Genomic DNA, 56,479 nt, shown 5'->3' on the forward strand with positions numbered 1-56,479 from the left:
AGGTCGTCCAGGACGGTCACCTGGTGTCCCGCCTCCAGCAGGTGGGCGGCGACCACGCTGCCGACATAGCCGGCGCCACCCGTGACCAGGTACTTACTCATGATGAGACCTCCAGCGGGCGATGGTCCGCCGGTGGGCGGCCATCGGTGACGTACGTACGACTGGGGCCTATTGTCCCTGGCCGCGGGAGTGCTCCGGACCGCCGGCCGGACCGCCCGCTCAGTCCCGCGCCATCCGCTCCAGCAGTCCCGTCCGGGCGGCCACCGCCGCCGCCTCCAGCCGGGTCCGCGCGCCGAGCTTCATCAGCACCCGCTGGACGTGCGTCCGGGCGGTGCTCGCCGCGATCCGCATCCCGGCGGCGATCGCCGCGGTGTCCTCGCCGTCCGCGATCCGGGCCAGCACCTGCACCTCACGGCGGGTCAGCAGCCGCAGCAGGCGGAGCGCTTCGTCGTCCGGCTCCGCGGCCGGGCGCAGCAACTGGTCGAAGGCGCCCCGGAGCACGTCCACCGCGACCGCCGCCTCCCCGGCCCGGGCCCGCCCGATGGCCCGCTCGACCACTTCGATCCGCTCGTCGCTGGGCACGTAGCCCGCCGCGCCCGCCGCGAACGCACCGGCCACGCCCCGCAGTTCACCGACCGGGCCGAGCACGATGACGGCCACCTCGGGCCGCTCCCGGCGGATCCGGCGCAGCCCGTCGAAAGCACCGGGATCGGCCGGACCGGCCACCCCGAGCAGGCACACCTCGGGCCGGCGCCCGGCCACCAGGTCGGCGGCGGACCCGGCCGGCGAGCCGACCGCGAGCACCCGGTGACCGCGCAGCTGGAGCGCGGTGGCCAGCGCCTCGGCCAGCAGCCGGTGGTCGTCGACCACCACGAGTCGAACGCCCATGACACCCTCCCCGTCGGGGTCCGGCCCGCGCCCGCACCCGGTGGGGCGGGCGGCCGATGACGCACCATCACAGCGCATTCGGCACCCGGCCCGCTAGCCCGCCTCCGGCCCGGCGACGGCGGGCGGACACGAAAAAGACCCTCGCCGTTGGGCGAGGGTCTTTCACTTGGAGCCCCCATGCGGAATCGAACCGCAGACCTTCTCCTTACCATGGAGACGCTCTACCGACTGAGCTATAGGGGCGAACCGGTCGAACAAGGAAGACATTACACGGCCGACGGCCCGGAAGGGAAATCGGCTCCGACCACCCGATCGAGGACATCCGACCCCCTCGCCGACCCCCCGCCCGAGGGCGCCGCGACGGCGTCGTACAGCCGGTCAGGCGTCGGCGTGAGCCCCGTCGAACACCTCGCGCGCGGCGAGCATCTCCGCGGTCCGCTCCTCCGTCCAGCGACCGACCGGCGCCAGCAGCGCGGACAGCTCCCGGCCGAGCGGCAGCAGGTCGTAGACCACCCGCGGCGGCGTCTCGGGGTACACCGTGCGCCGCACCAGGCCGTTGCGCTCCAGGGTGCGCAACGACTGGGTGAGCATCTTGCGGCTGACCCCGTCCACCGCGCGCTGCAGCTCGGAGAACCGCTGCGGACCGAACTCGCCGAGGCTCATCAGGATCAGCATCGTCCACTTGTCCGCCAGGTCCGCGAGCATGGCGCGGCTCGGACAGAGCTGGGCGAAGACATCGAGGTCCTGGGCCTGCTCCGGCCCGGCCGGGGACCGCTCCTGCGTCGTCATGCCCTCCAGGGTAGCCCTTCGGTCTCCAATCCATTCTTGGTAACTTCTAGAGACCTGGTCTACATTAGAGACCATTGGACGGGGCGGCGCCGAGCCGCCGTCCCCGGCCTCCCCTGCCGTTCCCTTTCACGCGTCCCACCGAGGAGCACCCAGCCATGACCGCCATCCGCCCCACCGTCGCCATCGCCTACCACTCCGGCTACGGCCACACCGCCGTCATCGCCGAGGCCGTGGCCCGCGGCGCCGCCGCGAGCGGTGCCGAGGTCGTCACCGTCGCCGTCGACACCATCACCGAGGAGCAGTGGGCCCGGCTGGACGCCGCGGACGCGATCGTCTTCGGCTCGCCCACCTACATGGGCACCGCCTCCGGCGCCTTCCACGTCTTCGCCGAGGCCAGCAGCAAGCGCTGGTTCGGCGACGCCTGGCTGGACAAGGTCGCCGCCGGCTTCACCAACTCCGCCTCCAAGAGCGGCGACAAGTCCGGCACCCTCGGCTTCTTCCAGACCCTCGCCGCCCAGCACGGCATGAACTGGGTCAACCTGGGCCTCAAGCCGGGCTGGAACTCCTCGACCGGCACCGAGCACGACCTCAACCGCCTCGGCTTCTTCGCCGGCGCCGCCGCCTCCACCCCGTCCGACGGCGGCACCGACGCCGTCCACCTGGCCGACATCGCCACCGCCGAGCACCTCGGTGACCGCGTCGCCAAGCACACCGCGATCCTGCTGGCCGGCCGCGCCGCCCTGACCCCCGTCGCCGCCTGACAGTGACCCACCCGGGGTGCCGAGCCGCCCGCCGGGCACCAGGCGCGGCACCACCACCGCGCGCTACGCCGCCGGGTCCGCCCCCAGGGCGGGCGCCCGGCGGCGTCCGCCGTCGGCCCCGGCCGGCGCGAGGTCCGTCCCGCTGGTCTCCGGCAGCAGCCGCAGGCAGCAGAGCGACACCAGCCCCAGCGCCGCCAGGTACCAGCCGACCGGCTCCGCCGTCCCGTAGACGTCGGTCAGCCTGGTCGCGATCAGCGGCGTCGTCGCACCGCCCACCACCCCGCCCAGGTTGTACGTCAGCGCGGCGCCGGTGTACCGCACCCGGGTCGGGAACAGCTCCGGCAGGTACGCCGCCAGCGGCCCGAGCAGGCACCCCAGCACCACCATCGACCCGGCCAGGGCCAGGAACATCAGCGGCCGGCTCACCGTCTCCAGCAGCGGGAACAGCAGCAGCGACCAGAACACCGCGAGCCCCGTCGCCCCCTGCAGCATCCGCCGGCGCCCCCACCGGTCACTGCGCCGGGCACTCACCCAGACCGTCACGGCCTGACCCGCGACGCCCGTCAGCAGCATCGACAGCACCACCGTGCCGGGCACCCCGAGCCCGGTCGTCGCGTACGCCAGGGCGTACGTGGTGGTCAGGTAGAACAGCGCGTACCCGACGGTGATCGCCCCGCAGCCGATCAGCACCGTCCGCCAGTGCCCGCGCAGGACCTCCAGCACCGGCGGCCGCGTCCGCACCTCACCGGCCCGGAACAGTGGCGTCTCCTCGATCCGCAGCCGCACGAACATCCCCATCGCCACCAGCGCCAGCGACGCCAGGAACGGCACCCGCCAGCCCCAGCCGTGGAACGACCGCTCGCTCAGCGCCAGTTGGAGCACCAGGAAGATGCCGTTGGCCAGCGCGAAGCCGATGGTCGGCCCCAGTTGCAGGAACGCCCCGTACCGCCCGCGCCGCCCGGCCGGCGCGTTCTCCGCGATCAGCAACGCGGCCCCGCCCCACTCCCCGCCGAGCCCGACGCCCTGGCAGACCCGCAGCAGCACCAGCGCGGCCGGCGCCCACCACCCCCACGCCCCGTACCCCGGCAGCACACCGACCAGCGCCGTCGACAGGCCCATCAGCAGCAGCGACACCACCAGGGTGGCCCGCCGCCCCAGCCGGTCCCCGAAGTGCCCGAACACCACCGCCCCCAGCGGCCGGGCCAGGAACGCCACCGCGTACACCGAGAACGCCGCCAGCAGCGCACCCACCGTGCCCAGGCCCGGGAAGAACACCCCGCCGAAGACCAGCGCGGCCGCCGTCCCGTAGATGAAGAAGTCGTAGAACTCGATCGCCGTACCGATCAGCGCCGCCGCCGCGGCCCTGCGCAACTGCGCCGACCGGCGGGCTTCCTGCGTATCCATACCGCCACCCTGGCGACCCCCGCACCCCCGCGACAGCGCCCACCCGGGTGACGACGGCGCACAACCGGCACCTCACGCCCGCCCCGCACCACGGCCACCACCGACGACGACTGCCCGGCCACCGGGGCTCACCCCAGCGGCCGGGCAGTCGGACCGTCTCCCCTAGCGGGCGTACGGATTGTCGCTCGGCGGAGCCGGCGGCCCGTACGACGGCGGCCCCGGCGGCACCCCGGGCCCGGCCTGCGGCGGAGCCTGCGGGTACCCCACCGGAGCGGGCGGCGCCTCGACGGCCGGCGCGGCGGTGGCCGCCCCGCGCCGGCGCAGCACCAGGAACACCACGCCCGCCACGAGCACCAGCCCGACCACCACGGCGACGACGATCGGCAGCGCACTGCCGGAGTCGGACGCCTCGGCGGCGGGCGGCTGCGCGGCCGGCGGGGCCGCCACGGGGGCACTGTTCGCGGTCTGCGGCGCGCTCGCCGCCGCCGAAGCACCGGTGGACGCGCTCGCCGAGGGCGACGGGGCGGCCGACGGCGAAGCCGGGGGGGCCTCGACGGCCTTCTCGGGGATCGGGGACACGTCCGCCGGCCCCGGGTCCCCCGGCGTGGTCAGCGCGATCCGGGGCCGGACCGCGCCGTAGCCGACGTTGTCGGCCCGGGCGGCGCCGTCACTCGGCTTCCCCGCGGTGTTGATGAGCACCCGCAGCACCTGGTTGGCGGTCCAGTCGGGGTGCACCGCCCAGACCAGCGCCGCCGACGCGGAGACCAGCGCGGTCGCGTCGGAGGTGCCGTGGCTCTTGCAGTACCCGGTCTGGCCCGTGCAGGCGTCGACCATATCCATACCGGGCGCGACAAGATCGACCTGCGGCCCTTGCTCCGACTCCGACGTCACCACACCGTTCCGGTCGACCGCACCCACCCCCACGACACCGGGCAGACCGCCGGGGTACTCGACCAAGTTCCCGCTCTGAGCGGAGTTCCCGACGCTGGCGACCACCAGCGAGCCCTTCGCGTTCGCACCGGCGATCACCCGGTTCAGTTTGGCCACGTCGTCCGGAGAGGTACTGGGGGCGGCCATGCCCTGCGAGATGTTGATGACCTTGGCGCCCTGCTCGACGGCGAAGGTGATGGCCTGACCGATCTGGTCGAGGAAGTCCGCCGAGGTGACGGCACCCTCGTTGCCGTTCCGGATCTTCAGCGGAAGGATCTTGGCCCCGGGCGCCAGACCGTAGGCCCCGTTGCCCCCCATGCCCTTCCCGGATCCCGCGATGAGACTGGCCATCTGCGTGCCGTGGCCGGTGGCCGAGGCACCCACTCCGCCCGGAAGGCCGCTGAAGTCCTTACCCGGTAGCAACTGCCCCACCAGGTCCGGGTGATCCAGCTTGAACCCGCCCTCGATCACCGCGACCGTGACGCCCTGCCCCTTCGAGGTCTGCCACATCTCCGGCGCACGCATGGCATCCAGGTGCCACTGGTCGTTCCGGATCGAACCCTCCGCAGCGGCCGGAACCACGGCTGGGCCCACTACAACGCCTGAGGCCAGCAGCGCCACAGCGAACATTCGCCCACCGACCCGTACATCCGTTCGCCGCATCACGACTCCTCGTTGTCTCCCCGTCACCGAGGACCATGCCCCGGACAGGTCTGCCCGGCCACCGGGGGAGCCCAGTGGCCGGGCAGTCGTCACAGTCCTACTCAATCACGCCCGGATTGCTCTGCGGCGTACCGTTCGTCCAGGTCTCCTCGTCCTCGTGCAGGTAGTCCGCACGCTTGCGGCGGTCGCGCTCGCTCTTGCCCGCGTGACCCGACATGCCGGGACCGCCCGCCATGCCGTTCTGGCCCGAGCGCGGCCCGTTCTCCGCGCCCGCTCCGCCCGTGGCACCCGCCCGGCTCCGCAGGCCCGTGCCACCGGGAGTGAACGCACCCCCCGCGGCCGGACCCTTGGTCCCGCCGACCGTGCCACCAGTGGTCGAGGTCAGGCCCCGACCGCGCGAGCTGCCACCGGAGGCTCCGCCACCGTGGCCGCCGCCCATGCCCGGGTGCGTGCCGCCGCCCGAACCGCCCATGCCGTTGCCGGCCGCGGACCGACCGCTGCCGCCCTGGGCCTCACGCGATCCGAAGGGCTGTCCGCCGCCGGGCAGCCCGGACGGGGTTCCCTTCGGGGGGACCGATCCGCCACCGCCACCGAACGGGTTCGTCCGGCCCGAGGTCGGAATGGTCGGGCTGCTCCCCTTCGGGGGGAGCGAGCCGCCACCGGGGCCGAAGGGGTTGAACGGCAGGGGCCCGCCGGGCTGACCGCCGGGGCCGACCGGAAGCCCGTGCGTACCTCCCGGGCCGTTCGGCGGGAAACCGCCGGGCCCGGTCGGCGCCACCGGACCGGTGGGAGAGGTCGGCAGGGTGGGCACGCTGTCGATGCCGGTCCCCGGTCGGTGGATCACCGGAGACGACGGGTCGGGCGTCGGCCCCGGGATGCCCGGGTCACCCGGCAGCGGCACCGGCGTCGGACCGGGGCGCGGCGGGACCGGGTCGATGTGCCCGGGCCCGGTCGGGACCGGCGCGGGCGGACGGGGGGTCACCGAGCCGCCGCCTCCGCCCCCGGGCGGCGGGCTGTAGCTCCCGCCACCGCCGCCGCCCCCGTTGGGGTTGGGGGCGTAGTGGCTGGAGCCCGTTCCGCCGCCACCACCACCGGGCACATAGTCCGACGAACTGTCCCGGTCACCCCCCTGGCCCGGAGTCCCCGGCAGGGGTGGCAGCTCCAGCGAGTTCAGCTTCGTGGTCGCCGCCTCGTAGGCCTGCCCCAGCTTCACCATCTGGTTGATGGCTTCCTGGTGCTCCTGGTCGACCTTCTTCTTCGCCGCCGCGGCCTCGGTCGCGGTGACCCAGTTGGAGTCGACCTTCTTCATGATCTGGTCGGCGGAACTGCCCACCCCGCCGTACTTGATCTCCAGCAGCGGGGTGATGGTGGGGCACGGCTGGCTGTTGTGCTTGTTGACCGTCTCGACCTCGGCCTTGGGGACGTCGGGCACCGCGGTCTTGGCCGTGCTGAGCGCCTCGCCCGCCTGGTGCATGGCATCGCCCGCGCCGGTGGAGTAGTCCCCGATCAGCGCCGCCGACTTGTGGAAGTTCCCGGCCCAGGTCTTGAAGCTCTCGGCGGCCGGCCCCTCCCAGGAGATCTGGTCGACATGCGCCTTGAGTGCCTGGCTGAGCTCCTTCAGGACCTTGCCGGCCGCCTGCAGCTGGGTACCCCGGCTGAGGACCTTGCCGGGGTCGGTGCCGGCGACCATGGCCTTGAGCTCTTCGTGCTTCTTGCCTTCGAAGTCTGTTCCGCCTGCCATTACTTACTCCCCGTCCTACCGAAACTCCTGCCCCTGACCGGCATCAGAAGGCCACCTTCGGGCCCGGCCCGCTCGGCCCCGCCGCCGGGTTGACCACACCGGCGTTCTTCGCGACCGCCTGCTGGGCGGCCGTGGTGTTCTCCTCGTTGCCGGCGTAGTTGCCCGCCGTCTGCGCGACCGCCGTCTTCATCGCCTCGATCTGGGAGACGAAGTCCTTGTGCAGCTTGACCAGGGCGTCGTGGGTCTTCCCGTACGCGGCCGTCAGGTCGGTGGACTGCGTGAAGCCCTTGCCGAAGTTGTCCGCGTGCAGCCGCTGTTCCTGGAGCTTGTAGGGCGCGGCCTCCGAGCCCTCCATCGCCTGGAGCAGCGCCTCGATCTTCTTCGCGAAGGCGGTCAGCGTGTCCAGCTCGATCTTGACGTTCTTGCTTCCGAAGGCGGACACCAGCGCCGAGGCGCTGACGTTCGTCTCCACGGCCCGGACGACGTTGTCGACCACGCCGAACATGCCGCCGAACCAGCCGCCGCCATGGGTCCCGAGCGTGAACGGCTTGTCGTCCGGAGGCGCCGTCACGCCGTTCGTCCCGGCTTCTCCGCCTACAGGTGCGTCAGCCACCGCAAATCCACCTCTCCCCCGCGTGCGGGGCGGCCCGTGGGCCGCCGCACCGCAACACACCGTCAACTTCTCGGTCTTACAGTCGTACTCGGCGTACCGCCCGCCGTCCGGACAGCAGTCGCCTGAGCCATCGTAGCCACCCGCTCCGTCAGGTCGGCAGGGCCGGTGCCCCAGGGGCGTGCGATCGGTACGAACTTGACACGTACAGGCCCCGGCGGCCCCGCCCGGCCGACCGCTAGACTGGCCGGGTCCGGTTCGGCCGGGTACGACCTCATCTGCCGCGCAATGTCGCACAGCAGCGACCCTCCGCCCCGCCCACCCGCGTGCGAGGCGGCCCGCAGCGGAATGGATGTGATCACGTGCCGTCCCGGTCGTCCGGTCCCGTACGGCGGAGCACCCCCTGGTGGGCGCGGGCCGCCCGTCCGGCCCGGCCCCCGCTGCCGCTCGCGCCGACGGTGCGCGCGGCGGTCGGCATGGCGGTGCCGCTCGCGCTCGGGCTGCTCTCCCACCACCTGGACCTCGGCGTCTTCGCGGGTCTCGGCGCGATGCACGCCACCATGAACGACCGCGTCGAGCCCACCCGGCTGCGCGCCCCGCGGATCGCCTCGGCGGTGTCCGCCTCCGCGCTCGGCATGCTGATCGGCACCGCCCTGCAGGAGTTCCACCCCCGGGGGCTCCTGTCGACCGCCCTGGCCATCGGTGCGGCGCTCACCGCCACGGCGTTCGTGTCCGGGGCGCTGAGCGCCACCGGGCCGCGCGGGTCCGCGGCGGGGATGCTGCTGCTGGTCTCCGCCGCGCTGGGGAGCGGGATGCCGCTCGCCCGGCCGTGGTGGGCGGCCGCGCCGATGATGCTGGCCGGGGCCGCCTTCGTGGTCCTGCTCGGCCTGCCGGGCCGCAGCCACCGCCGCCCGCGCGCCGACCCGCGGACCCGGGCGCTCGCCGCCGCGTACGACGCGCTCGGCGCCACCCTGGCCGACCTGGGCACCCCGCGGGGCGCCGCGTCCCGCCAGGTCCTGACGGCCCGTCTGAACCAGCTCCAGGACCTCCTCCCGCCGCCTCGCCCCGGGGTGCCCGAGGCCCCCCGCACCGTCCGGCTCCGCCGGATGTACGAGGCGGCGCTGGCGGCCACCGAGGCGGCGAGCGGACTGCTCTGGGCCTGGCGGCCCGTCCCGCCGGAGGCCGCCGCCGTTCCCGGGCTCCTCGCCCGGGCCGTGGAGCGCGGCGGCGGCGAGGTGGCGGTGCCCGACTGGCAGCCCGACACGCCGTCCCGGCAGGCGCTGGACGCGGCCCTGCGGGCGGCCGCCGAGACCGTCGCCGGGCGCGAGGCCGCCCTGGGGACGGCGCCACCGCCGCCCCCGGACCCGTGGCGGCTGCGCGTGCGGCTGCTCTCCCGGGAGTCGGTCCGGTACGGCCTGCGGGTGGCGCTCTGCATCGCGGTCGGCTCGGCCGCCACCGCCTCGTTGCCGCTCAGCAAGAGCTACTGGGTGCCGATGACGATCGCCTTCGTGCTCAAGCCGGACCTCGGCTCGGTGTTCCTGCGCGCGGTCAGCCGCTCGGTCGGCACCGTACTGGGGGTGGCGGTGACGGCGGGGGTGCTCCTGCTCACCACCGACGCGTGGGCGCTGACCGTGATCGCCGCGCTCTGCGTGGCCCTGCTGCCGTACGCGACGGCGGCGCACTACGGCCTGAACACCGTCGCCATCACCCCGATGGCGCTGATCCTGCTCCAGCTCGGCGGGCAGAGCGGCGCGGCCGAGTTCTGGCCCCGGGTCCTGGACACCGCGCTCGCGAGTGCGATCGTGCTGCTGTTCGGCTACCTGCTCTGGCCGGAACGCCCGCGCCACCGGATCGAGCCCCGTCTGGTCGACGCGACGGCCGCGCTCCACGCCTACCTCGCCTCGGTCACCGGAGAGACCCGGCCGATCCCGGCCGCCGCCACCCAGACCCTCGCCACCACGCACGCCCCCGCCACCACGCACGCCCCCGCCACCGCACAAGCCCCCGCCACCCCGGTCGCCGAGGTCTGGCTCCGCCGCACCGCCTACCGCGCCCTCGCCGACGCCCGCCGGGAGGTGCAGCAGGGTCTCACCGAGCCGCCGCCCACCGGCCGGCTCGCCGAACGGTGGCTGCCCGCGACCGCCGCGCTGGAGCGCCTCAGCGGCGCCGTGGCGGCGTACGCGGCACAGATCCGGTACGGCGGCCGGGTCCCCGACCCGGGCGAGGTGGAGCGGGTCCGGCGGGCCCTGGACGACCTCACCGCGGCCGCTCGCGCGCACCGGCCGCCGACCCGGCCGGCGGCCCGTCCGACCCGGCCGCACGACCCGGCGCGCAGCGCGCTGGGCCGTGCGGCGGACGAACTCGAAACGCTCCTCGGCGACCGAGGCCGACCGGGCTGACCGGGCCGACCGGGCTGACCGGGCCGACCGGCCACCCGCCCCCGACCGGCTGGGCCGGCCCGGCCCGCCAGGCCGGCCCTCAGACCTGCTCGGCCAGCTCCATCCAGCTCATCTCCAGCTCCTCCTTCTCCTCCCGAACACCGCGCAGCTCGGTGTCCAGCTCCGCGACCTTGGAGAAGTCGGCGGCGTGCTCGGCCAGTTGGGCGTGCAGCTTGGCCTCCTTCTGGTCCAGCTTGGCGATCTGCCGCTCCAGCTTCTGCATCTCCTTCTTCGCCGCCCGCACGTCCCCGGCGGACGGGCCGGCCGACGCCGCCGCCACGACGCCGGCCGCGGCCGCCGGCACCGCGGCGGCCGCCATCCGGGCGCGCCGCTCCAGGTACTCGTCGACGCCGTTGGGCAGCATCCGCAGCTTCTTGTCACCGAGCAGCGCGTGCACCACGTCCGTGGTGCGCTCGATGAAGAACCGGTCGTGGCTGATCACGACCATCGAGCCGGGCCAGCCGTCGAGCAGGTCCTCCAGCTGGTTCAGCGTCTCGATGTCGAGGTCGTTGGTGGGCTCGTCGAGGAACAGCACGTTGGGCTCGTCCATCAGCAGCCGGAGCAGCTGCAGCCGCCGCCGCTCGCCGCCGGAGAGGTCGCCGACCGGCGTCCACTGCTTGTCCTTGCCGAAGCCGAACTGCTCGCAGAGCTGACCGGCGCTCATCTCCCGGCCCTTGCCGAGGTCCACCCGGGAGCGCACCTGCTCGACCGCCTGCAGCACCCGGGTCTCCGGCTCCAGCTCGGCGACCTCCTGCGAGAGGTAGGCCAGCCGGACCGTCTTGCCGACCTTGATCACACCGGAGGCGGGCTGCACGTCGCCCTCCGAGGCGTACGCGTCGCGCATCGCCCGCAGCAGCGAGGTCTTGCCGGCGCCGTTGACGCCGAGCAGGCCGATCCGGTCGCCGGGGCCGAGCTGCCAGGTCAGGTTCTCCAGGAGCAGCTTCGGGCCGGCCGTGACGGTCACGCCCTCCAGCTCGAAGACGGTGCGGCCGAGCCGCGCGTTGGCGAACTTCATCAGCTCGCTCTTGTCCCGCGGGTCCGGCACGTCGGCGATCAGGGCGTTGGCGGCCTCGATCCGGTAGCGCGGCTTGGAGGTCCGGGCGGGGGCGCCGCGGCGCAGCCAGGCCAGCTCCTTGCGGGCGAGGTTCTGGCGCTTCTGCTCCTCGGTGGCCTCGATCCGGGTGCGCTCGGCGCGGGCGAAGACGTAGTCGGAGTAGCCGCCCTCGTACTCGTGCACCGCGCCGTGCTGGACGTCCCACATCCGGGTGCAGACCTGGTCCAGGAACCAGCGGTCGTGGGTGACGCAGACGAGCGCGGAACGGCGGTTCTGGAGGTGCTTGGCGAGCCAGGCGATGCCCTCGACGTCGAGGTGGTTGGTGGGCTCGTCCAGGACGATCAGGTCCGGCGAGCCGAGCAGCAGCCTGGCGAGGGCGATCCGGCGGCGCTCGCCACCGGAGAGCGGGCCGATCACGGTGTCCAGGCCCTCGGCGAAGCCGGGCAGGTCGAGGCCGCCGAAGAGGCCCTCGATGATGTCGCGGATCCGCGCGTCGCCGAGCCACTCGTGGTCGGCCCGGCCGGCGATCACCTCGTGCCGGATGGTGGCCTTCGGGTCGAGCGAGTCGTGCTGGGTGAGGACGGCCATCTCCACCCCGCCGGCGTGGGTGATCCGCCCGCCGTCCGGCTCCTCCAGCTTGGCGAGCATCCGGATCAGGGTGGTCTTGCCGTCCCCGTTGCGGCCGACGACGCCGATCCGGTCCCCTTCACTGACGCCGAGGCTGACCCCGTCCAGAAGGGCCCGGGTGCCGTAGACCTTCGTGACGGACTCGATGGTGGCGAGGTTGACGGCCACGTGTGCTGCGCTCCTGGATTCGGCGGTCGGGGCCGCGCCGATCTCCCGGTACGCACCCCATTCGGGGTCGCCCCGATCTCCCCAGCCTAACGGGGATGCCGGCGGGGCCCGCTACGGCAGTACGCCAGCCCCCGGGACCGGGCCGTACGTCGCGTGCGCGGTGCGGCAGGTGCCGGACGCGCGCAGGGCCTCGGCGACGGCGGCCGCCGCCTCGGCGTCCTTGGCCAGGAAGGCGCAGGTGGGGCCGGAGCCGGAGACCAGGGCGCCGAGGGCGCCGGCCTCGGTGCCGGCCCGCAGGGTCGCGGCGAGCGACGGGCGCAGCGAGAGGGCGGCCGGCTGGAGGTCGTTGGCGAGCGCACCGGCCAGCGCGACGGGGTCACCGTCGGCGAGGGCGGCGAGCAGGGCGGGGTCGGCGTCGGGGGTGGGCACCTCGGTGTCGCCGGAGCCGGTGCCGGCCTCCTCCCGGAGGCGGTCGCACTCGCGGAAGACGGCGGGGGTGGAGAGTCCGCCGTCGGCGACGGCGAAGACCCAGTGGAAGGTCCCGGTGACGGGCAGCGGGTCCAGGATCTCGCCGCGTCCCCGGCCCAGGGCGACGCCGCCGAGGAGGGCGAACGGCACGTCGGAGCCGAGTTCGGCGGCCAGTTCCAGCAGCGTCCCGGCGGGGGTGCCGAGCTCCCACAGCGCGTCGCAGGCCACCAGGGCGGCGGCGCCGTCGGCGCTGCCGCCGGCCATCCCGCCGGCCACCGGGATGGCCTTGGCGATGTGCAGCCGCACGTCCGGCTCGCCGAGGCCGTGCCGGGCGGCGAGCAGCCGGGCCGCGCGGGCGGCGAGGTTGCTGTCGTCGAGCGGGACGGCGGCCGCGTCGGGGCCGGAGCAGGTGAGGGTGACGCCCTCGCCCGGCCCGGCGGCGCTCGCCGTCACCTCGTCGCCGAGGGCGACCGCGAAGAAGACGTTGGCCAGGTCGTGGAAGCCGTCGGCGCGCAGCCCGCCGACTCCCAGCTGGACGTTGACCTTGGCGGGGACGCGTACCGTGATCACTCGGACTCCGGCTTCACGGGCTTGTGCTCGGCGATGGCGGCGAACTGCTCCACCGTCAGCATCTCGCCGCGCAGCTTGTGGTCGATGCCGGCGCCGGCGAGCGCCTGCTCGGCCGCGGCCGGGGAGCCGGCCCAGCCGGCGAGGGCGGCGCGCAGGGTCTTGCGGCGCTGGGCGAACGCGGCGTCGACGACGGCGAACACCTCGGTGCGGCTCGCGGTGGTCCGCGGCGGATCGCGGCGGATCAGCGAGACGAGCCCGGAGTCGACGTTCGGCGCGGGCCAGAACACGTTGCGCCCGATGGCGCCGGCCCGCTTCACCTCGGCGTACCAGTTGGCCTTGACCGAGGGGACGCCGTACACCTTGTTGCCGGGCTTGGCGGCGAGCCGGTCGGCGACCTCGCTCTGCACCATCACCAGGGTGCGCTCGATGCTGGGGAAGGTCGCCAGCATGTGCAGCAGCACGGGGACGGCCACGTTGTAGGGCAGGTTGGCGACCAGCGCGGTGGGCGGCGGGCCGGGCAGCTCGGTGACCTCCATGGCGTCGCTGAGTACCAGGTCGAAGGCGTCCGCCTTGCCGGGCAGCCGGGCGGCGACGGTGTCCGGCAGGTGCCGCGCCAGCACCGGGTCGATCTCGACCGCGGTGACGTGCCGCGCGACCTCCAGCAGCGCCAGCGTCAGCGACCCGAGCCCGGGGCCGACCTCCACCACGGAGTCCTCGGCCGTCACCCCGCCCGCCCGGACGATCCGCCGGACGGTGTTGCCGTCGATGACGAAGTTCTGCCCGCGCTGCTTGGTCGGCTTCACACCGAACGCGGCGGCCAGCTCCCGCACGTCGGCGGCGCCCAGCAGGTGGATGTCAGAGGTGGGATCGGTGGTGCTCACGCGCCAAGGATACGGGCGCGGGGAGCCCCCGGGGTTCGGCCACCGCGGCGGGGGCGCTCACCACCGGGTGCGGCGGCGCGCATGGCCCGGCGGAACGCCCGGTCCGGTCGGCTCAGTACCCGAAAACCCTGGCCGTGTTCGCCGCGATGGCGGTGGCCAGCTCGTCCTCGTGCAGCCCCAGCGTCGCGGCCATCGAGCGGACGGTGACCGGGATCAGGTACGGCGCGTTGGGGCGGCCCCGGTACGGGTGCGGGGTGAGGAAGGGCGCGTCGGTCTCGACCAGCACGCGGTCCGGCGGGGTGGCGGCGAGGGCGTCCCGCAGCGGCTGGTTGGCCTTGAAGGTGACCGGTCCGGCGAAGGACAGGTACCAGCCGTGCTCGGCGCAGGTCCTGGCCATCGCGGCGTCGCCGGAGTAGCAGTGGAAGACGGTCCGCTCGGGGGCGCCCTCCGCCAGCAGCACCGCGATGACGTCCTCGTGGGCGTCCCGGTCGTGGATCACCAGGGCCTTGTCGTGCCGCTTGGCCATCTCGATGTGCCGGCGGAACGACTCCTTCTGGATCTCCACGCCCTCGGGACCGGTCCGGAAGTAGTCCAGGCCGGTCTCGCCCACGGCGCGGACCTGCGGCAGCGCGGCGAGCGCGTCGATCTCGGCGAGGGCGGCGTCGAGCGCGGCGGCGCCGCCGGCCGGGCGCTGCTGCCCGGACCAGCCGTCCGGGTCGCCGAGGAAGATCCGCGGCGCCTCGTTGGGGTGCAGGGCGACGGCCGCGTGCACCTGCTCGAACTCGGCCGCCAGATCGGCGGCCCAGCGCGAGCCGGGCACGTCGCAGCCCACCTGGACGACGGTGGTGACGCCGACGGAGGCGGCGCGCGCCAGGCCCTCGGCGGGGGTGCCGGACTGCATGTCCAGGTGGGTGTGCGAGTCGGCGACCGCCACCGCCAGCGGGGCGGGCAGCGGCGGTGGCGTCGACCGGTCGTCGTCCTTCTTCGCCATCAGGCGGCGGGCTTCTCTTCGAGGCGCGGGAACAGGATCTCGCCCTTGGTGACGGTGGCGCCGGCGGGCAGCCGGCCCCAGTCCGCCGCGGTGGCGACGGTCTGCGCGGACAGCGCGCCGAGACCGGCGGCCTCGGCCCCGAGCGAGACCCAGAGCTTCTCGGCGGTGGCCGGCATCACCGGGTTGAGCAGCACGGCGGTGGCCCGCAGCGCCTCGGCGGCGGTGTAGAGGATGGTCGCGAGGCGCGCCCGGCCCTCCTCGGACTCGTCCTTGGCGACCTTCCAGGGCGCCTGCTCGGTGAGGTAGCCGTTGACCTGCTTGACGAACTCGAAGACCGCCGCGAGGCCGCCGGCGAAGTCCAGCTCCTCGCCGATCTTCCGGTCGGCGGTCGCGACCGCCGCCGTCAGGCCGTCCGCGACGGCCTGCTCGGCCGGGCCGTGGGCCGGCGAGGCCGGCAGCGCCCCGTCGAAGTACTTGCCGACCATGGCCGCCACCCGGGAGGCCAGGTTGCCGAAGTCGTTGGCCAGCTCGGAGGTGTACCGGGCGGTGAAGTCCTCCCAGGAGAACGAGCCGTCGGTGCCGAACGGGATGGCCCGCAGGAAGTAGTAGCGGTAGGCGTCCACGCCGAAGTGCGAGGTGAGGTCCTGCGGGGCGATGCCGGTCAGGTTGGACTTGGACATCTTCTCGCCGCCGACCATCAGCCAGCCGTTGGCGACGACCCGCTTGGGCAGCGGCAGTCCGGCGGCCATCAGCATGGCCGGCCAGATCACCGCGTGGAACCGCAGGATGTCCTTGCCGACCAGGTGCACGGAGGCCGGCCAGAGCTCGGCGAAGCGCTCCGGGTCGGTGCCGTAGCCGGCCGCGGTGATGTAGTTCTGCAGCGCGTCGACCCAGACGTAGAGGACGTGCTTCTCGTCCCAGGGCAGCGGCACGCCCCAGTTGAAGGTCGAGCGGGAGATCGAGAGGTCCTTGAGGTCCTGCTCGACGAAGCGCAGCACCTCGTTGCGGGCCGTGGCGGGCTGGATGAAGTCCGGGTTCGCGGCGTAGAACTCCAGCAGCTTCGGGCCGTAGGCGGAGAGCCGGAAGAAGTAGTTCTCCTCCTCAAGCCACTCGACCGGCCGCTTGTGCACGGCGCAGAGCTTCTCGCCCTCGGTGGCGCCGTCCAGCAGCTCGGCGGGGAGCTTGTACTCCTCGCAGCCGACGCAGTACGGGCCGGAGTAGCCGCCCTTGTAGATCTCGCCCTTGTCGTAGAGGTCCTGGACGAACTCCTGCACCCGGTCGGTGTGCCGCTCCTGGGTGGTGCGGATGAAGTCGTCGTTGGCGATCTCCAGGTGCTGCCAGAGCGGCTTCCACGCCTCCTCGACCAGCTTGTCGCACCACTCCTGCGGGGTGACGCCGTTGGCCTCGGCGGTACGCAGGATCTTCTGACCGTGCTCGTCGGTGCCGGTCAGGTACCAGACCTTCTCGCCGCGCTGGCGGTGCCAGCGGGTCAGCACGTCGCCCGCCACGGTGGTGTAGGCGTGGCCCAGGTGCGGGCGATCGTTGACGTAGTAGATCGGGGTGGTGACGTAGTACGCCGGGGTCGCGTCCCCGGTGGTGCTGTGTTCTGCAGTGGCCGCCATGGTCGGCAAGCTTAATCGGGTACGGGGGCGGCCCTCGACCCGTGCCCACCGGGGCCGGCGCCGCCCGCCCGTCGGCGCCTCGCGCCGGTCCCCGGTCGGCTCCCGCTCCGCCGGGTCGTCCGGCCGTCGGTCCGCCGACCGGCCGCCGAACCGTCCTCCCGGGGTCAGCCCGTCACGCGCGCCCAGAGCCGGGCCAGGCGTCCGCGCGGCGCGGCGGGCGCGGCCACCGGCAGGGCACCGGCCGGCTCGGCGTGCGCCGAGTAGCCCGGGGCGTGCTGCCAGGACTTGTCCGCGCTGGCCACCCGGCCCTCGCGCATGATCCGGACGGTGTGGCCGCCGCAGCCCGGGCAGGTCGGCTTGAGCAGCGGCGACGGCACCCGGACACCGTTGGCGTGGTACTCGAACACGACGTGCCCGTCCCGGGCCATGTGGTGCTCGATGTCGTACGCCTGCTCCCAGCCGTATCCGCAGCTCAGGCAGGCGAAGGAGTAGGCCTCCCGGACGGTCTCGACAGGGGTCTGCGGCCGGCCGGTCAGGCCGGGGTCGCTCAGCGCATTGCCACCGCGGGGGCTACCGATCGTCTCGCTCATAGCAGTCTCCCAGCGCCCGCCGGGCGCTCGCCCGGCTGGGTCTTTCCATCCCAGGAAATGCCCGGACCGCCCCGGCCGATGCCCCTCTTGTGAAGACTTGGACGCGGATTGGGAATCCCTATACGAAAGGGTGGATCCTGACCGAAAACCACGGCCAAAGCTTCAGCTCGGCGGGCGTTTACCGGGGCCTTCACTCCAAGGTACGCGCCCCCGTCACCCCCGGCACCTGCGGCTTTCAGGCCGGCCCGGCCGGCGTGTTCTTGGCCGCCACCACCGCGTCGAACACCTCCCGCTTGGGCAGCGCCAGCTCCGCCGCGACCGCCGCGATGGCCTCCTTGCGGCGCTCCCCGGCCTCCTCCCGGACAGCCACCCGGCGGGCCAGCTCGGCCGGGGTCAGCTCGGCCGGGGCGGCCGGCGGGGCGCCCGCGACCACCACGGTGATCTCGCCCCGGACCCCGTCGGCGGCCCACTGCGCCAGCTCGCCGAGCGGGCCCCGCTTGATCTCCTCGTAGGTCTTGGTCAGCTCGCGGCAGACCGCGGCGGGGCGGTCGGCGCCGAACGCGAGGGCCATCGCGGCCAGCGTCTCGGCGATCCGGTGCGGGGCCTCGAAGAAGACCATGGTGCGCGGCTCGGCGGCGACCGTGGCCAGCTGGCGCGCCCGGTCCCCGGTCTTGCGCGGCAGGAAGCCCTCGAAGGTGAAGCGGTCCACCGGCAGGCCGGACAGCGCCAGCGCGGTGAGCACCGCGGACGGACCGGGCACCGCGGTGACCTTGACGTCGGCGGCCACCGCGGCGGCCACCAGCCGGTAGCCGGGGTCGGAGACGGACGGCATCCCGGCGTCGGTCACCAGCAGCACCCGGGCGCCGCCCAGCAGCGCCTCGACCAGCTCGGGGGTGCGGCCGACCTCGTTGCCCTCGAAGTAGGAGAGCACCCGCCCGGCCGGGGTCACCCCGAGCGCCTGGGTGAGCCGGCGCAGCCGCCGGGTGTCCTCGGCCGCGATCACGTCCGCCGTGGCCAGCTCGGTGAGCAGCCGGGGCGGGGCGTCCGAGACGTCGCCGATGGGGGTGCCTGCGAGAACGAGTACTCCTGTCACGGGCCCCATCCTTGCAGTAACCGGGCCCCGGGTGTTTTTGGTGACGATTCGGGCAGCTTCGGAGGGAGCCGTCCTCCCCGAAGGAAGCGCCCCTACGATGTGGCGGATGAACGGCGACACGGCGGCGCAGACGCCCACTGGTACAGACCACACCGCGCAGGGTGGCGTCGGCGTGCCGGTCCTGACGGACCAGGCGTCCCCCGCCGTCCCCGCCCCGCGCGCGTCCGGGGAGGAGGAGCGCCCGGATCCGTCCTGGCTGCGGCGCCTGGCCCGGCACGGCTACACGCCGCCGCCGAAGGCCACGCTCGCCGAGCGGCTGGTGCCGCCGATGCCGGACGGCCCGGGCGTGACGCCGGCCCGGGTCGCCCCCTCGCCGGTCCTGCTGCGGCTCGGCGCAGCCGTGCCGGCGCCGCTCTGGTCCTGGCTCTGCCGCTGGGCCGGCTGGCTCGGCCCGCTCCTGGTGGCCCTGTTCGGCGGACTGCTCCGGTTCAGCGGCCTCGGCGAGCCGAACGCGATCATCTTCGACGAGACGTACTACGCCAAGGACGCGTACGCGCTCTGGCACGGCGGCTACGAGATCAGCTGGCCGGACGGCGCCAACGAGCAGATCATGGCGGGGTCGGCGGTGCCGTACCGGCCGGACCCGAGCTACGTGGTCCATCCGCCGGTCGGCAAGTGGATCATCGGCGCGGGCGAGCAGCTGTTCGGGATGAACCCCTTCGGCTGGCGGTTCGCGGTGGCGCTGCTCGGCACGCTGTCGATCCTGATGGTGGCCCGGATCGCCCGCCGGCTGTTCCGCTCGACCCTGCTGGGCTGCGTCGCCGGTCTGCTGCTCGCCGTGGACGGCCTGCACTTCGTGCTCAGCCGGGCGGCGCTGCTGGACCTGGTGGTGATGTTCTGGATCCTCGCCGCGTTCGGCTTCCTGCTGCTGGACCGCGACCGCACCCGGGCGAGGATCGTCGCGCGCCTGGGCGGTGTGGCGGACTCCGCCCTGGCCCAGCGGCTGAACCTCGGCTGGCGCCCGTACCGGATCGCGGCCGGCGTCTGCGTCGGCCTGACCTGCGCGACCAAGTGGAGCGGCCTGTACGTGGCCGCCGCCTTCGGTGTGCTGACCGTGCTCTGGGACGCCGGTTCGCGCCGGCTGGCGGGCGCCGGCCGCCCGTACCTGTGGACGCTGGTCCGGGACGTGGTGCCGGCCTTCGTCTCGGTCGTGGTGGTCTCCGCGGTGGTCTACGTGACCTCCTGGTGGGGCTGGTTCGCCAGCAGCACCGTGCCCGGCCGGGGCGGCTACGGCCGGGACTGGGCGGTCGGCCGGGACACCGCGTTCCCGTGGATCCCGGAGGGCCTGCGGGCGCTCTGGCACTACCACTCCACGGTGTACGACTTCCACACCCACCTGAGCGATCCGCACACCTACCAGTCCAACCCGTGGAGCTGGCTGGTGCTCGGCCGACCGGTCTCCTTCTTCTACGAGTCCCCGAAGCAGGGCCAGGCCGGCTGCACCGCGAGCGACTGCGCCCGCGAGGTGCTGGGCATCGGGACCCCGCTGCTCTGGTGGGCCGGCGTGGTGGCGCTGGTGTACTGCCTGTGGCGCTGGGCCGCCCGGCGCGACTGGCGGGCCGGCGCGGTGCTCTGCGGCCTGGCCGCCGGCTACCTCCCCTGGTTCGCCTACCAGCAGCGGACCATCTTCCTGTTCTACGCGGTGGCCTTCGTGCCATTCCTGGTGCTCGCCGTGACCATGCTGGTCGGCGCCCTGATCGGGCCGGCCGGGGCGTCCCGCGACCGGCGGATCATCGGTTCCGCGGCGGCCGGGCTGCTGGTGCTGCTGATCGTCTGGAACTTCCTCTTCTTCTACCCGCTGTACACCGGGCAGACGATCCCGATGGACGACTGGCGCAAGCGGATGTGGTTCAACACCTGGATCTGACGGCCCCGGGGCGGGAACCGTGCCGACGTGGTGCGCGACACGTACCAGATCCGTCACAAGACCCGGGCGTTTCGTCGGCGCACCGAGTTCGGCTGCCTAGGCTGGTCACCGAACGCGTATCCGGCCACCTCCGGCTGCGGCCAGTCGCCAGACCCTTGGGGGAACAGCACCATGCGCAGAGGCGCCAAGATCGGCATCATCACCGGCGTTTCCGTCGCCGTGCTCGCGGGCGGCGGGTACGGGGCCTACAGCCTCGTCGGGTCGGGCGGCTCCGACACCGCCGAGGCCAAGAAGGCCCGCACGGTGGTCGCCGAGCCTCCCAGCGCCGAGCAGGCCGCGGCCGGGGCCAAGGACTTCCTGGAGGCCTGGGCCGCCGGTGACATCGCCAAGGCGGCCGGGCTGACCGACGACCCGGCGGCCGCGACCGCCGCGCTGACCGCGTTCAAGGACCAGGTCAAGCCCAGCGCGCTGACCCTCGCGCCGTCCGGCCCGGCCACCCCCGCCGCCTTCGCCTCCGCGACCGGCACGCCCTCGCCGGGCGCCAAGCCCGCGGCCGCCACCGGCTCCGCGGCGCCGACCGCGGCGGGCACCGAGTCGCCGTCGGCCTCCGCCTCCGCCGCCCCCTCCGGCGTGCTGATGGGCTTCAAGGCCCGCGCCGAGTTCGAGGGCACCAACCGGGTCTGGGACTACAACGGCTTCCTGGGCGTCGTGAAGATGAGCGACAACACCCCGGCCGTGCACTGGGCCCCGTCGGTGATCCACCCGCACCTGACCGCGGGCGAGGTGATCGCCACCCAGCCGGTCTTCGCCCCCGCGGGCAACGTGGTCGACCGCAACGGCAAGGCGCTGCAGGGCGCCTCGATCACCCCGGCGCTGATCTCGACCCTCCAGGACAACGCCCGCAAGCTCCTCCAGGCCGACCCGACCAAGGACCAGAGCGACGCCGGAAGCGGCGTGGTGATCACCGACGCGGCCGGCAAGGGCGTCACCGACAAGCTGTTCACCATCGTCGAGCCGAAGCCGGCCAAGCCGTTCAAGGTCACCATCGACAACGCCGTGCAGGCCGCCGCCGAGAAGGCGATGGCGGACCTCGGCGGCAAGCAGGGCTCGATCGTGGCCATCGAGCCGAGCACCGGCCAGGTGCTGGCCTTCGCCAACGCGCCGGCCACCGGCCAGAACCGGGCCTTCGTCGGCCTGCTGGCCCCGGGCTCGACGATGAAGATCGTCACCTCGGCGGCCCTGCTGGAGGCCGGCGTCAACCCGGACACCCCGGTCGCCTGTCCGGTGAAGAGCAGTAACCCGAAGGCGATCCCGAACTCGTTCCCGGACGCCTACCCGAACAACACGCTCCAGCAGGACTTCATGATCTCCTGCAACACCGCCTTCATCGACCAGGGCCTGGCCAGCCTCAAGCCGGCCACCCTCGGTGCCACCGCGAAGGACGTCTTCGGCATCGGCCTGGAGTGGAAGACCGGTCTGCCCAACGTCGACGGCCGGGTGCCGGACCCGGGCGCCAACAAGGACGAGCAGGCCATGCAGTCGATCGGCCAGGGCAAGGTCCAGATGAACCCGCTGGCCATCGCCTCGATCACCGCCACGGTGCAGAGCGGTGAGTTCAAGCAGCCGATCCTGGTCGCCGACCTGCCGCAGCAGAAGGCCGCCCGCAACCTCTCCGCGGACGCCGACGCCAAGCTGAAGGCGATGATGGCCGCCACCGCCAAGGACGGCACGGCCAAGGCCGCGATGGCCGGCATCTCGGACAACGCCGGTGCCAAGACCGGCTCGGCCGAGGTCGCCGGGATGGACACCACCAACAGCTGGTTCACCGCCTACCGGGGCAACATCGCCGTCGCCGCCGAGGTCCAGGCCGGTGGCCACGGCGCCGACGCGGCGGGCCCGGCCGTCGCCGCCGTCATCAAGGCGGCCGGCAACCGCTGACGCCCGGCCGGCGCCGCCCCGCGGTCAGCCCCGGGGCAGCGCCGGCTCCGGCCGGGTCAGCAGGCAGCCGGCCGGCACCGGCGGGCTCCCGGTCCACCGCCGGGCGGCCAGCCGGGGCCAGATCACCAGGACGGCCGGCAGCGCCAGGTAGCCGAAGCGCCCGGCCGGCGCCAGCATGAACGCGATCGCCAGCCCCGCCGCCAGCAGGTCGGCGGCGGCGATCGCGGAGACCGGCGGCCGGGCCAGCAGCCAGATCGCCACCCCCAGCCCGCCCACCGTCATCAGCGCCAGCGACACGGTGTGCCCGGTCGGGCCGAACCCGGCCAGCACCTTGCCGGGCAGCGGGCTGCCGGCCGGCGTCTGGATCGCGGTCAGCCCCAGGGGGAACCGCACCACCTGTTCGCGCAGCTCGTCGGCCCGGACCAGCACCGAGGGCAGGATCACCAGCAGGCCGGTGCCGAGCGCGGTCAGTCCGGCCCGGGCCGCCGGGCGCCGCCCGTAGAGCCGCCACAGCAGCAGGACGGCCACCGGCAGCGCCGGCCAGGCCGTCCACTTCAGGGTGCAGGCCAGCGCGAGCACCAGCCCGGCGCCGATGGTGCGGTCCCGTTCGGCGAGGGCCATGGCCAGGCAGCAGACCCCGATCAGCGGCAGGTCCACCCCGCCGACCGCCAGGGCCAGCGCGATCAGCGGCGAGGCGGTGAGCACCGCGAGCGGCAGCAACGGGGCCCGGTCCCGGGACGGCCGCAGCAGCCGCCAGCTGGCCAGCAGGCAGGCCAGGAAGGTCAGCGCGAACCAGATCCGGGCGTCCCCCACCACCTGCGCCACCGGATTGCCGCTGCCCACCAGGGCGCGCGGCATCCCGAACAGCGTCATCGCCGGCAGGTAGGGGTTGTAGTCGGTGACCACCACCGGGTGCGGCAGGTACGGGCTGCCGGTGGTGAGCAGCAGGTGCGCCGAGCGCTCGACCACCATCACCTCGGACTGGTGGCGACCCTGCAGCGCCAGCAGCGCCAGCGGCACCAGGACGGCGCCCAGGAGGGCGACCCCGGCGGCCGCACGGGCCGCCCACCGGCGCGGCAGGGTCAGGCAGAACAGCCCGGCGAGGGCGTACGCGGGGGCCGCGACGGTCCCCCAGAGCCGCTGGTTGGGCAGGTCCGACACGAGCGGGAAGGCCGCCGCCCAGCCGGCCGCCACCAGGCAGCCGAACAGTTGGACGCGCCGCAGCGCGGCGAGCCGGGTCGGGTTCAGCCGATCGGGCGGGGTGCCGGTGGACCGGTCACCACGCTGACGGGGGAACGGCCGGGGCGCCGCCGTACCGCGCGGACGGTCTCGTCGGGTCGGCGGCCCGGCCTCTGCGGGCGGGGCCGGCGCGGCCCCACGGCCGGTGAAGCGGCCGCGCGGGCGGGAGTAGCCGGGCGTGCGGGTGCTCACCATGGTGGAAGGTTATGGGCGGGGGCCACGCCGTGTCGCCATCTCCGGGCCGGGAGTCTGCGGTGGCACGGACGGGGCCGCCGAGTGGCATTCGCCCTTCGACGGCCCCGTCCGCGGGTGCTCGGTACGCGAATCTCAGCCGGCCGGGTTGCCGGCCGTGGCGTCGGTCGCCCGCGCCGCCTTCTCCAGCTTGGAGTGCTTCATGCTGTAGCCGAAGTAGACGACCACGGCGAGCGTCAGGGCGATCGCTCCGGCCCGGAAGGTGTCGGCGTGCAGGCCGGTGATCAGGTAGATGCAGAAGCCGACGCTGACCAGCGGGACGACCGGGTAGCCGGGCACCTTGAAGCCGCGCGGCAGGTCGGGCTGGGTGCGGCGCAGGATGATCACGCCGACCGAGACCACCGAGAAGGCGATCAGGGTGCCCAGGCTGGTGATGTCGGCCAGGACGTTCAACGGGATGAAGGCGGCCAGCGCGCCGACGCCGAGGCCCACCACGATGGTGTTCCAGACCGGGGTGCCGGTGCGCGGCGAGAGCTCGGCGAAGCGCTTGGGCAGCATGCCGTCGCGGCCCATCGAGTACAGGATGCGGGTCTGGCCGTAGATCACCACGAGGGTGATGCTGAAGATCGAGATGATCGCGCCGATCGCGAAGACGATGGCGGGCCAGCTCTGGCCGGTGATGTCCTGGAGGATCTGGGCGAGGCCCGCCTCCTGGCCGTCGAACTTCTCCCAGGGCTGTGCGCCGATGCCGGCCAGCGCCACCAGGATGTACAGCAGGGTGACCACGACCAGCGAGATGATGATCGCCATCGGCAGGGTGCGGCGCGGGTTCTTGACCTCCTCACCGGCGGTGGACACGGCGTCCAGGCCGATGAACGAGAAGAAGATGCTGGAGGCCGCCACCTGGACGCCGCCGATGCCCAGCGGCATGAACGGGGTCAGGTTGCCGGAGTGGAAGCCGGTCAGGCCGACCCCGATGAAGAGCAGCAGAATGAGGATCTTGATGCCCACCATGGCCGCGTTGACCTTCACCGACTCGCTGACGCCGCGGATCAGCAGGGTGCAGACCATCGCGACCAGCAGCAGGGCCGGCAGGTTGAACCAGTGGGTGCTGTCGGGCGCCCCGGAGACCGCCTCGGGGATCTTGAACCCGAAGGCCAGGTCGAAGAACTTGTTGAGGTACTCGGCCCAGCTCACCGCGATCGCGGAGGCCGAGACGCCGTACTCCATCAGCAGGCAGATGCCGACCGCGAACGCGACGCCCTCGCCGAGGGTGGCGTAGGCGTACGAGTACGAGGAGCCCGAGACCGGGATCGCGGAGGCCATCTCGGCGTAGCAGAGCGCGGTGAGGCCGGCGGTGACCGCGGCGATCACGAAGGACAGGATCACGGCCGGACCGGCCGACGGCACGGCGGTGCTGAGCACGAAGAAGATGCCGGTGCCGATGGTGGCGCCGATCCCGATCGAGGACAGCTGCCAGAGGCCGATGGTGCGGCGCAGGTGGATACCGGAGCGTCCGCCCTCCTCGGGCGCACCGGCGGGAAGGCCGTCGCGGCCCTCGCTCTCGGCGATCAGGGTCGAGACGGGCTTGCGCCGCAACAGGCGCGCGCCGAGGGCGTTGCTGGCCAAAACGAGGATCCTTGCTGGGCGAGGGAGGGTGTCCTAGCGGCCGGTCACTCGACGCGCCGTGGGGTGCCATCGGGGACCAACCGAACAAAGATGGGACAGTACCCCGCGAATGCACCAGTGTCGCAAACGAACAGTCGCGCGGTGCGCATTGTACGAATCGTCGCACTGGCATGCACAAACCGGACACTTCGCAAACGGCGGATCTTGGGCCAAGCCGCTAAGCCGCAGGTCAGCGACGTGCTCCCGGCGCACGGGCCGTTCCGCCCCTCACCGCCCGAGGACGGCCTGCATCACCGACCGGGCGATCGGCGCCGCCAGCGCGCCGCCGGTGACATCGGTCGCGTCGCTGTCCGCGACCACGACCGCGACCGCCACCGGCGCCACCGCGCCGGAGCCGGCCGGCTTGGCCCAGGCGATGAACCAGGCGTAGGGCGTCCCGGAGTTGTCCACCCCGTGCTGGGCGGTGCCGGTCTTCCCCCCGACCACCGCCCCGCCGATCCGCGCGTTGCGCCCGGTGCCGTTCTCCACCACGTCGGTCATCAGCCGCTGCACCTGCCCGGCCACCGCCGGGCTCATCGCCTGCCGGTAGGCGGCCGGGCGCATCAGCTGCACGGTGGTGCCGTCCTGCTTGGTCAGCTTGTCCACAAGCTGTGGACGCATCACGGCGCCGTTGTTGGCGACCCCGGCCGCGACCATCGCCATCACCAGCGGGGTGGCCGCCGTGTCGAACTGGCCGATCGAGGAGAGCGCCAGCTGGGACTCGTTCATCCGGGTGTCGAAGTTGGAGCGGGCCGGCCGGACCGGGACGTCCAGCCTCGGGTCGTTGAAGCCGAAGTCCGCGGCCGTCTCCACCATCCGGTCCAGCCCGACCTGCACCCCGAGGTAGCCCAGCACGCTGTTGCAGCTGTGGACCATCGCGGTGTCCAGCGACTGCCCCGGCTCGTCGCACGCCGGGGTGTCGTTGACCAGCGGCGTGGTGGTCCCCGGCAGGACGTACGGGTAGGGCGCGCCGGTCGGCGCGTCCGGGTCCGTGACGACGCCGTGCTGCAGCGCGGCCGCCGCGGTGACCACCTTGAAGGTCGAGCCGGGCGGGTAGGTCTGGCGCAGCGCCCGGTTGAGCATCGGCTGGTCGGCGTCGGCCTGCAGCCGGTTCCAGGCCTCCTGGTCGGCCGCGGACGAGCCCGCGAAGCTGCCCGGGTCGTACGAGGGGGTGCTGGCCAGCGCCAGGATCCGGCCGGTGGCGGGCTCGATCGCGGCGACCGCGCCCTGCTGCCCGCCGAGTCCGCGCATCGCGGCCTGCTGGGCGGCCCGGTCGATGGTCGTGTAGACGTCCCCGCCGGGGTTCTGCTTGCGGGCGACGGCGTCCCAGACCGCCCAGCTCGCCAGCCGGCTGTCCGTCCCGGAGAGCAGGTCGTCCTCCGTCCCCTCCAGCTGGGTGTTCCCGTAGGCCTGCGAGGAGTACCCGGTGACGGCGGCGTACAGCGGGCCGTCGGTGTAGGTGCGCTTGTAGTCGTACCGTCCGCCGGTGGGCTCGGAGCCGGTGACGCTGTCGGCGCCGACCAGCAGGTTGCCGCGCGGCTGGGAGTACCGCTCGATGGTGAGCCGCTGGTTGGCCGGGTTGTGGTCCAGTTCGTCGGCCCGGAACACCTGGACCCGGGTGGCCTGGACGCACAGCGCCACGGTCAGCAGCAGGCAGAAGGTGCCCGCCCGGCGGCCGGTGACGGAGATCCCCGGCCGGCCCTGCGGCCCGCCGCCCCGGGAGCGGCCGAGCGCCATCAGACCTCCCCGGCGGACGGGCGGCGGGCGATGTCGCTCATCCGCACCAGCAGCGCGACGATGATCCAGTTGGTGACCACCGAGGAGCCTCCCTGGGCGACGAACGGGAGCGTCATCCCGGTCAGCGGGATGAGGTCGAGCACCCCGCCGGCCACCACGAACACCTGGAGGCCGACGATCGACGCCAGCCCGATCGCGAGCAGCCGGCCGAACGGGTCCCGCAGCGCGATGCCGGTGCGAAAGCCCCGGGCGACCAGCAGCGCGTACAGCAGGAACAGCGCGATCAGCCCGGTCAGCCCCAGCTCCTCGCCGATGGTCGCGAGGATGAAGTCGGACTTGGCCGCGAACCCGATCAGCACGGAGTGCCCGTTGCCGAGGCCGCTGCCCAGCTCCCCGCCCCAGGCGAAGGCGAACAGCGACTGGGCGATCTGGTTGGCGCCCTGGCCCTCGGCGATCGAGCCGAGCGGGTTCAGCCAGTCGTTGACCCGGCTGTGCACGTGCGGCGAGAGCCAGCCGACCCCGACCGCGGCCACCGCGGCCAGGAACAGCCCGATGGCGATCCACCCGCTGCGCGCGGTCGCCACGTAGAGCATGACCACGAAGAGGCCGAAGAAGAGCAGCGAGGTGCCGAGGTCGGTCTCCAGGACGAGGACGCCCACGAAGGCCGCCCAGATCAGCAGGACCGGCCCGAGCACCCGCCCGCGCGGCAGCTGGAACCCGAGCACCCGGCGGCCGGTCAGCGCCAGCGCGTCCCGGTGGACCGCCAGGTAGGCGGCGAAGAAGACCGCCAGCAGGATCTTGGCGAACTCGCCCGGCTGGAACGAGAGCGGTCCGACGGTGATCCAGATCCGCGAGCCGTACACCGGCGGGAAGAAGATCGGCAGCACCAGCAGCACCAGCGCCACCAGGGCGCCGATGTACGCGTAGCGCCGCAGCCGCTTGTGGTCGCGCAGCAGCACCACCACCGCGATGAACAGCGCCACCCCGAGCGTGGACCAGAGCAGCTGGGTGGGGGCCGCGCCGCCGCCGGGAGTGGCCCGGTCCAGCCGGTAGATGACGACCAGTCCGACCCCGTTCAGCAGCACGCCGATCGGCAGCGGCAGCGGATCGGCGTACCGCGCCCGCCAGCGCACCACGGCGTGCGCCAGCAGCGCGAGCACGCCGAGCGCGGCGCCGTACTCGGCCGCGTCGGCGGGGACCGTGCCGTCGATGTTGACCCCGACCTCGGCGTAGCCGAGGACGGCGATCAGCACGGCGGCCAGGACCAGCGCGAGCTCGGTGTTGCGCCGGGTCCGCACCGTCCGGCGGGGCCGGCCGGCGGTTCTCGTCACGGCGGAGGGTGTCGCCACGGACCGTCCTGGGTGTCCTGCTGCGCGGGTGTGCTGCTGACGGAACGACGGCGGGTGGGGCTCAGGCGGAGGCCGGGGCGGAGGCCGGGGCGGGCTGCACCCGGGACGCCTCGACGGTGGCCCTGAGTTCGGCCTCGGCCCCGGCGGAGAGCGAGGTCTGGATGATCCGGCCGCCGTAGCGGGCCAGCGCCGGCACGACCTTGTCGGCCGTGGCCCGGCGGACCAGCAGGAACACCGCGGCGGTGCCCGGCTGGAGGTGCTCGGCGACCTCGCGCATGAAGTCGTCGTCCACCCCGATGTCGGTGGAGGCGCCGACCGCCGCGCCGGCGGCGCCGCCCACCGCCGCGCCGAGCAGCGGCATGAAGAACAGCAGACCGATGACGCCGCCCCAGAGCGCTCCCGAGGCGGCGCCCGCACCCGTGGTGCTGACCTGCTGGTGCAGCTTGATCCTGCCGTCCTCGCGGCGTTCCACGACGACCGCGTCCTCCAGGTCGATCAGCTTCTGGGTCTGCAGTCCGACCGCCTCGTTGCGCACCGCTTGGGCGGTGGCCAGATCCGGGTAGGCGATCGCGAAGAGATTGCTCATGTGCTGGTCCTTCCAATCCGTCGGACGTACCGGCCGGGCGCGGGCGCCGGTGCCCCGGTTCGTCACCCTAACGAGCGCTATCCGCAGATATGGGCTCTTGCGGCCGGTGTGTCCCGCCTCGTCGAACCGGCCCGCCACCACCCGCACCGCCGCCCGGCCCCGCCACCGCACCCGCCGCCGGCCGTCCGACCGGCGCCCGCCCCGACCCGGGCGGCGCACGCCTGGGCATCCGGCGGCCGATGTCCCACCGGCGTCCGGGAGTTCGCGCCGGAGTCCGGTGGCCCGTGCACCGGACCGCGTTGGCCATGGCGAACTGATGATCCCTAGGATCGGGCGGGTGACTACCGGACGACGCCCGAAGGCCAGGCTCGGCAGCCTGCTGGCCGCCCTGGCGATAACAGGCGGCGCGCTGCTCAGCGGCCTGCCCGCCCATGCCGACGAACCATCAGCCGGCAACGCCGGCAAGGAAGCCCCCCGGGTCGACCTCGTCCTGGACGTCAGCGGCTCGATGCGAGCCACCGACATCCAGGGCAAGAGCCGCATCGCGGTGGCCCAGCAATCCCTGAACGAGGTGATCGACGCCCTGCCCCCGGAGACCGACTTCGGCATCCGCACGCTGGGCGCCAACGTCCCCGGCGAGGCCGACAAGGCCCAGGGCTGCCTGGACACCAAGCAGCTCTTCCCGGTCGGCAAGACCAACAAGGTCGAGGCCAAGACCGCGGTCGCCACCCTGCGCCCGACCGGCTGGACCCCGATCGGCCTGGCCCTGCGCGGTGCCGCGCAGGACCTCGGCAAGGGCGAGACCACCCGCCGGGTGGTGCTGATCACCGACGGCGAGGACTCCTGCGCCCCGCCGGACCCGTGCGACGTGGCCCGTGAACTCGCCGCCCAGGGCATCCACCTGGTGATCGACACCCTCGGCCTGGCGCACGACGACAAGACCCGCCAGCAGTTGCTCTGCATCGCCAACGCGACCGGCGGCACCTACACCGACGTCCGCACCCAGGAGCAGCTCACCGACAAGGTGAAGCAGCTGGTGGACCGCTCCAACGACACCTACACCGTGGCACCGGTCAAGACGGCGGGCACCGACAAGTGCGAGAGCGCGCCCGTCCTCACCCCCGGTGTCTACAGCGACCGGGAGAAGTTCTCCGAGCACCGGGTCTACCGCGTCCCGGTCAAGGCCGGGCAGGAGCTGCGCGCCTCGGTCAGCGTCGCGCTGGACCGCGGTGTCGCCCGTGACTACGGCGTCCTGCTCCAGGCCACCAGCGCCACCGGCCAGGAGCTGGTCCGCGGCACCGACGCCGGCAGCGGCCGGACCGACGTGATCTCCACCGGTCTGCGCTGGTCCACCGACGACTCCAAGGGCTACGCCTCCGCGACGCCGTCCGCCTCGCCGAGCGGCAAGCCGGAGACCACCGTCTGCCTGGTCGTCAGCAACTCGCTGGCCGCCCTGCCCGGCGTCCAGGCCGACCCCGGCCTGCCGCTGGAGCTGACGGTCGACCTGTCCGCCGCCTCGCCCGCCCCGGACGGCCCGGCGATGGGTCTCGGCCGCGGCTGGATCCTGCTGCTGGTGCTCACCCTGGCCGGCCTGCTGACCGGCCTGCTGTTCGGCTGGATCGCACGCTGGCGGATCGCTGTCTGGCGGGAGAACTGACCATGCGTACCTCGACGACCCGCGCCGCGCTCGCCGCGCTCGCCCTGCTCCCCGCCCTGGTGCTGGCGGCCCCCGCGGCCTCCGCCGCCTCGCCGTCCCCCTCCGCCGGCGCGAGCGGGACGCCCGCCCCGGCCACCAAGGCCGGAACGTCCTTCCTGACCGCCATCAACCTGGCCCCCGGCCAGGACGCCAACGTCGCCGCCTCCACCGGCGACTACCTGTACTGGGCGTTCGGCGCCTCCGAGGGCCAGACCGCGACGGTCGGCCTGACCGTCGGCCTGGCCCCCTCCGCCGACCGGCACGGCCCGCAGACGTGGAGCGTCGAGGTGTTCGACGGGCTGCGCCGCCGCCAGTCCTGCACCGCCGGCACCCAGAACGCCACCGCCGACCCGGCCGCCGCCTCGCTCGCGCTCAGCTGCACGCTGCGCGAGGTCCGCTCCTGGGCCGAGCCCTGGTCCGGGGACCCGCTGCCCGGCACCTACTACGTACGGCTCTCGCTCGCCGACGCCCCGCAGCCGGACCTCGGCCTCGCCGCCTCCGTCCAGCTGCACGTCAGCGCCAAGGGCGACGGCGACAACGCCCAGCCGGAGGGCGGGGAGCTGAAGGCCCCGCTGGTCCCGCCGGTCGGCGGCGGCGCCGCGACCGCCAAGGCGGCCGCCCCCGAGGAGGCCGAGGAGCACTGGTACACCGGCTGGTTCTCCGGCTGGAACAGCCGGTGGTTCTGGACCCTGGCCGGCGGCGTGCTGGCGGCCCTCGCCGGGGTCGCCGGCTACACCCTCACCCGCCACCCGCACGGCCGCCGGCCGGCCCGCTACGGCTCCGTGCCGCCGCAGGCCGGTGCCCCGCAGCCGGGCCCGTACGCGGGCTCGGGCCAGCCCTGACGGCACCCGACACCCTCCCGAGGGCCGGCCGGAGTCTCTCCGGCCGGCCCTCGGCCGTCTCGCCGGTCCGGCGGCACCGCTCTACGCTCGAAAGATGACCCGGCAGCCGGACGGCAGGATCGTGGTCGGTGTGGACGGCTCCCCGCTCTCCCTCGCCGCCGTCCGCTGGGCCGCCCGGCTCGCCGCCGTCACCGGCGGCCCGCTGGAGGCGGTGACCGTCTGGGAGTTCCCCCGCCTGCTGGGCGAGCACGGCCTCGTCCCGCCCGCCCTGGACGGCTTCGGCCCCGAAAGGCACGCCGCGCGGATCCTCGACGAGACCCTGGCCGCCGCACTGTCCTGCGCCGGATCCTCGGCCGGGCCCTCCGCCGTCCGGCGCCACCTCAAGGCCGGCGCGCCCGGTCCGGCACTGACCGGCGCCGCCGAGGGCGCCGCCGTGCTCGTCCTCGGCAGCCGTGGCCGCGCCGCGCCGCCCGGCGCCGCCCTCGGCACCGTCACCCAGTACTGCGTGCACCACGCCCCGTGCACCGTCGTGGTGGTCAGGTGATCATCGTCACAGGCCCAACTCCCGGCCCGTGACGACCCGCTGACCGCCCGTCCGCCGCACCTTCCGGCACAACGCAGAAGTCCCGCCCGATCTCTCGATCGGGCGGGACTTCCTGTTGGGTGGAGCTGAGGGGATTCGAACCCCTGACCCCCTCGATGCGAACGAGGTGCGCTACCGGACTGCGCCACAGCCCCAACGAGAAGAAACTTTAGCACCTTTCGGAGGCGGCTCGTGACCACCCCCGGAGGACCGGACGGCCGGGGGTGCCGGAGCACCCCCGGGCGGTCACTCGTTGGCGGCGCGCCGGCGGGGTTCGGTGGCGGCGGGCTCGGCGTACTGGTCGAAGAGCGGGGTGTTGCGCGCCTCGGTCGCCCGGACCTCCCCGGTACGGACCTCTCCGGTACGGGCCTCCGCCGGACGGCCGGCCGTCCAGGTGCCGGGGGCCGACAGGTCGAGGCCCCGGCTGACCCGGGGCGCCACCGGGGCCGTGACGTAGGTCGGCAGCGGGACGGGCACGGGCTCCCAGGAGTCCGGACCGGCCGCGCCGCGCTCGCGCATGCCGTCGACCCACTCCTCGTGCTCGGTCGCCTCCGCCAGTGCCGAGGCGGACGCCGGACCCGCCGGCTCCGGGGCCCGGTCGCGGTCGGTGGCGAGCCGCAGGTGCGAGCGGCCGCGCCCGGCCGGCTCCGCGGCCTCGGGGGCCCGCTCCGGCGCCTCCTCGGCCGGACCGGCCTCGGCACGCTGCCGTTCGCGCTTGCGCAGCCGCTCGGCGGCCTGGGCGGCCCGGACCCGGTCGATCTTCACCTCGTACCGCAGCCGCTCCAGCTTGCGCAGGTGGCCGATGTAGAGGGTCAGCAGGGTCGCCGGCACGGCCGGGACCCAGAGGAAGGCGAGGCCGGACACCGCCGCGACGACCGCGCCGAGGGCGAAGGCCAGGAAGAGGACGGTGACCATCCGGCGGCGCCGGGCCAGCAGCCGAGCCCGGGGCTCGATCCCGCCGCGCGCACCGGTTGGGCGCTCGGGGGCGCGGAGCACGGGCCGCTCCGGCTCCGCCTCCGGCAGCCGCTCCGGCTCCGGCGCGGTCCCGCCGGCGCGGTCGGCATCCGGATCACCGTCGCGGTCGGCACCGGGATCGCCGTCGGGACCGGCGCCGGGGTCGCCCGGGGCGGCCTCGTCCCGTACGGGAGGGCCGTCGTCGCTCTGCTCGTCGTCACGCGGTTCGTCGCCCAGGGCCCGGGCCGCCCGCCGCTCCAGCGCCGAACGCCCGGCCAGCAGGCGGATGGCGGTGCTGAAGCGTTCCGTCGGGCGCGCCTCGTTGAGCTCGTCCTGCCTGCGGAGCCACATCGGCACCAGATAGGCGGCCCAGGCCCCTACGATGACGGCGTAGATAAGGCCGCTACTGCTCACGTTTCACACCGTACGGGCGCCGGGGAAGGCACGGCAGCAATTTGGCACGGCGTGTCGTGTGATCAAGCTGATTCTCCGACTATTTTGCCGGTATTTGTGCCCGTCCGTCGCCACGCCGATGCCATATCGATATTTGGTTCGAACATATATTCAATTACGTGGGCGCCGCGCCGAACTGAGCGTCCGCCAGCGTTCCAGCATCCCCTCGGGAACCTCCTCGGCGGTCAGCGCGTACACCAGGTGGTCGCGCCAGTCGCCGTCGATGTGCAGATAGCGCGGCCGCATTCCCTCCGAGCGGAACCCGAGCTTTTCCACCACCCGGCGGCTCGGTCCGTTCTCCGGCCGGATGCAGACCTCGATCCGGTGCAGGCCCAGGGTGGTGAAACAGTGGTCCACCGAAAGCGCCACGGCCGCCGGCATGATGCCCCGGCCGGCCACCGCCTCGTCGATCCAGTAGCCGACGTTGGCCGAGCACATCGAGCCCCAGGTGATCCCGCCGACGGTCAGCTGGCCGACCAGCCGGCCCTGGTGGAGCACCACGAAGGGCAGCATCCGCCCGGCCGAGGCCTCACCGCGCAGGAACCGGACCATCTGCCGGTAGGTCGGGCGCGGGCCGGTGCCCCGGCCGGCCGGGCCGGGCGGCACGGTGGCCTCCCAGCGCCGCAGCCAGTCCCGGTTGCGGCGGCTGACCTCCTGCCACTCCCGCTGGTCCCGGCCCCGGATCGGGCGCAGCGCGACGTCCCCCTCGTGGAGTTCTACCGGCCAGCCGGCGTTCAGTGCGCTCTCCCGGAAGCAGGTGCGTCGGGCCGGGGGTGGTCCCCGCCGCCGAGCTGGTCGACGGCGTGCGCGAGCAGCGGCTCCAGGACGGCCAGGCCGTCCCTGACGCCACCGGTCGAGCCCGGCAGGTTGACGATCAGGGTACGTCCGGCGAGGCCCGCGAGCCCGCGGGAGAGCGCGGAGGTCGGGACCTTCTCGCGGCCGTACGCCCTGATGGCCTCGGGGATGCCGGGGATCTGCCGGTCGATCACCCGCGCGGTCATCTCGGGGGTGAGGTCCATCGGGGAGATGCCGGTGCCGCCGGTGGTGAGCACCACGTCGTACCCGGCCGCGACGGCCTCCCGCAGGGCCGCCTCGACCGGCTCGCCGTCCGGCACCACCCGGGGGCCGTCGGCGGCGAAGCCCATCGCGGCCAGGCCGGCCACCAGCAGCGGGCCGCCGCGGTCCGCGTAGACGCCGGCCGAGGCTCGGTTGGAGACGGTGACGGCCAGCGCCCTCATCGCCGGCGCCCCCGTGACCGGCGTCGCCGCGTCCGGCGCGGTCATTCCGGGCTCCCGGCGGCGAACCAGTCGCCGCTCTTGCCGCCGGTCTTGCTGAGCACCCGGACGGACTCGATGGCGGCGCCCTTGTCGACGGCCTTGACCATGTCGATCACGGTGAGCCCGGCCACCGCGACGGCGGTGAGCGCCTCCATCTCGACGCCGGTCCGGTCGGCGGTCTTCACGGTGGCCGTGATCTCGACCGCGTCGTCGGTGACGGAGAGCTCGACCTTCACCCCGGAGACCGCGATCGGGTGGCAGAGCGGGATCAGCTCCGGTGTCTTCTTGGCGCCCATGATCCCGGCGATCCGGGCGACCGCGAGGGCGTCGCCCTTGGGCACGCCCTCGCCGCGCAGCAGCTCGACCACGCGGGGGGCGACCCTGACCCGGCCGGCCGCGACCGCGGTGCGTGCGGTGGTGGCCTTCTCGGAGACGTCGACCATCCGGGCCGCGCCCTGGTCGTCGACATGGGTGAGGCGGTCGCCGGGGGGTGAGGCGGTCACGGGTGGCTCCAGGGGGCGCGCAGATCGAATACCGCGCTACCGTACTCCTCGCTCCGGCCGGGGCGTGGGACGGGCCGTGCCGGCGGACGGGACGGCCCGGTCGCCGGGACCGCTCAGCCGCCGAGCAGGACGACGTCCACCTCGCTGCCGGCGGCGAGCTCGGTGACCTCCTCGGGCACCGTGATCAGGCAGTCCGCCCTGGCCAGCGCGCCGACCAGGTGCGAGCCCGCGCCGCCGACCGGCTCCACCACGCCGTCGCCCGCCGCGTACCGGCCGCGCAGGAACTGCCGCCGCCCGGCGGGCGAGCGCAGCGCGACCGGGCAGACCGCCCGGACCACCGGGCGGTGGACGTCGGCGGCGCCGAGCATGGTGCGGATCACCGGGCGGACGAAGAGCTCGAAGGAGATGTAGGCGCTGACCGGGTTGCCGGGCAGGGCCAGCAGCGGGACGCCGGCGCCGGCGCCGATCCGGCCGAAGCCCTGCGGCTTGCCGGGCTGCATCCGCAGCCGGCGGAAGTCGACCCCGCCGTAGGACTCGAAGACCTCCTTGACCACGTCGTACGCGCCGACGCTGACGCCACCGCTGGTGACGATCAGGTCGGCCCGGCCGAGCTGGTCCTCCAGGACGGCGCGCAGCCGTGCCGCGTCGTCCGGCACCCCGCCGACGCGGTAGGCGATGGCGCCGGCGTCCAGGGCGGCGGCGGTGAGGGTGAAGCTGTTGGAGTCGGTGATCTGCCCGGGGCCGACCGACTCGCCGGGCTGGACCAGCTCGCTGCCGGTGGAGAGCACCACCACGCGCGGGCGGGGGCGGACCCGGACGGTGCCCCGGCCGATCGCGGCGAGCAGGCCGATCTGGGTGGGGCCGAGCCGGGTACCGGCTTCCAGGACCCGGTCGCCGGCGGTGACGTCGCTGCCGCGGCGGCGGATGTGGGCGCCCTCGGAGACCGGGCGCAGCACCCGGACCTCCTCGTCCTCGACCGGGGCGCCCATCGCGTCGGCGGCCCGGCCGGTGCCGCTGCCGCCGTCGGTCCACTCGACCGGGGCGACCGCCTGGGCACCGGGCGGGACGGGGGCGCCGGTCATGATCCGGGCGGCCTGGCCGGGGCCGACCCTGGGCAGTTCGGCGGCGCCGGCGGCGATGTCGCCGACCACCGAGAGCACCGAGGGGTACTCGGCGGTGGCTCCGGCGGTGTCGGCGGTGCGCAGGGCGTAGCCGTCCATCGAGCTGTTGTCGAAGGGCGGCAGGTCACCGCCGGCGAGCACGTCCTCGTCGAGCCGGCAGCCCTGGGCGTCGAGCAGCTGGAGCTCGATCGCGGGCAGCGGGCCGACCGCGGCCAGCACGTCGGCGAGGTGCTCGTCGACGGTCCAGAGCCGAGCCGGCCGGGCGGCCGGTGCCGGGTCCGCGGATCCGTCGCAGCAGGCTGCGGCGGGGGTGGGACTGTTCTCCGTGGACCCGGTCATCGGCGCTCTCGCTCTCTGTCGGCGTGTCAGTCCTGCAGCTCGGAGGCGACGAACTCACGGAGCCAGGAGCGGAACTCCGGGCCCAGGTCCTCGCGCTCGGAGGCCAGACGGACGATAGCGCGCAGGTAGTCCGCGCGGTCACCGGTGTCGTAGCGGCGGCCCTTGAAGAGGACGCCGTGCACCTGGCCGCCGCTCTCGGCGTCGCGGGTGGTCAGCTCGCGCAGGGCGTCGGTGAGCTGGATCTCGCCGCCGCGGCCGGGCGGGGTCTCGCGCAGCACGTCGAAGACCGAGGGGTCGAGCACGTAGCGGCCGATGACGGCGTAGTTCGACGGCGCGTCGGCGGTCTCGGGCTTCTCGACCAGGTCGGTCACCTGGAAGACGTCCTCGCCGAAGCCGTTGGCCTTGACGGCCGCGCAGCCGTACAGGTGGATCTGCGAGGGGTCGACCTCCATGAGGGCGACGACCGAGCCGCCGAGCTCCTGCTGGACCTCGATCATGCGGGCGAGCAGCGGGTCGCGCGGGTCGATCAGGTCGTCGCCGAGCAGAACGGCGAAGGGCTGGCCGGCGACGTGCTGCTCGGCGACCGAGACGGCGTGGCCGAGACCCTTCGGGTCGCCCTGGCGGACGTAGTGCATGTTGGCCAGGTCGACGGACTCGCGCACCCGGCGCAGCCGGTCCTGGTCGCCCTTGCGGGCGAGCAGCTCCTCCAGCTCGTAGGCGCGGTCGAAGTGGTCCTCCAGCGCCCGCTTGTTACGGCCGGTGACCATCAGTATGTCGGACAGCCCGGCGGAGGCCGCCTCCTCGACGACGTACTGGATCGCCGGCTTGTCGACGACAGGCAGCATCTCCTTCGGAGTGGCCTTGGTGGCCGGGAGGAAGCGCGTGCCCAGTCCGGCCGCGGGGACCACGGCCTTGGTTACCGGAATTCGGGAGCTGATCGTCGTCATGCGTTTACCTTACTAAGGCATGTTTACGCCCGGCCGAGCGCGGTTGACCGGCTATGACAGCACGTCGCTGGGCCCGGCCAAGGTGGCAGGCAAAGGGGAAGCGCCGGGTGGGGTGAGGGGGTCCTCTCCGGCACAGGGCGACAGACTACCCGGGTTTTCCGAACGGTCACGCTCGGCAGCGGAGCCGCTGAGTGGCCGGGAGGAGGCGGCTTCGCGCCAGCAGTCCCCGCCGGCGTCGCGAGCCTCGGCCAGGGCCCGGTCGGCGGCCCGGAGCAGGACGGCGGCATGCGTACCGTCCTCGGGCAGCACGGCCACGCCGACCGCGGCGGTGAGCCCGTTGCCCTGCTGGCGGCGACCTTCGCGCGGGCCGGAGGACCAGTCCAGCAGCAGGTGGCGGCGGACCGACCAGACCAGCCGTTCGGCGACGTGTGCCGCGCCCGCGGCGCCGGTGTCCGGCAGCACGATCAGGAAGACCTCGCCGCTGTACCGGCCGAGGGTGTCGGAGCGGCGGATCTCCATGCCGAGCCGCTGGGCGAGGTCGCGCAGTATCGCGTCGGCCCGGGCCCGGCCGTGTTCGGCGATCACCCGGTCGAAGCCCGCGATGTCCAGCAGCAGGACGGCCAGCGGGTGCGGGCCGTCCTGCTGGTCGGCCTGCTCGGCCCGGCGGGCGCGCTCGATCTCCCGGTCCAGGGTGAGCTGCAGGTGGCGGTAGTTCCAGACCCCGGTGAGCGGGTCGCAGGAGGCGGTGCGCTCCAGCTCGGCGCAGCGGGCCTCCAGCTCGGCGACCCGCTCGCGCAGCCGGGCCTCGCGGTCGGCGGCGGCGCCGTCGGCCCGGCGCAGCCGCAGGCCGAACACGGCGGCGCCGGCCAGCGCCGGGGCGCTCAGCGCGGCCAGGGCCTGGAGCAGCAGCGGGGTCGACATCGGGGCGCCTTCCGCGTGTCAGGCTCTGGACGTCACGGGCACAGAGCTGTGGAGGATCCCATGCACAACGAGAAGAGCGCGCTGAGGACACGGCTGCTGGCCGAACGGCGGGCGCTGGTGGCGGTGGAGCGGGAGCGGGCGGCGCTCGCCCTGGCCGGGCACGCCGGCGCGCTGGCCGAGCCGGGCGCCACGGTGGCCGCGTACGTGTCGGTCGGCAGCGAGCCGGGCACCCGGCCGCTGCTGGACGCGCTGCTGGCGCGCGGGGTCCGGGTGCTGCTGCCGGTGCTGCTGGCCGACAACGACCTGGACTGGGCCGAGTACGAGGGGCCGCAGGCGCTGGCGCCGGCCGGGCGCGGGCTGCTGGAGCCGGTCGGCGGCCGGCTCGGGCCGGAGGCCGTGACCACGGCGTCGCTGGTGCTGCTGCCCGGCCTGGCGGTGGACCGGCGGGGGCTGCGGCTGGGCCGCGGCGGCGGCTCGTACGACCGGGTGCTGGCCCGGCTCGGGCGGGCCGGGGCGCGACCGCTGCTGGCGGTGCTGCTCTACGAGCACGAGCTGCTGGCGAGCGTGCCGGCCGAGCCGCACGACCTGCCGGTGGACCTCGCCCTCACCCCGTCCGGGCCGCACCGGCTGGGGTGACGACGGCGGTGACGACGGCGGTGACGACGGCGGTGACGACGGCGGTGACGACGGCGGCCCCGCGCCTCGGGGTCCGAGGGGCGGGGCCGCCGTGCCGTGCGGGCCGGCTCAGCCGGTGGTCAGCACCAGCTTGTGCTTGGCCGACTTCTCGACCGCGTCGGGCGAATAGGCCCAGGTCAGCAGCTTGCCCTTGAGCCAGAGGTCGGTCTGGTCGTTGTAGTTGTCGTGGAAGGCGTGCCCGGAGGCGCCGCCCACGTTCACCCAGCGCGAGGCGTCGAAGTCGCTCAGGTCGACGACCATCCGCATCGACGGGATCCAGTCCACCTGGTAGCCCGCCGCCGCGTTCCAGCCCGCCGCGTCGACCGCGCCGGAGCCGCCGGAGAGGCGGTACGGGCCGCGGTTGAGCAGTCGCCGGACGAAGCCGGAGGCGATCGAGGAGTCGTCGCTGCCCAGGGTCTGTTCGCGCAGCGTCAGGGTGTGCAGACGGCCCCAGCTCCAGGTGGAGACGTCCTTGCTGAGCAGCGCCGTGAGGTCCTGACGGGCATTCTTCATCGCCTCGGCGAGCAGGTTGTCGAGGCCCTTCTGCTCGTGGTGGTCCGAGTCGATGTACGTCCACCAGCTGCTGTCGGGCTTCGCCAGCTGCTGGCGCACCACCTCGGTCCAGCGGTCGCCGCCGTCCGGCTGGGCCTTGCCCGGGTCACGGGTGCCGCACTCGGTGACGATCTGGGTGCGGCTGTCGGGCTTGGTCGGGTCGGTCTGCCGGCGGACCAGCAGGCAGTTGTCCTCGGCGCGCAGGTCGGCCGGGAACTTCTGGCCGAAGGAGAGGCTGAGCAGCTGGCGCCAGACGCCGTTGTAGTAGGCGGCGGCGGCCGAGTCGGCGTCCTGGTGGAAGTTCCAGTCCTTCAGCAGGTCCTGCGCCTCGCGCACGTACGGGTCGTCGATCTGCACCTTCAGCAGCATCGGGACCAGCGTCTTGGCCAGGATGCTGGTGTTGTCGAGCTGCATCTCCTGCATGTCGTCCGGCGAGATCTTGCCGTTGTTCCTGAGCTTGGCCTCGATCTGGTCGGTGATCTCCTTGGCCCGGGTGCCGTACTCCCAGTCCTTGGTCAGCAGGTACTTGTACGAGGGGTCGACCACGGCCTGGTTGGCGGTGACGATGTAGCCGGCGGCCGGGTTGCGGCTGTAGGGCAGGGCGGTGAAGGGGACGGCGCCCTTCCACTGGTACGAGGAGTCCCAGCCCGGCGCCGGGTAGCCGCCGTCGCCCTTGCCGCGGACCGGGATGTTGCCCGGGGCCTGGTAGCCGATGTTCTCGGCGTCGGCGTAGATCAGGTTCTGCGCGGGGACGGCGAAGTCCTTCGCGGCGGCCCGGAAGTCGTCCCAGCCCTTGGCGCGGTCCAGCGCGAAGACGGCGTCCATGGTCTTGCCCGGCTCCAGCGCCGTCCACTGCAGGGCCACGCCGTAGCCGCTGGTCGAGCGGTCCGGGGCGGAGGCGCCGTTCGGCGCGTACTTGCCGACGTTCTGCTGCTCGGTGCTCTGGTCGGAGATCAGCGGGGCGCCGGTCTGGGTGGTGCGGACGGTGATGGTGCGGTCCTCGCCGCCGGCCACCTTGATGGTCTCCTTGCGCAGCGTGAACTTCACCTCCTTGCCGTCCACCAGGTAGGTCTCCGGGCCGGTGACCTTTTCCAGGAAGAGGTCGGTGACGTCGGCGCCGAGGTTGGTGAAGCCCCAGGCGATGTCCTTGTTGTGGCCGATCACCACGCCCGGCATACCGGCGAAGGTGAAGCCGGAGACGTCGTACTGGCAGGCGGGCGAGGCGGTGCGGCAGTGCAGGCCCATCTGGTACCAGACCGACGGCAGGCCGGGGCCGAGGTGCGGGTCGTTGGCCAGCAGCGGCTTGCCGGTGGTGGTGTGCGAGCCGGCGACCACCCAGGAGTTGGACCCGATGCCCTGGCCCTGCCGGCCGAGCAGCTGCGGCATCGCGTCGATCCGGTCGGTGACGTCCTTGAACATCGCCTTGGTCGCGGCCGCGCCCTGCGCGGTGCCCGTGGTGGGGCCGGACTGGGCGGCCCCGTCCGCCGGGCGGTACGCGTCGCCCGAGACGGTGCCGGTCTTCACGATGGTGCCGTTGCGCGCGTACGGGTACTCCGGGTACAGCTCGGCGATCTTCTCCGGGCTGAAGTCCTGGGCGAGCAGCGAGCGGTCGATCTCCTCCTGGAGGTTCCCCGAGAGGTTCCAGGCCATCGCCTTCAGCCAGGAGACCGAGTCGACCGGGGCCCACTGCTCCGGCTTGTAGTCGCCGTTCACCACGCCGAGCAGGCTGTACTCCAGCGAGGCGCTCGCGCCGCCGGGGTGCTCGCCGAGCCAGGCGTTGACGCCGTCCGCGTACGCCTGGAGGTTCTTCCTGGTCTCGGGCGACAGCTGGGAGTCGATCTCCTTCTGCGCCACGTCGCGCCAGCCCATGGTGCGGATGAAGGAGTCGGTCTCGACCTGGCTGTCGCCGAACATCTCGGAGAGCCGGCCCGCGGTGATGTGCCGTCGGACGTCCATCTCCCAGAACCGGTCCTGCGCCTGCACGTAGCCCTGGGCGCGGAAGAGGTCCTCCGGGGTGTCGGCGTAGAGCTGGGGGATGCCGTTGGCATCCCGCTTCACGTCGACCGGCGCGCTCAGGCCCGCCACCTTGACGCTGCCGTCGACCTCCGGGAAGGACGCGCGTACCGCGGCCACCCCCCGGTAGCCGCCGTAGCCGGCGCCGGCCACCAGCAGCACGACCAGCACGATCACGATCAGACGGGCGCGCCGGAACTTCTTCGAGCGGGGCATCTGGGTCCTTGCGGTCCTCGACTGGGGGACGGGCGGGCATGTCCAGGGCACACGGCCATGACAGGGGACCACATTAGGCCGAGTCCACTGGCGGGCGTGCACGGGGGACGCTCACGGTGGGATCGGACGAGGTCAGCGGAGGGCGGGAAGGGACCCGTGTGAACGGTGAAGCTAAAGATATGGCAAAATGTTAGACTGAGTAACGATCCGCTAGCGGAGCAATCGCCCCCGGCCGGTCGGCTCCCCCCGGCCTCACCGCCACCAGACACCCCGCCCGCCCCCAGCCTGCCCGAGGTGCCCCTGCGTGAATGTCGACCACCTGAACCAGCTGCTCCTCGAATTCTCCGTGATCCTGCTGGTCGCGGTGGTCGCCGTGCGCATCTCGACCCGGTCGGGGCTGCCCAGCCTGCTGATCTACCTCGGCATCGGCGTCGCCCTCGGCCAGAACGGCCTGGGCTTCGCCTTCAACAACGCCGCGCTGACCCAGGTGATCGGCTACGCCGCACTGGTCGTCATCCTGGCCGAGGGCGGTCTCAAGACGAGCTGGCGCGAGGTCAGACCCGTGATGCCGGCCGCCACCGTGCTCGCCACGGTCGGCGTCGGGATCAGCGTCTTCGTGACCGCGGCCGGCGCGCACTGGCTGGTCGGCCTGGACTGGCGGACGTCCATGCTGCTCGGCGCGATCGTCTCCTCGACCGACGCGGCCGCCGTCTTCTCCGTGCTGCGGATGGTCCCGCTGCCGCACCGGCTGACCGGGCTCCTGGAGGCCGAGTCGGGCTTCAACGACGCCCCCGTGGTGATCCTCGTCGTCGCCTTCGCCACCACCGGTGAACTCGACTCCTGGTACGTCCTGATCGGCACGATCGTCGCCGAGCTGGCCATCGGGGCCGCGGTCGGCCTCGCGGTCGGCAAGCTGGGCGCGTTCGGGATCAAGCACGTCGCCCTGCCGTCCTCCGGCCTCTACCCGATCGCCGTCCTGGCGCTCACCGTGCTCGCCTACGCCGGCGGCGCGCTGCTGCACGGCTCCGGCTTCCTCGCCGTCTACATCAGCGCGGTCATCCTGGGGAACGCCAAACTGCCGCACGGGCCCGCCGTCCGCGGCTTCGCCGACGGACTGGCCTGGATCGGGCAGATCGGCATGTTCGTGCTGCTCGGCCTGCTCTGCACCCCCGAGACCATGGGCTCGGCCGTGGTGCCCGCGCTGGTGATCGGCGCCGTGCTGGTCTTCCTGGCCAGGCCGCTGTCGGTGGTGATCACGCTGACGCCCTTCAAGCTGCCCGGCCGCGAGCAGGCGCTGCTCAGCTGGGCCGGGCTGCGCGGGGCGGTGCCCATCGTGCTGGCGACCATCCCGATGGTGGCCGGCACGCCGATGGCCCACGACGTCTTCAACATCGTCTTCATCCTGGTCGTGGTCTTCACCCTCCTCCAGGGCCCGACCCTGCCCTGGGTCGCCAAGTGGCTGAAGATCTCCGAGGGCTCGATGGGCCAGGACCTCGGCATCGAGTCCGCGCCCCTGGAGAAGCTGCACGGACACCTGCTGTCGGTGGCGCTGTCGCCGAGTTCCAGGATGTCCGGCGTGGAGATCGGCGAGCTGCGGCTGCCGGCCGGCGCGGCGGTGACCCTGGTCGTCCGGGAGGGCAGCAGCTTCGTCCCGGACAAGGCCACCGTGCTGCGCGGCGGCGACGAACTGCTGGTCGTGACCACCGACGAGGTCAGCGAGGCCGCCGAGCGGCGGCTGCGGGCCGTGGACAAGGGCGGCAAGCTCGCGGGGTGGCTGTACGGGCGGCGGTGACCGCGACGACCACGGGGGGTTCGTCCAGCGTTCACCTCCGATGGACGGGACAGATCTGGATGTCCTCTGTATGGTGGGGGTAGCGCGTCATCTACGCGCGTATATGCAGAACGATCGAAACACCCCAGCATCTGCCTGAAGCAGAGTTGGCGCGACCGCTCGGCGGCTGCGGCCCGGATCCCGGCAACCACGCCGGGCGGGCCCGGTAACTACCCCGGTCGACGCGCGAGAGGACGACTCTCGGCGCCGTCGGGGCCACCCCATGCCCCTTCCGCGCTACCAGGCAGCAGGAAGGACGACCGTGACGGCCCGCCGAACGGTCGAGAACACCGCGGACACCCGCGCCGCCCTGGCCACCGACACGCTCCCGGACACCCGGCCGGGCACCGGGGCCACCGCCGACCAGGGCGCACCCGCCCGCGTCGGGTACGGCGCACTGCTGCGCACCCCCGGGGCCTGGACGTTCCTGGCCCCCGCCTTCGCCGCGCGGCTCCCGTACGCGATGCTCAGCCTGGGCATCGTCCTGCTGGTGCTGGACACCCACGGCTCCTACGGCACGGCCGGCAGCGTCGCGGCGGTCTCCGCCGTCGCCCAGGCCTTCATCGGCCCGCAGACCGGCCGGCTGGCCGACCGCTACGGCCAGGCCGCCGTGCTCGTCCCGACCGTGATCGTGCACGCGGTCTCGGTCGGCGCGCTGATCGCGCTGGCCCTGGGCCACGCCCCGGTCTGGACCCTCTTCCTCGCCGCCGCCCCGGCCGGCGCCAGCGTGCCGCAGGTCGGCGCGATGGTCCGGTCCCGCTGGGTCGCCAAGCTCTCCGCCGAGGGTGCGGCCGGCGGGCGCTCGGCGTCCGCGCTGTCGGCCGCCAAGCTCAACACCGCCTTCGCCTTCGAGTCCGTGACGGACGAGTTCACCTTCGTGATCGGCCCGGTGCTCGCCGGCGCCATCGCCACCTCGGTCACGCCCGCCGCCGGGCTGATCGCCGAGGCCGCGCTGACCGTGGTCGGCGGACTGGCCTTCGCCGCCCAGCGGCGCACCGCGCCGGCCCGGCACCCGCACCAGCCCGGCGTCCGCCGGGTCTCCGCGCTCTCCTCCCCCGGCGTCCGGCTGCTGGCCGGCGCGTTCCTGGGCGTCGGCACCGTCTTCGGCGCCATGCAGGTGTCGGTCACCGCGTTCACCGAGTCGGTCGGCCAGCCCGGCGCCAACGGCACCGTGTACGGGATCTTCGCCGGCGGCTCGATGCTGGCCGGCGTGCTGTACGGCATGGTCGCCTGGCGCCGGGCCGCCCGGCACCGGATGCTGGCCAGCTACGCGCTGCTGGTCGTGGGCTGCTCGACGCTCTGGGCGATGCCCAACCTGGTCGCGCTGTCCGTCGCCGGGCTGGTCTGCGGCCTGGCCATCGCACCGACGCTGATCACCGGGTACACCCTGGTCGAGACGCTGGTCGCGGACGGCGCCAAGACCGAGGCCTTCACCTGGCTGACCGGTGCCATCGGGCTGGGCCTGGCGGCCGGGTCCACGGTCGCCGGACGGCTGATCGACGGACACGGGCCGTCGGCCGGGTTCCTGGTGCCGATGGCCGGTGCCGGGCTCGGCCTGGTCGCGCTGGTCGCGCTGCGGCACCTGCTGATCGCGCCGGGCGCGGCGAGCACGGTGGTCGCGGGCGCGAACGAGCGGGGCTCGGCTCCGCAGCTGGTCGGGGCGGCGAAGGGCTGAGCGGCGGGGCTCGGGGCGCCGGTCGGGGGCGTCGGGCGGCGTCGGGCGGCGTCGGGTCGGGTCGGACGCGTCCGGCCGGTCGGGTGGCGGGTCCGGGCCGGGGCGGCGGCCCTCGGCGGCCGGCTTCCGGCGGGCGCGGGAACGGGTGCTTCGGCGCGCCCCCGGCTCATCTCACATTCGAGTCGCTGGACTGATCCAGCGGAATGCCGCATCATTGACCATCGTTAGCACTCATCAGGCGAGAGTGCCAGGAGGAAGACAAGTGCCCACGTACCAGTACCAGTGCACCGAGTGCGGCAACGGCCTGGAGGCGGTGCAGAAGTTCACCGACGAGGCGCTGACCACGTGCCCCGACTGCCAGGGACGGCTCCGCAAGGTCTTCTCGGCCGTGGGTGTGGTCTTCAAGGGCTCCGGCTTCTACCGGACCGACAGCCGATCCTCGTCCACCAGCTCGGTGGGCACCGGCTCGTCGTCGAACTCGACCTCGTCGGGTTCGTCCTCGTCCGGCTCGTCGTCGGCTGCTTCGACCTCGTCCTCGTCGACCTCGGGCGGCTCGACCGCTGCCGCGAGCTCGGCTCCGGCGGCGAAGCCGGCCGGCTGAGACCAGACTTCGCAAGGCCCGTGGGCCCGCGCCATCGCGCGGCCCGCGGGCCTTTCGCGTGCCCGGGCGGAGGCAGGCCGCTCGCGGTCAACCGCCGATGGGCCCACTACCCCGTTCGGGTGTACAGAGTTGTCCACAGGGCCGAGTTGTCCACAGGCCTGGGGACAGGGCTTCCACCCGCCCCCAGGGCCGCCCAGAGTGTGCGTCGGAAGAGCCGGCCCGCACCCCGGGCCGGCGCCCCGCGACCACCGGTGGTGCCCATGTCGACCACGAGCCTCCCCCCGCGATTCCCGCCGCTCCCCGCCCCGGCCGTTCCGCCCCGGCGGGAGGTGCCGCCCTTCGCGCCGATCCGGCGTGGCGGCGGCCGCCTCCACCGGCTCCGCCGGGCCGCCCGGCACCGGCTCGGGGTGCCCGCCCTGCTGCTGGTCGCCCTGTCGGCCGCGCTGGCCGTCGGGCCCGCGCGGGCGGGTCTCTCCCCTCCGGGCGCCGCGCCGGTCGGCCGATCGGGTTGTCAATCGGAACACCTCGAAGCTCACCCGTGACCGGACCACGACTTCGTCGTTCACGCGGCATGAAAGGCTTCAAGGAATTCCTGCTGCGCGGAAATGTCGTCGAACTCGCCGTCGCCGTCGTCATCGGCGCGGCGTTCACCAACATCATCAACGCCTTCGTCAAGGGCGTGATCAACCCGATCGTCGGCGCCTTCGGAGCCAAGGACCTGGGCGCCTACAGCTCCTGCCTCAAGGGCCCCTGCGAGCTGAGCGCGACCGGCGAGGTCACGTCCGGGATCCTCATCCTGTGGGGCTCGGTGCTGAGCGCCCTCCTGCAGTTCGTCATCACCGCGGCCGTCGTCTACTTCTGCCTGATCCTGCCGATGACCAGGTTCGCCGCCCGGCGCAAGAGCCTCGCCGAGGTCCAGGCGGAGGCCGAGGCCAAGGAGGTCCTGCTGCTGACCGAGATCCGCGACGCGCTGGTCACGCAGCAGCGCTGAGCACGCCCCGTCAGTCCCCGTGGTGCGGCGGGCGCTGGCTCAGGTACCAGTCCAGTCCCCGTCCACCACTCTCCCCCGCTCCCGGGCGCCCGCCCCAGCCGGCGTCGGTGTCGTCACTGGACTGCTGGTCCAGCGGGTCCCGGAAGACCAGCCGGGCCTTCGTCGCGGCCTTGGGGTCGTCGGACGCCTTCACGGCCTCCGCGGCGTCCGTCCCGTCCCCGCCGTCCTGCCTGGGCTCCCGCTCGGTCACCGGCCCGCCTCCGTCTCGCACATCGTCCACTCCTCCAGCCTAGAAGCTCCCCGTGCCCGCGCCGACCGCCGCCGGGGACGCGTGAGGGCCCCGGTGCGGAGCGATTCCGCACCCGGGGCCCGGCACGACGGCGAGGTGGCGGCGGGGAGGCCGTCAGGCGGCTTCGAAGCCCGCGTGGTCGGCGATCCGCTTCAGCTCGGCCAGCGCGTGCTTCTCGATCTGGCGGATCCGCTCCCGCGTCAGCCCGTGCTGCTTGCCCACCTCGGTCAGCGTCCGCTCACGGCCGTCCTCCATCCCGTACCGCGACCGGATGATCGAGGCCGTCCGGTCGTCCAGGCGCCCGATCAGACCGTCCAGCTCCTCGCGGCGGAGCATGACCATCACGGCGTCCTCCGGGGACGTCGCCCCGGTGTCCTCGACCAGGTCGCCGAACTGGGTCTCGCCCTCGTCGTCGACGGACATGTTGAGGCTCACCGGGTCACGCGCCCAGTCCAGGACGTCCTTGATCCGCGCCTCGGTGGTGTCCAGCTCGGCCGCGATCTCGGCCGGCTCCGGCTCGCGGCCCAGCTCCTTGGACTTCTCCCGCTGGACACGCCGGATCCGGCCCAGCTCCTCGACCAGGTGGACGGGCAGCCGGATGGTGCGCGACTGGTCGGCGATGGACCGGGTGATCGCCTGCCGGATCCACCAGGTGGCATAGGTGGAGAACTTGAAACCCTTGGCGTAGTCGAACTTCTCCACCGCCCGCACCAGGCCGGCGTTGCCCTCCTGGATGAGGTCGAGCAACGGAAGGCCGCTGCGCGGGTAACGCCGCGCGACGGCGACGACCAGCCGGAGGTTGGAGCGGATGAAGACGTCCTTGGCGCGCTCGGCGTCCTCGGCTATCGCCTCCAGCTCCTCACGCTTCACACCCTTCGGGAGCTCCGCCTCCTCCAGCAGGTGCTGGGCGTACACACCGGCCTCGATCCGCAGCGAGAGCTCGACCTCCTCGGCGGCATCGAGCAGGGGCGTCCTGGCGATCTCGTCGAGATACATACCGACCAGGTCGCGGTCGGCCTCAAGGTTGGTCGGGCGGGCCGCGCGAGTCCGGTCGGCCCTGTCGCGAACGACGGCACGGGTGGCCATGCTTGCTCCCTTTGCTGGAATTGCCGAGGTCTGCCTGCCTGCCCCCAAGAGGGCAAGAATGCGGGCCCCGCGGGGCTCACACGTAACGATCCAACGAACAGATTCCGGACAACATTCCCAAGTCGCTCAGATTCTTCCGCCGATGCAGTATGCTGCCGGTTTTCACCACGCCCCTGGACGGAGCGTGACCGGACCGGCACCACAGGTGCCGGCCGGGCGGTCCACACGGCGCGGTCCGCCGAAAGCGGTCGGCGGGACCGCGGGTGCGGCCCCCCGGCGCCTTGCCGCTGCGCGGCCGCCCATGCCGGGGCCGTCGACGCACTCCTTTGCGGGCCCTTCACTCCGGAGAACCCGCGGGCAGCCGCGCGCGTTCCCGCCCGGCTCCGCCGGAGCCGCCGCTGCCACCGGTTCCGCACCCCGGAGCCGCCCCGCGCCCGCTCCCCGGCGCACGCAGATCCTCCGCACAAAAGATGCCAAATCGCTATCGCGCAGGCGTCCGATCAGCACAACGCACTGGGAAGGTGTCAGCCATGCACCTGACCAACAGCTCGCTTCTCCTCACCCCGCGTAATCGCCACCTGCTCCGGCACGTGGCGCTCGCGGCGGGCTGTACCGCGCTGTTCGCGGTCCTGGCCACCCTGGTGCAGACCGGCTGGTCCCCCCTCGCCCGCCTGGACCAGGGCTGGGTGGACGACATGCACCGCTACGCCCAGGGCCGAAGAGTCTGGGTCGCCTCGGTGCAGATGCTCACCGACATCGGCGGCACGATCACCATGCGCACGCTGCTCGGCGCCGCCACGCTCTGGCTCTGGCTGATCGGGGCCCGGGTGCTGGCCTGCTGGGCCGCGGCCCAGGCGCTGGTCGGCTGGGGCTTCCTGTGGGTCCTGAAGCTCTGCCTCGACCGCCTGCGGCCGCACTTCCCCGACCCGGTCGCCCACGCCGGCGGCCCGGCCCTCCCGTCCGGGCATGCGATGGCCTCCGTGATCACCTGCGCCGTCCTGGTCGGGCTGGTCTGGCACCGGTCCTCGCGCGGCGGGCGGATCACCGCCTGTTCGATCGCCGCGCTGACCGTGCTGACGATCGGCTGGACGAGGGTCGCCCTCGCCGTCCACTGGCCGAGCGACGTGCTGGGCGGCTGGCTGGCCGCCGGGATCGTCCTGGGCGCGGTCACCGTGGCCGTCGAGCTCTGCCGGCCCGGCGCGCTGGCCCGGGACGTCCGGCGGGTCAACTGGCGGACCAGGCCGAGGGTCCAGCGCGTCCTCGTTTCCCAGACCGCCCCCGCGCCCTACGACCCGGCCTTCGACCCGGCTTTTGATCCGGCCTTCGAGGAGGCCGCCGAGCGGGCCGGCGACCGACCGGACGGCGCGGTCAAGCCCTAGCGCGGGTCCCCGGCCTCGGGCCGGTCCGCCGGGCCCGCCTAGCCTGGCCTTCATGCCGCTTCCCTCGACGCCAGACCGGCCCGCTCCCGCCCCCGACTTCCCCGACCGGCCGCTACGGATCGCCGCCGCGCAGGCCCAGGCGGTGGCGGGCGACCTCCCCGCCAACGTCGCGACCGTCGCCGACCTGATCCGCGAGGCCGCCTCGGACGGCGTCCGCCTGGTGCTCTTCGCCGAGAAGTTCCTGTCCGGCTACGAGCCCGAGCTGATCCGGACCGACCCCCTCAAGTACAGCGTCCAGCCCGGCGATCCCCGGCTCGCACCGATCGCCGACGCCTGCCGGGAGACCGACACGGCCGCCGTGGTCGGCGCGGCCGTCCGGGACGCCGACGGCGAACTGCGCATCTCCGCCCTGGTCTTCGGCCCCGACGGTGCGCTCACCGCCCGGTACGACAAGCAGTACCTCTTCAAGACGGAACGGGACACCTACCGCCCCGGGACGACGGGCTGCACCCTCCAACTCGACGGGTGGCGGCTCGGCCTGGGCATCTGCTACGACTCCGGCTTCCCCGAACACGCCCGCGCCGCCGCCCTCGACGGCTGCCACGCCTACCTGGTCGGCGCGCTGTTCAGCGTGGGCCACGGCCACCACGAGTCCCGGACCTGGTTCCCGGCCCGCGCGCTCGACAACACCCTCTACACGGTGCTGGCCAACCACATCGGCACCACCGGCGGCTGGAACACCTGCGGCGCCAGCGCCGTCTGGTCCCCCGACGGCCGCCTCCTCGCCGAGGCCGGCCCGGACCGCCGCGAGCTGGTCGTCGCCGACCTCGACCCGGAGGTCCTGCGCACCACCCGGGAGGCCGAGAGCCTCCTCGCCGACCTCGCCTCCCAGCCCCGCACCACCCCGCGCGACCGGCACACCCTCGGCCTCGGCTGAACCCGCCCCCGACGGCCCGTCACACGCCGGCGGCCCCGAACGCGCCCGGCCGACTCCGCCACCCCGGGGCGCCGGTCCTCGCGCCCACCCCGGGCCCGCCGGGCACGCGGCCCCACGGCCTTGAACGCGGCACGGACGCGCGGCACGGACGCGCGGCACGGACGCGGCACAAGCGGGACACGGGCGGGACGGCGGTCGGGAACGACGAAGGCCCAGGTCCGGGGGAATCCCCGGACCTGGGCCTTCACTGCGTAGCGCGCTGTGCCCCAGGCAGGATTCGAACCTGCGACACCGGCTTTAGGAGCCCAGTTGTCAGTTAGGCGCCCTGACCTGCATCGAAGCGGCGCTGGGCCTCAACCCCGAGCCCTGACCGCCGTTGCCCGCGATTCCCCGTGGTTCCCCGCCCGTCCTGGCACGGCTGTGGCACGGGGGCGGCACTCATGCACCTGTATGCCCGCTATCCGCGCAGGCCTGTCGCTCTCATAGACATGAGCGCTGGCGCCGCGCGCTGCCCCAGCCACTTGCCGTACAGGCGCCGGCAACCGCCAGGACAGCCCGGTTGCCTCGGAAGTCCCACAGGGCGGCACTGCTCCGCCCAGCGCAGCAGTGCTGACGTACGCCCTGGGGTACGCCTTCACGGGGACTGACATGGCGTCCGTCCTCATTTGCCCAGATCAGCCAACACGACGTCAAAAGTTCCCAATAGATGGTCCGTGTTGGTATCTCACGTGCTCTCGGGTGCCCCACGAGGGCGCCCGGGACCGGGTACGCTGTTCGTGTCACACCCCCCTAGGGCGACCTAGGTCGGTTCCGCGCGGGTCTACCAGGCCCGAGGGGGGAGGTGATGTGGGATGAGCGACTCCCGACGGGAGGCCATCCGGAGGGCTGCATGGCGGACCGCCGACTGGTTGGCTCAACAGACCGTCCAGACTGCAATTCTGCAGATCGTGGCGATCTTGTTGAGTGACAGCGGCGGCGGTCCCACCTGTTGACGCAGGTAGGACTCGCCACCTTCGGAGCGCTAGCTCCTCGCAGGCCCTGTGCCCCGCCAAGGATTCGCGGTCCTGGGGTGCAGGGCCTCTTCGTGCTGCCTGTCAGTTCGTCAGGTCCAGAGTGCTCCCCGACGGACTCCAACGTCCCTCATTTCCCGGTTTCAGGGCCACCGAAAGTGCCCCTAAGCGGCGCACTGCCGCTGGTGATGACCCTGTTCATGCCTAGGACTAACCGATAGGACCAACGGTTCGCGACCCCTAAACGGTACCCTGTGAACTTGGTCAATGAAGCTGCTGAGGGAGGTCCGATGGCCAGGGGGATGGCGGATTTTGACGGCGAAGCGCTGCGGCTGGCTCGGACCAGCCCGGGGCCACCTAGCACTCGACGCAAGAGGCGGTCTCCGATGACGGCGGAGGAGCTGGCCTCCGCCGTGGGTGCGACGAAGGCTCAGATCCTGGCCTATGAGCTGGGACAGCGGGTTCCTGAGCCGCAGCGCGTGCGTGCCCTCGCCAGCGCTCTGGGTGTGCATCCGGTGACCCTAAGTCACAAGAAGGTTGACTTTGGCAGCCTTGCCGAGTTGAGACGGGCGTACGGGTACAGGAGCAGTGATATCTGTGCGGCGCTCAATATCTCTGCAAAGGCTTATCGGAGATTTGAGACCAGTGGGATACCCCCAGTCAGGCGGCCCGAGCTCCCCCATGAGATCGCGGCGTTTTTGCGGATCCCCGTCTCACACGTGCAGATAGTGGTTGCAAAAACGCCGGCTGCCCGCGATCAAATTGATGTGGTGACAACTGCGTTGGCGAGGCTGCGAGAAGAGTTCGTCCAGGCCGAGGGGTCATGGATTGGACCACCAGCCGGGCACCGCGACGTACTTTTGCTCGCCAATCTACTCAACAGGTCTGCAGGGAGCATCTCAAGGCTGGTGACCTGTGTGCTTGAGGAGGAGCGGACGCAGCTGCTTCGCATTGCGCGTTACGAGCTGAGTGCGAGATTCGAGACGGATGAGGGCGAGCGCTTGAGGGCAGAGAGCACTCTCGATTTTGCCCAGCGCAGGTATGGCCGAGCGATCAAGGTGCTTCCGGCCAAGGTCGTACGCTTCGTTCGAGAATGGCTCCACTCGGACGCATGGTCAGCACTGGCCCAGCTCGTGGACGCGGATGAACCTGTACCTATCAGCAAGCTCGGGATCATGAAAGAAAGCCTGGACAGAGTGCCTTGGCCCATGATTATCCGGTTTGGGAGATCGGACGGCGAGGAAGTAGTAGCAATTACCGGCGAGGGCGCTAACCACTGCATTCAGTTCATGTCCTGGTATCGGGCGCTCTATCCTAGCGTGCGGGTCTCCGAACGAGCAGTGATGGCGCGGGCGCGGAGGACGGCCTTTCGCCTCCCGCTGAATCAGTCTGAATCTCCTGGCCCCGCCCACTGAGAACGAAGACGAGAGTGAAGCCGTGGAAGTTGCGACCATCGCGGACTGGTCAAACCCCACAGTCGAGCCGTCCGGGAGAAGATCAAGTACTCGCGATGTCGTCCAGCAGATTCCCGGCTGTTGGAGCACAGTTGTCGATTGGAGGAGGGGTCGCCCGGGGTGCGTCTCCAAGACGCCCGCCACGTACCCGCCAGCCGTGCTCTGAGGGGAAAGCCAATTCTCCGCCGAGGGTTGGCCGGTCAACCTACACGGCTTTAATCTCTAGGGCGGCCAGCGCGGCGTCCATGCTCTCCCTGAGGTCGGGCCAAGCGTCCGAGACCAGCCGGATAATGGCAAGAGGACCGCTCTCATCCCGGACCCAGCCGGAGCCTGCTCAACAGAGGCGAGCAGGCCCTCACGAAGTTGCCGCGCGACCTCCGAGGCGGGAAATCTGCGAAGACCGAGCACATCGGGCCGTCGAAGTCGAGCAGGATATTGCATTACGGCGCCCTGACCGGCGCCGAACTTGGCGCGGAAGTGCGCTCCGCTGCCCTCGGCGCCGCCCCTATGATCTTCCCTGATCTGGCCGATCCGCCAGGTGGAAAGACAGGGGACGAGTGGACACCATCACTCAGTTGGTCACGATCGCCGCCGTGTTGCTGGGCTCGCTGACGACGTACGCTACGAATCAGCTCGTAGAACGGAGCAAGCGGCGAGAGACCCGGCGCGTCCGGTGGGATGAGAAGAAGCTCGACGCCTACGCCGAGTACATCGGCCAGGTTCGTGCTGTGATCCACGCCAACGTGCTGCTCTATGAGGTCCGCGCGAGCATTCGGACGATGCCACGCAGCGAGCATGACCTGTCCATGGACCTCACCGAGGCCAACGCCGCCCAGGCGATTGCTTTCGAGCGCGTGATGCTCCTAGCTGGGGACACCGTGGTCGACGCAGCCCACGCCGTGCAGGAGGCAACGGCCGCGATCGGCTGGCAGGCCCGGGGGGTCGTGGACGGCACGTTGGAGGACTGGCGGATGCTGAACAGTGCGGCCTTTGCCGCCATCAACCAGTTCCACCAGTACGCGCGGGCAGACCTCGGAGTGAGCGGAAGCTTCGAGGGCGAGCAGCACTCGGCCCGGGGCCTCCTGCTGCCTGGCAGCAGAGCAGGAGAGTAGGAAGAAACGGCCCGGGGGCGGCAGCGAGAGCTGCCCGCCTCGGGCCGTTTTGCGTTCCGCCTTAGGCTTCCACGCGCCACCCGCCAAGCGCGGCAAGCGCCCGTGCCCGTGCCTCGACCACGGCCATCCGCGCCGACCGCTCGCCTTCCTGGACATGCGCGGCCTGGCTGGTGCTCTGCCCAGGCCACTTGCGATAGAGGAGGCCAGTCTCCGCCGAGAACCAGCCGCGGCTTACCGCGTCGAGCGCCATCAACAGCCCGGTGTCCTCCGAGGCCGGCAGGGCCATCCAGCCGCCGAGGGCGAGCACGAGGTCACGGCGAGCACAGAGCGTCGCCGGATGAACCTGTGCCCGGAAGTCGTGAGCTGTCCAGTGCTCAAGGACCGCCCCGCGCTCAATGGGGCCCTCGGGCGGGTCCTGGTCGAAGCCAACCGTCGAACCATCTGGCAAGAGGTCCAGCACCCGCGAGGTCGCCCAGCAGATCCCCGGCCGCTGGAGGGCAGCCAGGTCACGAGCGAGCGTGCCCGGCGTCAGCATGTCGTCGGCGTCGAGCACCTTGATGAACTGGCCTCTCGCCCTGGACAGGGCGAGGGTGCGTGCGACGCCGGCGCGGCCGTGGCGCCCCTGACCGAAACTGATGCGCGGGTCATCGGGAACGTGCGGCGTGACGGTGTCCGTCTCGCCGTCCTCCTGAATGACCCACTGCCAGTCCCAGCCTTCCGGTAGGTCCTGGGCCAGCAACGACTTGTAGGCGTCCGGCAGGTAGGACGCGGACGGTCCGTGAACCGCCGTGATGACGGAGATGACGTGGGTCATGCTCACCACCTTGTCAGCTTGGTCGTAAAGGTCAGTTCTGTCCGGTCGCCTGGCAGCACGACATCGGCCACTTCCACTACCCGATCGGTCGTGTCGATGCCGACCTTGCGCAGGATGAGCACGGACACACCCGCCGGCAGACCCAGCTCCTCAGCCTCCTCCGGCGTGGGAGGCCGGGCCTGGAACGTCTCCACTACCCGATCCAGCTCGATCCCTACAGTCCAGAGCTGGTTCTGCGTCCCGCCGGGCCACGGCTCCTGATCGTCCCGCAGGAGATCGGGATTCCCGGAGATCATGTCCAGCACCAAGTACGACTGCGAGCGGTTGAGGGGCGTGCGCTCCTCCTGGTACCTGGTCCGGTACGTCCGTTCGAGCAGCATCGCGCCCTCGGCGATGCCGAACACCTCAGCAAGCTCCGCCGACGCGGGCACCTGCTTGTAGTTCGCTTCGAAGATCAGATCGTTGACCGTGAGGCCGGTATCGCGCTCGGTGGCGCCCGTCTTCAATCGCTCAACCTCGGGCTGGCGCGCCCGGTCCTTCTCCCACTGGTGGCGCGCGTTGTCCCGGACGACCCTGGTGGGCTGCTTTCGCACGAACGTGCCTCGACCGTGCTGCTTCTCGACCAGCCCCTCGGCCACCAAAACACCGGTGGCCTGCCTGATGGTCGGAACGCTGGTGTCGTACTCCCCCGCGAGAGCTGTCTCAGCCGGCAGCCTGTCCCCAGGCTTGAGCTGACCTGCGCGAATCTTCTCCCGCAGAGAGTCTGCGATCCGCTCGTACACCTTCGCCATGGTGGCTCCACCGTCCTTGGTTGCGAGACTCACCCAGCATAAGTCCTCAAGAGGAGTTGACGACTACCTGAGCATCCGTCATAGTCATCTCAGCTCCTCAAGAGGAGTTGAGGACAAGACCTCAACATAACCCCTGAGGCGTGCTTGACCTGCGCAAACGCGTACGAACGCGCCCATCAATGGACGGCTACCGCCGGTCCCAGGGCGAAGCGGCCTCACGGGGCCATGGTTCCCGGCGCCTTGTCAGTCCGGAGGGCAGTGATCGAAAGATCCGCGTCTGCCTAAAGCGGGAGCACGCTCCCGAAAGACGCAACAGATCAACAACGAGTGTCTTTGGTCCCCGATCCACCGCTCGCCGGGCGGATCGGGGGTCATGGCTGCTCGTGATGTGACGAGTGGCTGGACCCAGTGAACGGGCCGCCGCGCATTCCTTGGCCGGGCGCGCGGCGGCCCTCGGGTCCACACCCCATCTACCAAGAGGTGAACCCGTGAA

General features: G+C 72.9%; 48 protein-coding genes and 2 tRNA genes (1 of these 50 cut by a window edge). 17 read left to right on the top strand and 33 right to left on the bottom strand.

Annotated elements, in window-relative coordinates:
- The 4 genes from ABZ497_RS06005 to ABZ497_RS06020 form a co-directional block, all read right to left on the bottom strand.
- Positions 1-101 (bottom strand): NAD-dependent epimerase/dehydratase family protein (locus ABZ497_RS06005; protein WP_285736291.1); only part of this gene is annotated, 101 nt, incomplete at its 3' end.
- A 118-nt stretch (positions 102-219) separates the two neighbouring features.
- A complete protein-coding gene (locus tag ABZ497_RS06010; RefSeq protein ID WP_329489308.1) occupies positions 220-888 on the bottom strand; it encodes a LuxR C-terminal-related transcriptional regulator in 669 nt (222 codons plus the stop codon).
- A 167-nt stretch (positions 889-1,055) separates the two neighbouring features.
- Positions 1,056-1,131 (bottom strand) — tRNA-Thr (locus ABZ497_RS06015).
- A gap of 135 nt (positions 1,132-1,266) precedes the next feature.
- A complete protein-coding gene (locus ABZ497_RS06020; RefSeq protein WP_359803689.1) occupies positions 1,267-1,677 on the bottom strand; it encodes a helix-turn-helix domain-containing protein in 411 nt (136 codons plus the stop codon).
- Positions 1,678-1,832: 155 nt separating this feature from the next.
- Between ABZ497_RS06020 and ABZ497_RS06025 the strand changes: the two genes are divergently transcribed.
- Positions 1,833-2,438 carry a flavodoxin family protein gene (locus ABZ497_RS06025; RefSeq protein ID WP_329489306.1) on the top strand — a complete coding sequence of 202 codons (606 nt, stop codon included), beginning with the start codon at positions 1,833-1,835 and terminating at the stop codon, positions 2,436-2,438.
- A gap of 63 nt (positions 2,439-2,501) precedes the next feature.
- On the opposite strand, the gene ABZ497_RS06030 is transcribed toward ABZ497_RS06025, so the two are convergent.
- The 4 genes from ABZ497_RS06030 to ABZ497_RS06045 all read right to left on the bottom strand — a co-directional run bounded on the left by ABZ497_RS06030 (position 2,502) and on the right by ABZ497_RS06045 (position 7,747).
- On the bottom strand, positions 2,502-3,842 hold the full coding sequence (locus tag ABZ497_RS06030) for an MFS transporter (RefSeq protein WP_359803691.1): 1,341 nt from the start codon (positions 3,840-3,842) through the stop codon (positions 2,502-2,504).
- A 162-nt stretch (positions 3,843-4,004) separates the two neighbouring features.
- Positions 4,005-5,297: a S8 family serine peptidase gene (locus tag ABZ497_RS06035; protein WP_359803693.1), complete on the bottom strand. Its 1,293-nt coding sequence runs from the start codon at positions 5,295-5,297 to the stop codon at positions 4,005-4,007.
- A 235-nt stretch (positions 5,298-5,532) separates the two neighbouring features.
- Positions 5,533-7,176 carry a WXG100 family type VII secretion target gene (locus tag ABZ497_RS06040; RefSeq protein WP_359803694.1) on the bottom strand — a complete coding sequence of 548 codons (1,644 nt, stop codon included), beginning with the start codon at positions 7,174-7,176 and terminating at the stop codon, positions 5,533-5,535.
- Positions 7,177-7,219: 43 nt separating this feature from the next.
- Positions 7,220-7,747: a hypothetical protein gene (locus ABZ497_RS06045; protein ID WP_359803695.1), complete on the bottom strand. Its 528-nt coding sequence runs from the start codon at positions 7,745-7,747 to the stop codon at positions 7,220-7,222.
- Positions 7,748-8,148: 401 nt separating this feature from the next.
- Here ABZ497_RS06045 and ABZ497_RS06050 point away from each other — a divergent pair, with 401 nt between their 5' ends.
- A complete protein-coding gene (locus ABZ497_RS06050; RefSeq protein WP_359803696.1) occupies positions 8,149-10,185 on the top strand; it encodes an FUSC family protein in 2,037 nt (678 codons plus the stop codon).
- A 79-nt stretch (positions 10,186-10,264) separates the two neighbouring features.
- Here ABZ497_RS06050 and ABZ497_RS06055 read toward each other — a convergent pair whose 3' ends face one another.
- The 7 genes from ABZ497_RS06055 to rsmI all read right to left on the bottom strand — a co-directional run bounded on the left by ABZ497_RS06055 (position 10,265) and on the right by rsmI (position 18,297).
- Positions 10,265-12,073: an ABC-F family ATP-binding cassette domain-containing protein gene (locus tag ABZ497_RS06055; protein ID WP_359803698.1), complete on the bottom strand. Its 1,809-nt coding sequence runs from the start codon at positions 12,071-12,073 to the stop codon at positions 10,265-10,267.
- 111 nt (positions 12,074-12,184) lie between these two features.
- A complete protein-coding gene (locus ABZ497_RS06060; RefSeq protein WP_359803700.1) occupies positions 12,185-13,111 on the bottom strand; it encodes a 4-(cytidine 5'-diphospho)-2-C-methyl-D-erythritol kinase in 927 nt (308 codons plus the stop codon).
- Positions 13,108-13,992: a 16S rRNA (adenine(1518)-N(6)/adenine(1519)-N(6))-dimethyltransferase RsmA gene (gene rsmA, locus ABZ497_RS06065; RefSeq protein WP_329489298.1), complete on the bottom strand. Its 885-nt coding sequence runs from the start codon at positions 13,990-13,992 to the stop codon at positions 13,108-13,110. Before rsmA ends, ABZ497_RS06060 begins: the two co-directional genes overlap by 4 nt.
- A 112-nt stretch (positions 13,993-14,104) precedes the next feature.
- Entirely contained in the window at positions 14,105-14,983 is an 879-nt protein-coding gene (locus ABZ497_RS06070) for a TatD family hydrolase (RefSeq protein ID WP_359803702.1), read from the bottom strand.
- Entirely contained in the window at positions 14,983-16,605 is a 1,623-nt protein-coding gene (gene metG, locus ABZ497_RS06075; RefSeq protein WP_359803704.1) for a methionine--tRNA ligase, read from the bottom strand. Before metG ends, ABZ497_RS06070 begins: the two co-directional genes overlap by 1 nt.
- Positions 16,606-16,769: 164 nt before the next feature.
- Positions 16,770-17,195 carry a hypothetical protein gene (locus ABZ497_RS06080; RefSeq protein ID WP_359803706.1) on the bottom strand — a complete coding sequence of 142 codons (426 nt, stop codon included), beginning with the start codon at positions 17,193-17,195 and terminating at the stop codon, positions 16,770-16,772.
- 235 nt (positions 17,196-17,430) lie between these two features.
- Entirely contained in the window at positions 17,431-18,297 is an 867-nt protein-coding gene (gene rsmI / locus ABZ497_RS06085; protein WP_329489294.1) for a 16S rRNA (cytidine(1402)-2'-O)-methyltransferase, read from the bottom strand.
- 97 nt (positions 18,298-18,394) lie between these two features.
- Here rsmI and ABZ497_RS06090 point away from each other — a divergent pair, with 97 nt between their 5' ends.
- Both ABZ497_RS06090 and ABZ497_RS06095 read left to right on the top strand, forming a co-directional pair.
- Positions 18,395-20,215 (top strand): phospholipid carrier-dependent glycosyltransferase, encoded by a 1,821-nt coding sequence (locus tag ABZ497_RS06090; protein WP_359803709.1) that lies wholly within the window; start codon positions 18,395-18,397, stop codon positions 20,213-20,215.
- Between the two features lie 171 nt (positions 20,216-20,386).
- Positions 20,387-22,153 carry a penicillin-binding transpeptidase domain-containing protein gene (locus ABZ497_RS06095; RefSeq protein WP_329489292.1) on the top strand — a complete coding sequence of 589 codons (1,767 nt, stop codon included), beginning with the start codon at positions 20,387-20,389 and terminating at the stop codon, positions 22,151-22,153.
- A gap of 24 nt (positions 22,154-22,177) precedes the next feature.
- Here ABZ497_RS06095 and ABZ497_RS06100 read toward each other — a convergent pair whose 3' ends face one another.
- From ABZ497_RS06100 to ABZ497_RS06120, 5 genes are all read right to left on the bottom strand, one after another.
- Entirely contained in the window at positions 22,178-23,587 is a 1,410-nt protein-coding gene (locus ABZ497_RS06100; protein ID WP_359803711.1) for a glycosyltransferase 87 family protein, read from the bottom strand.
- Between the two features lie 132 nt (positions 23,588-23,719).
- Positions 23,720-25,213, bottom strand: coding sequence for an amino acid permease (locus ABZ497_RS06105; protein ID WP_359803713.1), 1,494 nt, complete (start codon positions 25,211-25,213; stop codon positions 23,720-23,722).
- Positions 25,214-25,480: 267 nt separating this feature from the next.
- Complete coding sequence (locus ABZ497_RS06110; protein WP_359803715.1) at positions 25,481-26,989, bottom strand: penicillin-binding transpeptidase domain-containing protein; 1,509 nt, start codon at positions 26,987-26,989, stop codon at positions 25,481-25,483.
- Positions 26,989-28,320, bottom strand: coding sequence for an FtsW/RodA/SpoVE family cell cycle protein (locus ABZ497_RS06115; RefSeq protein ID WP_359803717.1), 1,332 nt, complete (start codon positions 28,318-28,320; stop codon positions 26,989-26,991). Before ABZ497_RS06115 ends, ABZ497_RS06110 begins: the two co-directional genes overlap by 1 nt.
- A gap of 79 nt (positions 28,321-28,399) precedes the next feature.
- Entirely contained in the window at positions 28,400-28,924 is a 525-nt protein-coding gene (locus tag ABZ497_RS06120) for a DUF1269 domain-containing protein (RefSeq protein WP_329489287.1), read from the bottom strand.
- Positions 28,925-29,261: 337 nt separating this feature from the next.
- On the opposite strand from ABZ497_RS06120, the gene ABZ497_RS06125 reads away from it, so the two are divergent.
- The 3 genes from ABZ497_RS06125 to ABZ497_RS06135 all read left to right on the top strand — a co-directional run bounded on the left by ABZ497_RS06125 (position 29,262) and on the right by ABZ497_RS06135 (position 32,006).
- Entirely contained in the window at positions 29,262-30,581 is a 1,320-nt protein-coding gene (locus ABZ497_RS06125; RefSeq protein ID WP_329489286.1) for a VWA domain-containing protein, read from the top strand.
- A 2-nt stretch (positions 30,582-30,583) separates the two neighbouring features.
- Positions 30,584-31,462: a peptidase gene (locus ABZ497_RS06130; RefSeq protein ID WP_359803719.1), complete on the top strand. Its 879-nt coding sequence runs from the start codon at positions 30,584-30,586 to the stop codon at positions 31,460-31,462.
- Positions 31,463-31,556: 94 nt separating this feature from the next.
- Positions 31,557-32,006: a universal stress protein gene (locus ABZ497_RS06135; protein ID WP_359803721.1), complete on the top strand. Its 450-nt coding sequence runs from the start codon at positions 31,557-31,559 to the stop codon at positions 32,004-32,006.
- 120 nt (positions 32,007-32,126) lie between these two features.
- On the opposite strand, the gene ABZ497_RS06140 is transcribed toward ABZ497_RS06135, so the two are convergent.
- The 8 genes from ABZ497_RS06140 to ABZ497_RS06175 form a co-directional block, all read right to left on the bottom strand.
- A tRNA-Ala gene (locus tag ABZ497_RS06140) sits at positions 32,127-32,200 on the bottom strand.
- A gap of 91 nt (positions 32,201-32,291) precedes the next feature.
- Positions 32,292-33,413 (bottom strand): gephyrin-like molybdotransferase receptor GlpR, encoded by a 1,122-nt coding sequence (glpR, locus tag ABZ497_RS06145; protein ID WP_359803723.1) that lies wholly within the window; start codon positions 33,411-33,413, stop codon positions 32,292-32,294.
- A 150-nt stretch (positions 33,414-33,563) separates the two neighbouring features.
- A complete protein-coding gene (locus ABZ497_RS06150; RefSeq protein ID WP_329492222.1) occupies positions 33,564-34,190 on the bottom strand; it encodes a GNAT family protein in 627 nt (208 codons plus the stop codon).
- Positions 34,187-34,690 (bottom strand): MogA/MoaB family molybdenum cofactor biosynthesis protein, encoded by a 504-nt coding sequence (locus tag ABZ497_RS06155; RefSeq protein ID WP_359803859.1) that lies wholly within the window; start codon positions 34,688-34,690, stop codon positions 34,187-34,189. Before ABZ497_RS06155 ends, ABZ497_RS06150 begins: the two co-directional genes overlap by 4 nt.
- A gap of 41 nt (positions 34,691-34,731) precedes the next feature.
- The gene (gene moaC, locus ABZ497_RS06160) at positions 34,732-35,232 is read right to left on the bottom strand and encodes a cyclic pyranopterin monophosphate synthase MoaC (RefSeq protein WP_329489282.1); all 501 of its coding nucleotides are present in this window, start codon (positions 35,230-35,232) and stop codon (positions 34,732-34,734) included.
- 113 nt (positions 35,233-35,345) lie between these two features.
- Positions 35,346-36,692 carry a gephyrin-like molybdotransferase Glp gene (gene glp, locus ABZ497_RS06165; RefSeq protein WP_359803724.1) on the bottom strand — a complete coding sequence of 449 codons (1,347 nt, stop codon included), beginning with the start codon at positions 36,690-36,692 and terminating at the stop codon, positions 35,346-35,348.
- A 26-nt stretch (positions 36,693-36,718) separates the two neighbouring features.
- Entirely contained in the window at positions 36,719-37,639 is a 921-nt protein-coding gene (gene galU, locus ABZ497_RS06170) for a UTP--glucose-1-phosphate uridylyltransferase GalU (RefSeq protein ID WP_329489280.1), read from the bottom strand.
- 51 nt (positions 37,640-37,690) lie between these two features.
- Positions 37,691-38,560 carry a GGDEF domain-containing protein gene (locus tag ABZ497_RS06175; protein ID WP_359803726.1) on the bottom strand — a complete coding sequence of 290 codons (870 nt, stop codon included), beginning with the start codon at positions 38,558-38,560 and terminating at the stop codon, positions 37,691-37,693.
- A 60-nt stretch (positions 38,561-38,620) separates the two neighbouring features.
- Between ABZ497_RS06175 and ABZ497_RS06180 the strand changes: the two genes are divergently transcribed.
- Positions 38,621-39,196 carry a 5-formyltetrahydrofolate cyclo-ligase gene (locus tag ABZ497_RS06180; RefSeq protein ID WP_329489278.1) on the top strand — a complete coding sequence of 192 codons (576 nt, stop codon included), beginning with the start codon at positions 38,621-38,623 and terminating at the stop codon, positions 39,194-39,196.
- 108 nt (positions 39,197-39,304) lie between these two features.
- On the opposite strand, the gene ABZ497_RS06185 is transcribed toward ABZ497_RS06180, so the two are convergent.
- Positions 39,305-42,016, bottom strand: coding sequence for a penicillin acylase family protein (locus ABZ497_RS06185; RefSeq protein WP_329489277.1), 2,712 nt, complete (start codon positions 42,014-42,016; stop codon positions 39,305-39,307).
- Between the two features lie 304 nt (positions 42,017-42,320).
- On the opposite strand from ABZ497_RS06185, the gene ABZ497_RS06190 reads away from it, so the two are divergent.
- From ABZ497_RS06190 to mscL, 4 genes are all read left to right on the top strand, one after another.
- Positions 42,321-43,808: a potassium/proton antiporter gene (locus tag ABZ497_RS06190; protein WP_359803729.1), complete on the top strand. Its 1,488-nt coding sequence runs from the start codon at positions 42,321-42,323 to the stop codon at positions 43,806-43,808.
- A gap of 436 nt (positions 43,809-44,244) precedes the next feature.
- Complete coding sequence (locus ABZ497_RS06195) at positions 44,245-45,522, top strand: MFS transporter (protein WP_329492220.1); 1,278 nt, start codon at positions 44,245-44,247, stop codon at positions 45,520-45,522.
- A gap of 262 nt (positions 45,523-45,784) precedes the next feature.
- The gene (locus tag ABZ497_RS06200; protein WP_359803731.1) at positions 45,785-46,123 is read left to right on the top strand and encodes an FmdB family zinc ribbon protein; all 339 of its coding nucleotides are present in this window, start codon (positions 45,785-45,787) and stop codon (positions 46,121-46,123) included.
- Positions 46,124-46,694: 571 nt separating this feature from the next.
- A complete protein-coding gene (gene mscL, locus ABZ497_RS06205) occupies positions 46,695-47,114 on the top strand; it encodes a large conductance mechanosensitive channel protein MscL (protein ID WP_359803732.1) in 420 nt (139 codons plus the stop codon).
- A 10-nt stretch (positions 47,115-47,124) separates the two neighbouring features.
- On the opposite strand, the gene ABZ497_RS06210 is transcribed toward mscL, so the two are convergent.
- Positions 47,125-47,394 (bottom strand): hypothetical protein, encoded by a 270-nt coding sequence (locus ABZ497_RS06210; protein WP_359803733.1) that lies wholly within the window; start codon positions 47,392-47,394, stop codon positions 47,125-47,127.
- 123 nt (positions 47,395-47,517) lie between these two features.
- Positions 47,518-48,489, bottom strand: coding sequence for a sigma-70 family RNA polymerase sigma factor (locus ABZ497_RS06215; RefSeq protein WP_329489273.1), 972 nt, complete (start codon positions 48,487-48,489; stop codon positions 47,518-47,520).
- A 530-nt stretch (positions 48,490-49,019) separates the two neighbouring features.
- On the opposite strand from ABZ497_RS06215, the gene ABZ497_RS06220 reads away from it, so the two are divergent.
- The 4 genes from ABZ497_RS06220 to ABZ497_RS06235 all read left to right on the top strand — a co-directional run bounded on the left by ABZ497_RS06220 (position 49,020) and on the right by ABZ497_RS06235 (position 54,381).
- Positions 49,020-49,868: a phosphatase PAP2 family protein gene (locus ABZ497_RS06220; RefSeq protein WP_359803734.1), complete on the top strand. Its 849-nt coding sequence runs from the start codon at positions 49,020-49,022 to the stop codon at positions 49,866-49,868.
- A 52-nt stretch (positions 49,869-49,920) separates the two neighbouring features.
- Positions 49,921-50,805, top strand: coding sequence for a carbon-nitrogen hydrolase family protein (locus ABZ497_RS06225; protein WP_359803735.1), 885 nt, complete (start codon positions 49,921-49,923; stop codon positions 50,803-50,805).
- A gap of 1,312 nt (positions 50,806-52,117) precedes the next feature.
- Entirely contained in the window at positions 52,118-53,230 is a 1,113-nt protein-coding gene (locus ABZ497_RS06230) for a helix-turn-helix transcriptional regulator (RefSeq protein WP_359803860.1), read from the top strand.
- A gap of 596 nt (positions 53,231-53,826) precedes the next feature.
- Positions 53,827-54,381: a hypothetical protein gene (locus ABZ497_RS06235; protein ID WP_359803736.1), complete on the top strand. Its 555-nt coding sequence runs from the start codon at positions 53,827-53,829 to the stop codon at positions 54,379-54,381.
- Between the two features lie 61 nt (positions 54,382-54,442).
- Here the strand turns inward: ABZ497_RS06235 and ABZ497_RS06240 are convergent, their stop codons facing one another.
- Together ABZ497_RS06240 and ABZ497_RS06245 are read right to left on the bottom strand one after the other, a co-directional pair.
- On the bottom strand, positions 54,443-55,195 hold the full coding sequence (locus tag ABZ497_RS06240; protein ID WP_359803737.1) for a glycosyltransferase family A protein: 753 nt from the start codon (positions 55,193-55,195) through the stop codon (positions 54,443-54,445).
- Between the two features lie 2 nt (positions 55,196-55,197).
- Positions 55,198-55,986 (bottom strand): GntR family transcriptional regulator, encoded by a 789-nt coding sequence (locus ABZ497_RS06245; RefSeq protein ID WP_359803738.1) that lies wholly within the window; start codon positions 55,984-55,986, stop codon positions 55,198-55,200.
- A 488-nt stretch (positions 55,987-56,474) separates the two neighbouring features.
- Here ABZ497_RS06245 and ABZ497_RS06250 point away from each other — a divergent pair, with 488 nt between their 5' ends.
- Positions 56,475-56,479: the 5' portion of a hypothetical protein gene (locus tag ABZ497_RS06250; protein ID WP_359803739.1), read on the top strand. The gene runs 283 nt beyond the window's last position; the window shows 5 of its 288 coding nt (coding positions 1-5); it begins with the start codon at positions 56,475-56,477; the stop codon falls past the right edge of the window.

The sequence above is a fragment of the Kitasatospora sp. NPDC005751 genome (genome assembly GCF_040630835.1).
In the GTDB taxonomy this organism is placed as follows: Bacteria; Actinomycetota; Actinomycetes; order Streptomycetales; family Streptomycetaceae; genus Kitasatospora.

Coding starts and splice junctions, on each gene's coding strand:
- ABZ497_RS06130 (WP_359803719.1), top strand. CDS start 30,584: ATGCGTACCTCGACGACCCGCGCCGCGCTCGCCGCGCTCGCCCTGCTC.
- glp (WP_359803724.1), bottom strand. CDS start 36,692: ATGACCGGGTCCACGGAGAACAGTCCCACCCCCGCCGCAGCCTGCTGC.
- ABZ497_RS06070 (WP_359803702.1), bottom strand. CDS start 14,983: ATGGCGAAGAAGGACGACGACCGGTCGACGCCACCGCCGCTGCCCGCC.
- ABZ497_RS06010 (WP_329489308.1), bottom strand. CDS start 888: ATGGGCGTTCGACTCGTGGTGGTCGACGACCACCGGCTGCTGGCCGAG.
- rsmI (WP_329489294.1), bottom strand. CDS start 18,297: ATGGGGCCCGTGACAGGAGTACTCGTTCTCGCAGGCACCCCCATCGGC.
- ABZ497_RS06095 (WP_329489292.1), top strand. CDS start 20,387: ATGCGCAGAGGCGCCAAGATCGGCATCATCACCGGCGTTTCCGTCGCC.
- ABZ497_RS06120 (WP_329489287.1), bottom strand. CDS start 28,924: ATGAGCAATCTCTTCGCGATCGCCTACCCGGATCTGGCCACCGCCCAA.
- ABZ497_RS06215 (WP_329489273.1), bottom strand. CDS start 48,489: ATGGCCACCCGTGCCGTCGTTCGCGACAGGGCCGACCGGACTCGCGCG.
- ABZ497_RS06175 (WP_359803726.1), bottom strand. CDS start 38,560: ATGTCGACCCCGCTGCTGCTCCAGGCCCTGGCCGCGCTGAGCGCCCCG.
- ABZ497_RS06240 (WP_359803737.1), bottom strand. CDS start 55,195: ATGACCCACGTCATCTCCGTCATCACGGCGGTTCACGGACCGTCCGCG.
- ABZ497_RS06100 (WP_359803711.1), bottom strand. CDS start 23,587: ATGGTGAGCACCCGCACGCCCGGCTACTCCCGCCCGCGCGGCCGCTTC.
- ABZ497_RS06035 (WP_359803693.1), bottom strand. CDS start 5,297: ATGCGTGCGCCGGAGATGTGGCAGACCTCGAAGGGGCAGGGCGTCACG.
- ABZ497_RS06155 (WP_359803859.1), bottom strand. CDS start 34,690: ATGAGGGCGCTGGCCGTCACCGTCTCCAACCGAGCCTCGGCCGGCGTC.
- ABZ497_RS06230 (WP_359803860.1), top strand. CDS start 52,118: ATGGCGGATTTTGACGGCGAAGCGCTGCGGCTGGCTCGGACCAGCCCG.
- ABZ497_RS06180 (WP_329489278.1), top strand. CDS start 38,621: ATGCACAACGAGAAGAGCGCGCTGAGGACACGGCTGCTGGCCGAACGG.
- ABZ497_RS06185 (WP_329489277.1), bottom strand. CDS start 42,016: ATGCCCCGCTCGAAGAAGTTCCGGCGCGCCCGTCTGATCGTGATCGTG.
- ABZ497_RS06110 (WP_359803715.1), bottom strand. CDS start 26,989: ATGGCGCTCGGCCGCTCCCGGGGCGGCGGGCCGCAGGGCCGGCCGGGG.
- galU (WP_329489280.1), bottom strand. CDS start 37,639: ATGACGACGATCAGCTCCCGAATTCCGGTAACCAAGGCCGTGGTCCCC.
- ABZ497_RS06025 (WP_329489306.1), top strand. CDS start 1,833: ATGACCGCCATCCGCCCCACCGTCGCCATCGCCTACCACTCCGGCTAC.
- ABZ497_RS06080 (WP_359803706.1), bottom strand. CDS start 17,195: ATGAGCGAGACGATCGGTAGCCCCCGCGGTGGCAATGCGCTGAGCGAC.
- mscL (WP_359803732.1), top strand. CDS start 46,695: ATGAAAGGCTTCAAGGAATTCCTGCTGCGCGGAAATGTCGTCGAACTC.
- ABZ497_RS06090 (WP_359803709.1), top strand. CDS start 18,395: ATGAACGGCGACACGGCGGCGCAGACGCCCACTGGTACAGACCACACC.
- ABZ497_RS06020 (WP_359803689.1), bottom strand. CDS start 1,677: ATGACGACGCAGGAGCGGTCCCCGGCCGGGCCGGAGCAGGCCCAGGAC.
- ABZ497_RS06245 (WP_359803738.1), bottom strand. CDS start 55,986: ATGGCGAAGGTGTACGAGCGGATCGCAGACTCTCTGCGGGAGAAGATT.
- ABZ497_RS06225 (WP_359803735.1), top strand. CDS start 49,921: ATGCCGCTTCCCTCGACGCCAGACCGGCCCGCTCCCGCCCCCGACTTC.
- ABZ497_RS06135 (WP_359803721.1), top strand. CDS start 31,557: ATGACCCGGCAGCCGGACGGCAGGATCGTGGTCGGTGTGGACGGCTCC.
- ABZ497_RS06220 (WP_359803734.1), top strand. CDS start 49,020: ATGCACCTGACCAACAGCTCGCTTCTCCTCACCCCGCGTAATCGCCAC.
- ABZ497_RS06030 (WP_359803691.1), bottom strand. CDS start 3,842: ATGGATACGCAGGAAGCCCGCCGGTCGGCGCAGTTGCGCAGGGCCGCG.
- metG (WP_359803704.1), bottom strand. CDS start 16,605: ATGGCGGCCACTGCAGAACACAGCACCACCGGGGACGCGACCCCGGCG.
- ABZ497_RS06040 (WP_359803694.1), bottom strand. CDS start 7,176: ATGGCAGGCGGAACAGACTTCGAAGGCAAGAAGCACGAAGAGCTCAAG.